Here is a 56,971-nt window from a genome sequence, read left to right on the forward strand (position 1 = left end):
CGATCCCGAATGGAATGGCGTCGTGTCGCCCATCAGTGCCCTCGATCTGCGCGATGCGCGCACGTAGATCATCAAGGACGGCTGACTCGCGCATAGCATCACAGAGACTCGGAAGGTGATTGACTCGTTCCCTCTTTGTTCTGATGAAGCGCGCCAGAGTCAAGCGTGATGGAGATCGCCTCTCGCGCCGTCGCCGCAACGACCGGCGGAAAGGGGCACATTTCCGACGCGAAAAAATTGTGGAGGTCTCTTGGATAGCGGCCGACGTTGGAATCCGGCAGATTGCTCTGATGAACGATCTTAACGGCAAGTCTATCGCGGAGATGCTCGCGCTCCATGCCGCAATCAACGAGGAACTACGATCGCGCGACGTCTTGCGGTCTGCCAACAATCCGACGGGAGACCTGGCCGAATATCTCTTTTGCACAGCTTTCGGTTGGGAGCAGGAGGCCAATTCGAAGAAGGGGTTCGACGCGGTGGACTCGGACGGCGTCCGCTATCAGATCAAGGGCCGTCGGCTGCACAGGCGCAACAAGTCGCGTCAGATGTCGGCGATCCGGTCGACGGACGGTTTCGATATATTGGCCGGCGTTCTCTTCAACGACGACTTCTGCGTCATTCGCGCGGCGCTGATCCCTGCAAGCGTGGTGTTCGAGAGAACGAGCTTCGTCGATTATACGAAGAGCCATAAATTTTTACCTTCGCGATGATGTGTGGGATGCAGCAGGAGTCAGCGACGTTACCGAGCGCCTCCGTGCCGTCGAGCAAGCCTAGAGACCAAGTGTGGCTAACCTACGTGCCGCCGCGCGAGCGGCCAAGCGGGCCAGAAGTGTCACAGCAGAAAAAACTGACGAAAGACGCACGAACGGGATTCACATTGCCGCAAGCGATGCTAAGATTCATCTTATGTTCCACCAAGCCGACCTTTTTGATGCCGTTGAAGTCGGCCAGGGAGCGCCTGCCAAGAGCCTGAATTTGCCGGCGCTGATCGAACGGATCGCGGATTTCTCGCCGCGACCGCGCTACGCGTTCATGGTCCTCAACCTCATTGCCAAAGCCGCCGGGGGGAACAGCGGTTCAGCGGGCCCCTATGTCGATACCGAGGACGAGTTCGCGTGCCGCTCCGCGATTGGCTGTGCGATTCACTCGTTCCGATGGCAAAGCGCGATGCGCGTCGCCTGATCATCGTCGAAGAGGTCAAAGCATCGCTCGCTGCGCAGGACGCCTTGCCAGAGGACCCAGGGGAGGCAGCAAAGGCGATCGACAACGAGGTTCGTGAGCGGGTCCGGCGCTCTGGTCGGTGCAATGTCAGTCGCGCCGTCTCCGATCTCGTCCGCGCCGGTCTGGTCCGGCGACACTATCAGGGCTACCGTGTAGACCACCATAATCGTGGCGCTCAACGTGAGGCGGTGTACACGATCACTGAGGCAGCCGCGCGGGCCTTTGGTCTCAAAGGGCCTGATACCCCCATCGGATGGGCCTTGTTTCACAGATTTCTCATTTTCAACGGTTTGTTGAAAAGCCCGTTTCAGTGAAATTATTTGCTATTTCAGCCGAATCGTGGTTTCAACGGTTCGGTGAAAGACCCTGTTGGCATCGAACGGCGGGCGGCAGAAGCGCTCGAGGCCTTTCTAGGCTCAATCCCTCAATTCGCCGTCGGCCCAATGACGCTGACTGGCAAGCCAGGCGAGGCTGATCGAGGCGTAGACATCGTCGCTGAAACCGAATTCGCCGGCCGACCGCTCAGGCTCGTGGTCGAGGTCAAAAGCAACGGGCAACCCCGGATTGCGCACCAAGTAGCCTACCAGCTCAAACGGTATCTGGATCAGACTGGCCAAGAGGGCGTGCCGATGTTCATCGCGCCCTATTTATCTGAACAGGCGCAGGCGGCATGTCGCGAGGAAGACATCGCCTATCTTGATTTCCAGGGCAACGCGCGCCTCGTTGTCGATACCATCTTCATCGAGCGCAAGGTCGAAGGGAAACCCGATCCCGAACGACGTTCCCTGCGGACCCTGTTCAAGCCAAAGTCGACCCGGATCCTGCGCGTACTACTGAACGAGCCGCATCGGCCCTGGCGCGTGACCGAGCTTGCTGAAGAAGCCAAGGTCAGTCTCGGGTTGGTCAGCACGATCGGAACCGCCCTGCGCGAACGGGAATGGGCCGACCAGACCGAACAGGGGCTGCGGCTCGTCGATCCTTCCGGTTTGCTGGACGAATGGGCCCGCAACTATGAGCGGCCCAGAGGGGAGGAGGTCCGCCTCTATACCCACCTTCATGGCAAAGCCCTGGTGGAGCGGCTGCGTGATTTAGCGACCGAGCAGGGAAGGGTGGCGCTGGCCTCGTTCAGCGCGGCCGATTGGTACGCGCCCTTCGTTCGCCAGAGCACCAGCTATTTCTACGCAGACGAGAAGGGCCTTGGCACCTTGCAAACAATCCTAAATCTGACTGCACCCGCGAAGGGGGCGAACATTGTCGTGCGCGTCCCCGATGAGGATGGCGTGCTCGAGACGCGCGGACCGTCGCACCGGGGGTCATCGCGACCAGCCCGGTTCAGACCTATCTCGATCTCATGGCGGGCGGCGAGCGCGGCGTCGAAGGGGCAGAACATCTGAAGGACAAGCTTTTGCGGTGGCCTTCATGAACGACGAACCGCAATCGGCCAGAGACTATGACGACCGCACCAGCGCCGCGGTGAAGTCGGTGCTCGTTGAGATCGGCCAGACGCTGGGCAGCTTTCGCGGGAAGTTCGCGGTTATCGGCGGCGCCGTGCCTTGGCTGCTGCTCGAGGACAGCGAGATGCGCCACGTCGGCACCCTCGACATCGATCTCAGTCTCGACGCGCAGGCCTTGGCCGCCGGCGAGGAGTATGTCGCTCTCGTCGATGCCCTCCACGAACAGGGGTACGCACCCCGCGACACGCTCAAATATTTCCAGATGGTCCGGACGGTCCAGCCGAAGGATGACGGACCGCCGATCGATGTGATCGTCGAGTTCCTGCGGCCCTATGACGCCGTGCTGGAAAAGAACCGGCCGCCGCTCACCACCGAATTCGCGACCCAGCGTGCGTCGGGCGCGGAGCTTGCCATTCACTTCCACGAGCTCGTCGCGATCGAAGGCGATATGCCCAAGGGCGGGACCAACAAGGTGATGATCGCTGTCGCCTCGATTCCGGCGCTTCTCGCCATGAAAGGCTTCGCGCTCGACGGCCGATACAAACAAAAAGACGCCTATGACGTCTACTACTCGATCCGGAATTATCCCGGCGGGATCGACGCGCTCGCCGACGATTGCCGCCCGTTGCTCGATCATCAAAGCGGCAAAGACGGCTTTTCGCATGTCGTAGCGAAATTCGACGATCCGGACGCTACGGCCCGACGTGCGTGCGCAATTTCGTCGAAGGCTCCGATATCCTGGACGGCCGAACGCCGGACGAGTGGCAGCAGGATGCCTTTGGTCAGGTCGATGCCTGGGCCCGTGCGATGGGATTGCGATGACACACCGATCTGCGAAGCCACGATGAAGCTCATTCACACAGCCGACTGGCAGCTCGGAAAGCCTTATGGGCGGTTTGAGCCGGAGGTCCGCGCCGCACTTACCGAGGCACGCTTCGATGCCATTGATGCGATTGGCAAGGAGGCAGTTCGCCACGGCGCGGATCACGTCCTGGTCGCCGGCGACGTCTTCGACACCGAGGGACCAGACGACCGCACGATCGTTCAAGCGATCTCCCGAATGGAGCGCCATGCATGCCGGTGGTGGCTCTTGCCCGGCAATCACGATTTTGCGCGTAACGGTGGCCTCTGGGACCGCGTGCGTCACCGCGCAGGTAGCAGCATTACCGTCTTGGCAGAAGCGCAGCCTCACGAGATTGAGCCAGGAATCTGGCTCCTGCCGGCGCCCCTTACGCATCGCCACAATCTCGATGATCCTACCGAGCTCTTCGACAGCATGAAGACACCCGGCAGTCGCATTCGCATTGGCCTCGCGCATGGATCGATCCGCGACTTCGGCACCCAAGGCGAAACCAAGAACCAGATCGCGCCCGACCGCGCCCGTCGCTCGTCCCTCGATTATCTTGCGCTTGGAGACTGGCACGGGACGCTCAATATCGATCCGCGTACCTGGTACGCGGGCACTCCCGAAACCGATCGCTTCCAGCGCGATGAGCCAGGCCAAGTGCTGCTCGTTGATATTGCCGAGGGTCGCGATCCGTCGGTCATCCCGACCCGCACGGGGCGTTTCCAGTGGATCAGGCGAAGCTGGACGGTGAACGACCAAGCCGGTTTCGATGCCGAGTGCGATCAATTGCTGGGATCGATCGATCCCGCGTCCACCCTCCTCGAACTATCGCTGGCCGGAATCACCAGCCTTACGGATCGGGTCGGGATGCTGGGCAGGCTGGAAAACGATGTCGGGCACCGTGTCCGTTATCTCGACGTCCGGTCTGGCGACCTTGTCGGCCGCCCGAGCGAAGACGACCTCGCAAGCCTTTCGGTAGAAGGCATGCTCGGTGTCGCCGCGGCGAAGCTTTCCGCCTCAATCGAAACGGGCGGGCCTGACGGTTTGATTGCCAAGCGTGCCCTGGAGCGCCTCTTCGTCGAATACGGTCGGGAGGACAGAGCATGAGCCTGTACCTGCGCCGTATCGCCATCGACGGCTTCCGCAAGTTTCGGGAGCCGATGGCGATCGAAGGGCTCACCGACGGCCTCAACATTGTCATCGAACCCAATGAGACCGGCAAGTCGACAGTGCTCGAGGCGCTTCGCGCGGCATTTTTCGTTCGCCACGGTACGAAGAACCAGCTTGCCCAATCGTTCGCGCCTTATGGCGAAGCTGTCGGACCGGAGATTCAGGTTTCGTTCGATGCCGATGGCGCACCATGGACGGTAACCAAGCGCTTCCTGCGCGGCGCATCGATCGAGGTCACCGGTCCACAGGGCAAGGCACAGGGCGAAGAAGCAGAAGCTCGCCTGCACGCGCTTCTGGGCTCGGTGCGCGACACCAGTCAAAAGGGCGACGCCGGCACATACGGCGCGCTCGGACTTCTTTGGGTCGCACAAACGGAGGCGCTCGCGGTCACCGGACCAGGGCAGATCGTGCGTGACACAGTCCGATCGACCCTGGAAGCGGAGGTTGGCTCGATCATGGGAGGCCCCGCGTACGCGCGCGTCCGATCAAGGATCGACGAGCAATACGGGCGATACTGGTCCCCCACGGGACAAAAAACGCGGGCGACAAAACGAAGCCCGAGAGCGCGTCGAACAGGCCGAAGCGGCCGCTCGCGACGCCGCCGAACGTCTCGCTGGGCTTGAGAGGACGTTCTCCGAACTCGAAAGTGCGCGCTCCAGACTGAAGATCGTTCACCGCGAGATCGCGGACGACACAGACGTGCAAGCGCGGAAGGATCTCACTGCCTCTCTCGAGACGGCGCGCGCAGCTGCGCAAATCCTCGCGACGCGGCGGGCCGAGCATGAGGCCATCAGCGCGAAGACGCGCAACCTTGAAGATCTCGTCGATCGTCATCGGAAGGCGACCGACGAACGCACCAGCGCTGAACTCGCGCTTGAGGCTGCGCGCTCACGCCGCGCCGAAGTCCGCGAGGGCTTGGCCACGGCGCAGCAACGGCTTGCTGATGCGCGCAGCGCCTTAGAAGCCGCGCGCACCTCCCGCCAGGAAGCCCGCCGTGCCCTCAGCGCGGGCGAGGAGCTCTTGCGCGCGTCGCGCCGTCGAAGCGCGGTGTCGGCGGCACGCGCGCGGCACGCCGAGTTGGTTGACCTAGAGCGGCTTCAGGTAGAGGCCGCAGCACTCACTGCGACGCTGATTCCCGCCAAGGCGATGGAAGCGATCGAGGCCAACGAACGGCTCGTAGCTGAGGCGCGCGCGGCGCTCGCCGCAGGTGCGACGCGGATTGCCTTGTCGGGGACGCTGACGGCATATCGATCGATGGCGAACCGATGACGCTCGGCGAGCGAACTCTGTCGGGTGAGACCCGCCTCCGGTTCGGCAATGCCGAGCTGATTATCACGCCGCCGGCCGGGGCGGCGAGCGCGAGGGAGCGCTCTCCTCGGCGCTGGAGCGACAAAAGTCTGCGTTGGGAGAGCTCGGGCTGGCGAGCTTGGAGGAGGCGCGCTCGCGCAACGATACCGCGCGAGATGCCGTAGCCGAGTTACGCACGATCGCGGCGCGCATCTCGGCCGTGACGCCGGCCGATGACGTTATCGGGCTCGCTGCCGGCCCCGATGCGCTCAAGCTCTTCATCGCTGAAATGAACGACGAGAGTGAGACCGTCGAAGCCGACATCCCGGATATCACGCTCCTCACTGCCCGGCTCGAAGATGCCGACACCGCTTTAGCGCGGGCCGAAGGTTCGCAGGAAGGCGCAGTTGAGGCTCTCCGCCGGGTCGAACAAGAGGATGCGCCGCTCGCTGGCGCGGAAGCGGGCGCGACCAGCACGCTCGCCAACGCAAACAACCAGATCGAGACGATCGAGAGCCGCCCGGAATTCCCGACCCTGACGGCAGACGTCGCTCGGGCCCGCGAGCAGACGGCTGAAGCAGCAGTGAAGCTTGAGGATGCCACCCGGGACGCGACCGCGCACGATCCTGCGGCGATCACGCGCAGGATCGAGACAATCGATGCGCGGCTGAAGGCGGCGGGGGAGGCTCGTGCAAAACTCGAGATGGACGTCGCGCGGCTGGAGGGGACCATCGAGAGTGAGGGCGGGAAGGGACTTGCTGACAGAGAGGCAGGGGCCCGGGAAGAGGCAGAGGCGGCACGTGCGGCTCTTCAGCGGATCACCGAGGAGGCCGACACGCTGAAGCTCTTACGCGACACCCTCGACGAAGCGCGCGATGAGACATCGGCGAAATTCGTGGGGCCGGTCGCGAAGCGAGCGAAACGCCATATCGAGCGGCTGTTGCCTGGCTGCGATCTGAGCTTTTCTGAAGACCTCACCCTGGAAGCCATCGTACGCGGCGGGATCAGCGAAGGGTGCGGCGATCTGTCGCGCGGCACACAGGAACAACTGGCGGTGCTGACGCGGATCGCATTTGCGGACATGCTATTGGAGCAAGGCCGCCCGGTATCCCTGATCTTGGACGACCCGCTCGTCTATGCCGATGATGCGCGGCTCGACCTAATGGTCGAGATTTTGATCGAGGCGGCCGAGAGGATGCAGGTCGTTATACTGACCTGCCGCGATCGCGCGTTTCGCCATGTCCCCGGCAATCGGGTGAGCATGGTAAGCTCCGGATAGGCCTGGGCATCGACGTAACGACCGCGATCCTAAGCGGTGCGCCGGTCATCGGTCAGTGTGTGGTGCTCGTCCCTCGTCGAAAAGACGCTGGATCCGGTCGGGCATCTGCAGCAGCTTCACGGCTGCGGCCAAAATCGCCTCGGGCTCGCTCGGGAAGGCCTCGGCCGAGCTTATCGAAACCCCTCCCGAGAAGGTGATTGTTGCCTGAAACCCATTACCCTTGGGCGTGGCGGTCAACCGAATATCCACGTTTGTCCTCCAAGGCGCTTTACGAGAGCTTGAGGGTTGCGAATCCTGTCACAAAAGAGCACATATCAAACATGGCGACCACAGCTTCCTCATCGACCAGCAAAAGTACCAACACCGGTGCCAAAAAGCTTGGCCGCAGCGCAGTGACTGGCCAATTCGTGCTCGCGCCTGCAAGCAAGGGTGGCAAGATCACGATCGCGAAGGCCCGGTCGGCTGCAAATACTGTCTATAGTTCGAAGAAATAGGCTTGGCACCGGCGCGGCTGTCCACGGACGATGTTTTTATAAACTGTCCCTTCGACCCAGACTTCAAGCCAATTTTCCAAGCCCTGATATTCACAATCTTTGCTTGCGGCTTTCGCCCACGCTCCGCGCGGGAACTCGACGACGGAGGGCAGACCCGTATCGAGAAGCTATACGGTCTCATCCAGGAATGCCGCTACGGGATCCATGATCTCTCACGAACCGAGCTGGATGACGACCACAAGCTTCCGCGCTTCAATATGCCGCTTGAGTTGGGACTCTTCCTCGGCGCCAAGCGCTATGGCAACACCGCTCAGCACGACAAGCGGCTGCTCATCCTCGATATCGAGCGTTTTCGCTATCAGAAGTTCATCTCCGATCTCGCCGGGATGGACATCCACGAGCATGGTGGCAAAGCGGAGGCTGCCATCCGCGAGACGCGAGATTGGCTTGCAAACGTTTCCCGGCGCCAGATCCCTAGCGGCGACAAGATCGTCCGGCTGTACGAGCAATTTACTGCCGATCTTCCTGCGCTCGCCGCAGCGTTGGAGTTTGCTCCCGCCAAGATACCCTATGTCGATTTCGAACGTATCGTTGTCGGCTGGCTGACCCGGGACGCCTGACCGATGAGCTCCATCGTTCCCGCCGAACTGACTATGATCGACGAGGTCCTGCGCGGCGAAAGCAAGGGCTACATTCTCGACTTTTCAAATAGCACTATGCGGGAGTTCTTCACTCTCGAGTTCGACGTCGATCTATATAGCGATGACTACGCGACGGAGGGGACCTCTAAGGCCAGCCGGCTGCGATCGTTTCTGAAGCAAGTTGATGACACTTCCGCCGCGCGAGTCCTGACCCGCCTCTTGGCATATCGGGGGGCGATGCCGGCGCCTATGCGAAGTGAGATCAGACCGCTGGGTGAAGGGCAGCTTCTGGCGCTCATCAAGCGGCTTGAGCGCGGTGACGGCTCGGCCGGCACGGCGCCCAGACCCATCTTCAATCGCAACCAATATGAAGAGCTGCGTGACGAGCTCAACAGGCTTTGGGGTCTTGATCCTCGTCCTCGTGGATATGCGTTCGAGACTTACCTAAAGCGTCTCTTCGACACCTTTCATCTCAACGCCCGCGCCCCTTTCACGCTCGTCGGGGAGCAAATCGACGGCAGCTTCCAGCTCGGTCATGAAACCTACCTTCTGGAGGCGAAGTGGCAGAAGGACCCAATCGGTGTGCTCGAGCTCCACGGCTTCCACGGAAAGGTCGAGCAAAAGGCATCTTGGTCACGCGGGCTCTTTGTCAGCTTCGGGGGCTTCACGAATGTTGGCCTGCAGGCATTCGGGCAGGCTGCGAAACGTGTCATCTGCATGGATGGGCAAGACATTTACGAAGCCCTCGATCGGAATATCCCAATAGACGTGGTGCTTGAACGCAAGGTGCGGCACGCTGCTGAAACTGGGCTCCCGTTCGCGATGCTTCGTCAGCTCTTTCCGCTTCCGCACGGGTAGGTGATCATGCCTAGCGTTTAGATTGGGCCGACTGTGCCGCTGTGGCTAAAACAACAGCAATGATTAGTCTGGGGGACATTGAGTCGTGGATGATTTCGAACAACAGCCGTTTGCCGACGCCGAGTTTGCCGAGAACCCGGAGCAACGCTGCCCCTGCGTCCTCCTGATTGATACTTCGTCCTCGATGCGCGGTGCGCCGATCGACCAGCTCAACCAAGCTCTGATCGAATTTAAGGAAGAGCTGATCGGCGACGCCATGGCGGCGAAGCGGGTTGAGCTTGCCATTGTCACCTTTGGGCCGGTCCAGACGCGAACCGACTTTACGACGGTCGACGGCTGGTATCCGGAGGCATTTGAAGCGAACGGCGTCACGCCGCTCGGAGAGGCCGTGGTTACAGCCCTCGACCTTCTGCGGGCGCGAAAAGATCGGTACCGTGAGAACGGCATCAAATATTACCGGCCTTGGGTGTTCCTTATCACCGATGGCGCTCCCACGGACGATTGGAAGGAAGCAAAGCGCCGCGTCCATGAGGGTGAGGAGCGCAAGGAATTCATGTTTTACTCGGCCGCTGTCGAGGGAGCCGACATGTCAGTCCTGTCCCAGCTCGCCACGCGTGCGCCACTCAAGCTTCGCGGTCTCGCGTTCCGCGAACTTTTCCAGTGGCTCTCGAGCTCGCTGAGCGCCGTGTCGCAGTCCAATCCTGGCGACGCCGTGCCGCTTGCCAACCCTACGGCACCGGACGGCTGGGCCGTTGCCGGCTGATCCAGGACGGTGGCGGTGGGCCGCGGCCTCAAGGATCGGAACGTCGCACCTTAAAGCCGGAACGCGGAAGCAGGACGCCTATACCGTCAAGGTGTCAGGCCCTGATACGTTGTGCGTTGTGGTGTCGGACGGAGCGGGCAGCTCGAGTCACGGCGGCGAGGGCGCTTCCCTCGTCTGCCGCATGCTGTCGACCGCTATCTGCGACTGGACCGCGAACCACGGCGGGCTGCCGCCCGACGATCAAATTCACGAGTGGCTCGATACCGTCAGGGACAGGCTTGCGTCGGTAGCAGAGAAGCGGGGTCTCACGAAGCGCCAGTTCGCATCTACCCTGATTGCCCTTTTGGTCTTTGGCGAAGAACTGCTGGCACTTCAGATCGGGGACAGCGCCTTGGTCGCGCGGAAGGCAGGGCAGTGGGAGGCGATCTGCTGGCCCGAAAATGGCGAGTTTGCCGCCACCACTTACTTCGTGACAGACGATCCGGAACCGCGCCTGCAGATCACTCGCCGGACTGCTGGCGACTACGACGCGTTCGCCGCATTCTCCGACGGCATCGACAGCATAGCGTTGCACCATGCAAACCAGGAGCCGCACGCGCGCTTTTTTTGATCCGATGATCAAACCGGTTGACCAAGCGGCGGAGCGTGGGAGGCTGGCCAGCCTCTCGGCAGCTTTAGGGCGCTACCTCGACGGTCCTGCCATCTGCGATCGCACCGACGACGATAAGACGCTGGTATTGGTATCGCGGCATTGACCCAGCCGGCGATCAAGATTGATGGCCGGCCATTTGCGCTGGGCAAGCGGATCGGGAAAGGGGGCGAAGGCGAAGTCTTTGCTGTCGAGAACAAGCCCGACGGCGCGGTGAAAATCTACAAGGACGAGCTGCGGGCGAAACGCGAACCGAAGGTGCGAGCGATGGTGCTTGCCGACCTTGCCGACACCACGAAATTGGTGGCGTTCCCGGCCGCGATCGCGACCGATGGCAAAGGCGGTTTCCTCGGTTTCCTGATGCGCCTCGTATCTGGCTACCGGCCAATCCATGAACTCTACGGCCCCAAATCTCGCAAGGCTCATTTCCCAAAAGCCGATTACCGCTTCCTCGTGCGCGCGGCCCTCAACGTGTCCAACGCGGTGGTGAAGGTCCATCAGAGCGGCTGCGTCATCGGTGACTTCAACCACTCGGGTGTTCTTGTATCGAACGAGGCGACCGTCTCGCTCATTGACGCCGACAGCTTTCAATACTCCAGAGACGGAAAGCTGTTTCCTTGCGTGGTCGGCGTACCTGATTTCACACCACCCGAACTGCACGGCGCCGACCTTTCGACTATCCGACGCACGGAAGCGCATGACAATTTTGGCTTGGCGGTGGCTATCTTCCACCTCCTCGCAATGGGAAAGCACCCCTACGCCGGCCGCTTCGCTGGCGGTGACATCTCGATGAGCGACGCGATTGCACAGCATCGCTTTGCCTTTTCACAGCTCCGTACGTCCGAGACGCGGACCACACCGCCGCCTGGATCGGTGAGCTTGAAGGACTTCCCGCCGCAGATCGCCGCTGCATTTGAAGCGGCCTTTGGTCGAAATCCGGCGGCGCGGCCAAGCGCGGCAACTTGGGCGACCCTGATGAAGGAACTTGAGCAGGCGTTAAGCCACTGCGGAAAGGTTCGAACCCACTATTATCCTTCAGCGGCGTCATCCTGCCTATGGTGCCGTGTCGCCGGCCGATCCGGGGTCGATATGTTCCCCGACCTGCTTGGCCCCACCCCGCAGATCGCACCCGGTGGGTCGTTCGACATAGAGCGGATCGCGGCGCAGTTTGCGGCGATCAAGCTGCCTGATCCGGCCTCCCTACTCCCAACTTGGTCCGGTCAGATCACGACCGCGAGTGAGGCCGTCGCCGCGGCCAACCGCGCGAGCATGGGCCATCGGGCCTTGGGCGCTATAGCCCTGATCGCCGCCGTCGGCGGCTTTCTGGCAGCCGTCAATTTCGCGATCGTGTGGATCGGCATCGGCATCTTCGGCCTCATCAGGTTCTTCGGCGGCCCTGTTGAACAGGCACCGTTCAAGACGGCATACAGCGACGCGGATAACCGGGTTCGCTCACTGCAGCAGGGGTTCGTCGATCGGCTCGGCCTCAGCGAACTCGTCACGGTCAAAGCCGACGTTGAGACCTGGATCCGAGCGTATCGCAACCTCGACCACGACCTCGCGCAAAATATCCAAAAACTGAAGGCCTCGCGTGAGACGCGGAAGCGGGAGGAGTATCTTGATCGTTTTCTCATCCGGCGTGCCCGCATCGCCGGCATTGGCGCGGCCAAAACGGCGACCCTGGCATCCTATGGGATTGAGACCGCCGCAGACATCAAGTCGAACGCCGTGCGCGCGGTGCCCGGCTTCGGTGAGGCGATGACGGCGAAGCTGCTAGCATGGCGCAAGACGCACGAAGACAGATTTACCTACAACTCGACTCCAGACGCCTCCGACGTACAAGCTGAGAATGCTGTTCGCGCTAATTGGGCTGCAAAGCGCAACGATCTCCAAACCAAGATACGCTCGGCATTAGCCGCGCTTCAGACAGGCCCGCAGCAGATTACGACGCGTGCGCGGAACGGCGATCCTGCTCTGCTCGACGCACTCGCAAAGCGCGCCCAGGCGGCGCACGATCTCAAGACGCTTGGACTTCCCGTACCGGCTGCTGTGCCTTTTACAGTCAAGGCCCGGCAGGCTCCATCCCCGGGTACGCCGCCTCGCCCAGCACCGACAGGGATCGCAGCTGCGCCGAGCTGCCCGCAGTGCGGATCGTCGATGCGGCGACGGACTGCTCGGAAAGGCCATCGCGCGGGCAACCAATTTTGGGGGTGCACCCGCTATCCGACATGCCGGGGCACCCGGAATTGAACGTCATGCAAGCCGTTCAAAATGGTTCGGAGCGAACCTCTTCGATGCGCATCAGCTGGCGTTCGTCCAGAACCGAGACCTTCTCAGCTATTATGATCTCGCCGCGGGACCTCTGATTCGTCGGCCAACGCGAACCTCGTGATCGGACAGATGGTCCAACGACAGATAAGATCGCGAGCCGGTCATGTCACGGCACATGATCGACACGCTGAATCAAGGCGCGTCAGTCGACAATGGCTTCGAACACGCTGGCTCTCTTCACGGTCCCGAAAAGCCCACTCAGCTCGGTCTCCTTGGACTTGACCCGCCGAAAGTCTTCAAGGGTGCGCTTATCGACGAACAGGACGTCGGTGTAGGCGGCCAACACGGCGAGGTGCTGGTCGTGAACGTCGCTGCCGGGCCGAGTGGGGCGCTCCTGCCCGTGGCGCTTCAGCGCATCGGCGATACGCCAGCTCGGGAGTCTCTGCATGCTCACGCGCTTCAGGCGCTCGAAGTGGATGCCCGCCTTCTCCGCGACGAGACGCAGATGCGACCGAAACGTCCCCAGTTCCGACAGTTCCGCGACGGTGCACTCGTCCCGGATTTCGTGCTCGTCGATCCCCTGCCTGCCGTAGGTGTCCACGAGGAGCTGGCGGACCGTCACGTCCTCCGCAGGCATCTCCTGCATGACGCGCAGGACGAAGTCGTTCGCCATCTCGAACGCCTCGGCGTCGCTCCGGCGCGGGTCGGCCGCCTTGGCGCGGAAAAAAGCGTTGCGGTGGGTCATGGCCATTACCTTCTGCCGATCGGCAGGCGCGCGGATCTCCTGCTTGCACAGCTGCCCAACCGTCTGCCCCTCGTCCATCGTCCGCATGCCTGAGAGAGCCGAGACCATTCCTATGTGCTGGCGCCTCTCCCTCATGAGCGGACGCGCGACGTCCCAGACCCAGCCGTCCTCTCCGACGGCAGCGACGCCAGTTCCGGTCGTCAGCAGGCGGGATCGCACGTGATCGCGCACCTCCGCCACGGTCTGGCAGCCGGAATCGTACGCGATTGCCTCGGCCGCTAGGATATCGACGATCCCGCCCAAGCCACGCTCGCCCGGCATCCGCATCCACGCCATCATCGGAAGCGACTGGAGATACGCCACCCGCGCGCTGGCGTTCGCCGGATCGTCTACGACGAGCAGCTCCTCCAGATGATGCCAGGAGAGGAACGGGATGCGCCCCTGCTCGAGCAGACGCTGGTGCAGATCTCGGGCCACCTGGCCCTTGGGCGATGTGGGCCTAATGGCGGCGTCGATCCAATCGGCCCAGTGCGACGTGTCCGGCGCGATGATCGCGGCCGTCAGGAGGGTCATGGGACTTTAGCTCCGTCCTGAGGCACAGGCGCGATCTTAAGGGTCGGAGTGGTTCCGGCAGTGGGACACGACTTCGTCGGCGACGGATCGACGCGTCTACGATCCGTCCGCGGCTTGACCGGCCGGCGTGGCCGCGCCTCGGAGATGACAGTACCATCGGTCGGCCCGCCGGACGGCCTCACGGGCTGAGCGATCGTGCATTTCAGTTCGAACGGAACGCTAGCCGCCGGCTTCTGGACGATGACGACCTTCGGGGCGGGTGGCTCCTGCGCGGCGTTGCGAAAGCCCATCGCGTAGAACAGCGGATCGAGCAGCAGGAGCAGGATGAATATCCCGAACGCCCGGAGCAAGTGCTCGTGCGTGACCAGGATGCGCGTGACCTTCTCGTTGACCACGTCCCGCGAGTTACGTGTCGCCAGCAGTGTGCCGCGGGTCAGCTTGCGAAGGGGATTCGGCGTCTGCCAAGCGGCCACGAGCTCGGGCTCCCCGAGCTTTTGGAAACCCCGGACCTGCAGGGTCTTGAAGGCGTTGAACCCGGCTCCCGCCACGTAGACCGTCGCCAACGCGAGCACGAACAGCCGCGCCGCGTCCGGTGCCGGTCCTGCCTTCTTCTCCCAATTGGCCGCCTGCAGCGTGATGATGACCGGAACCAGCGCCGCCAGCACCGCGAGGTAGGTCGTCGCCTTGCCCTCAGCCGTGCGGACCCTCTCCATCTCGGCCGCCGCTACCTTCTGCGCCTCATCGAGCGCCCGTTCCTCGTTCGAGTTCCAGACGGCCGCCCGGATTGCAGCGCGATCCTGCTGAAGCCGTTGCGCCTCAGCGGTCTTCTGTGCCGGAGTGAGCGGCTCGATGTACGGGAAGACCGCACTGGCAATCGAATGCCAGGTCACGTCGATGAGCCTGCGCAAAGGGCATCGACGATCGCGGCCGACACCGGGGCGCCCGTTCGCTGCTCGATCCAGGCCCACTGCCCGTTCGGGTTGGCCTCCAGGAACCAGAAGCGGCCATCCGGATCTTCGATGAGGTCGATCGCGGCAAACCGCAGGCCGAGGTCGCGTGTGACCGAGATGCAGGCGGAAGCCACATCAACCGGCAGTTCCATGGCCTCGTGGTCAAGATCCCCGCGAACGGCCTTCCGCCAGTCGACCTGTGTCTCGTCATAGGCTTGGGACAGTATGCGGGTCGCGAAGGCTCGGTCGTCCACCACGAGCAATCGGATGTCCGACCGCTTCGAAATCTCCCGCTGCAGGATCATCGGCGCACGCCGAAAACCGTCGGCGTCGGCCGCATCAAGCGCATCCACCCGGCTGGTGAAGACGACACTGCCGATCTCGCCGTCGTTGATGAGGGCGTGCCGAAGAGGCTTCGCCACCATAGGCCCCTCTGCGAGGAAGGCGCGGGCATGCCCGAACGCATTCGTGACGAGTGTGCCAGGGATCTGGAGCCCGACGCGGCGGGCGGCGGCGAGCTGCCTCGGCTTGTCTTCGGCGCGCAGGATAGAGAACGGAGAGTTCAGCCACCGCCCCTCAAGTGCGTTCCAGAGGCTCCGGACTATCGCCGACCATTCCGCAACGACGTACTCGGCGACGGCGTCGCTCCCACTAACCTCGATATTGCCCGGCCGGCGATAGTAGGCGCCCGTCACATCCGCGAGGGACAGGTCACCGCACGGTCCGGTCAGCGTGAGGTTCGAAGGGTCGCCATCCACCATCGCGATCTCATGCTGCGGCAGGTCTTCGGTATTCAGGCGGATGAAGCGCATGCCGCGTCGGCGCATCTCCATGACGACGTAGTCGGTCGTCACGTCGCGCTTGTTGGTTACGAGGAGGATCAATCCGGAAAGCGCGCTCACCAATATGGCGCTACCGCTTCGTCGTCCCGCTCCTGTTGGACCTCGGTCTTTGTTTGCAACTCGGGCAGGCACAGGGACGCGTCCTCGTCGTCCACCTCCTGTCGGACGCGCGTCCCGGTGCTCGTCTCCAGCACCCCGAAGCGCGACGGATCGTCGTCGTCCACCTCGACCTGCGTCATGGTCTTGCTCTGCGTCACGACCAGCCCACCGCCGGCGACCTCGATGATCGGCACGGCACCGTCCTCGCCGTCCACAACCCAGACCCCCAGCTCGGACGAATAGCGACCCGGCATCTCGGCGTCGGCGGACCTCGGCGTGGCGAAGCGAAGCAGGAACGGTTCGGCGGACGTAATTGGAGAATGAACGGTCATCGGCATCGATCCAGTGGCGGTGTCGTGGATCAGGAACATATAGGGAAGATTGAGGACTAGAGGAAGTGTTTCAACAATCATTCCGCAAATGAAACCACCGTTACGGAACTGCCAATATCCGTAAGGATGACAGCACTTGGACATCATCGACTGGCGTGCGGTCAAGTGGAGCGCTAAGTCGAAGCATCAAAAGGTGTCACCCACTATCTGAGCACTGCCCTTCGGCCTACAGCTTTGATAGGGACAGAGCCCATGAGCGACACCGCCCCCGATCTGGCAGATTTGGCCAACCTTCTTAGCGCGAGTGACAACTATCGCGTCCAGCGACGCCTCATGCCGCGCTCGACGGTTACGCCACCTGACGGCACGCCGACCAAGACGGCGCTCCTCATCGATGTGGAGACGACCGGCCTTGATCTCCAGAAGGACGAGATCATCGAGTTGGCGATGATTTCTTTTACTTATTCCCTCGACGGCCGGGTTTTCGAGATCGGCGAGACATTCCAGCGGTTCCAAGAGCCCAGTGCTCCGATCTCTCCTGAGATCACCCGGATCACGGGGATCACCGACGCCATGGTGGCGGGCCATACGATAGACGTGGCTGAGGTCGCCGCCTTCGCCAGGCCGGCCGCGCTCGTGATCGCCCACAATGCCGGATTCGATCGCCGCTTTGCGGAGCGTCTCAGCGACGTTTTCGCTACGAAGGCATGGGCGTGCTCGATGTCCCAAATCGACTGGGCGGCCGAAGGCTTTGAAGGCACTAAGCTCCATTATCTCGCGGCGGGCGCAGGCTTTTTCTACGATCGGCACCGGGCGGAGCATGATTGCCGCGCCGTGATCGAACTGCTCGCCTCGGACCTTCCGGTGTCCAACAGGACGGCGCTTGCGATCCTGCTTGACCGGGCGCGCCAGCCCACCTGGCGCATCTGGGCCGAAAATTCACCCTATGACCTGAAGGATGCGCTCAAAGCGCGCGGATACCGCTGGAACGGTGATGGCAATCCAAATCCGCGCGCTGGTACGTCGATGTCGACGATGCCCGGCGCGAAGCGGAGATCAGCTTCCTGAGAAAGGAGATCTATCTGCGAGACGTCGAGCTGCTCGTGCACAGAATGGATGCCTACAACCGCTTCTCGGACAGGCAGAACTAACAGGCTACAGATCAAACGGGGGACGTCGTTCGTGCACATTTCAAGGCTGCAACTTGTCAATTATCGGAATTTCGAGCGCGCGAACGTAATCTTCAACAAGGGCGTGAACACAATCATCGGCGAGAACGGATCGGGCAAGACCAACCTGTTCCGGGCGCTGCGCCTCCTGCTTGACGACACGCTGCTACGCTCGGCATATCGGCTCGACGAGAAGGATTTCCACCGTGGCCTCGGCGACTGGCGGGGTCACTGGGTGGTCATCAGCCTCGAGTTCGATGATGTATCCCAGGACGAGGCGATTCAGTCCCTCTTCCTGCATGGGACCGGTAACGTCGCCGACGGCGCGATCGGCAAGGCGACCTACAACCTCATCTTTCGCCCCAAGGCGGCAGTTCGGCGGGTGCTGGCCGACCTTGCCGTCGGCGATACCGCCGGCCTCGCCGAGGCACGTTCGAAGATCACCATAGCGGATTATGAAACGATCTTCACCGGCAAGAGCGCCGCCGACTTCATCGAACCCGACACTTACAGGCAGCTGGTCGGCGACTTTGATGCAGTAATATTCCCCCAGGAACTGACTAACCCCGCTATCGGAGGCGTAATCCCAGGCATGCTCTCGATCTCGCGCGAGGTGTGCTTCACCTTCGTGCAAGCACTGCGCGATGTGGTCGCCGACTTCCAGAACAACCGCACCAATCCGCTGCTGACCTTGCTCAAGGGCCGGAGCGGCGAGATCGACCCGCAGAGCTTTGAGCCGATCAGCGCACTCGTTAAAGGGCTCAATGGTGCGATCGAGGGCCTGCCGGATGTCGGCACCATTCGCACCGATATCCGCGATACGATCACCGATGCAGCCGGTGGGACTTATTCGCCGCGATCAATTTCGATACGCTCCGACCTTTCCGACGAGGCCGACCGCCTCTTCCAGTCGCTCAAGCTGTTCGTGGGCGAGAGCGAGGAGCTATATGAGGGCGCGATCCACGAGTTGAGCCTAGGCGGCGCGAACCTCATCTACCTGACGCTGAAGCTGCTCGAGTTCAAATATCAAAAGCAGAAGCAGTCCTTCGCCAACTTCCTCGTGATCGAGGAGCCGGAGGCACACATTCACACCCACATTCAGAAGACGCTGTTCGACCGGCTGAATTATGATGACACCCAGGTCATCTATTCGACCCACTCGACCCACATTTCCGAGGTCAGCAACGTCGAGAACATAAGCATTCTCGGCCGCCAGGGCGGGCGATGCGAAGTTTTCCAGCCGTCCGCTGGACTCGATGTCGGTCAGATCGGCAACATCCAGCGCTACCTTGATGCGGTCCGCAGCAACCTGCTCTTCGCCAAAAGTGTGGTGCTGGTGGAGGGCGACGCGGAGGAGATCCTGATCCCGATCCTCGTCAAGAAAGTCTTCGGGGTCAGCCTGGACGAGTTGGGCATCAGCCTGATCAACATCCGCAGCACAGGCTTCGAGAATGTGGCAATCCTCTTTCACGACGATCGCATCCGCAAGCGCTGCGCAATCATCACAGACCTCGACCGCGCGTTCATCGAAACGGTCGAGGACATGCTCGACGACGACGATGAGATCGCCGCGAAGAAGAAGGCGCTGGCGTCACAGGTCGCAGGGTTTCGGCGCGAGGCGGCGCTCAAGCAGCTGTGCGACGGCAATCGCTGGTTGACGACGCATTTCGCCGATCACACCTTCGAGGTCGATTTCGTCTCCTCCGGCAACGCCGGCACCGTCGTTTCGGTGCTGGGCGACGTCTACAAGGATGCAGCCACCATCGCGACGTCGAAGTCGGAACTGGAATCGGGTGACATCGCGCGCTTCGGCACGCGCGTGCTGACGATGGCGCGCAACGCCGGAAAGGGCTGGTTCGCGATCATACTCGGGCGCATGATCACACCAGAGACCGTCATCCCGGATTATATCCTCGACGCGATCTTCGAGGTGCATATCCCGGTCTCGATCGGGACGTGGGCGAGCGTGCTAGACTATCGGCTGTCGGTGCTCGCAGCATCTCAGCTTCACGCGCCCGCGGACATCGCCGCGATGCGCGCGCAGATTGGCCGCTACCGTCGCAGCGAGATCGACTTTGCCGGGATCCGGGCCGAGATGCTCCAGGCTTTTCCGGCCGACGGCATCAACGCAATCTTGGCGAGCTTCTGAAATGTTTGTCTGGGACAGGAAGGATCTGAACGACGCGCAGGTCGCGGCCATCGAACATCCCGGCAGCGTTTTCCTTGTTGCGTGCCCGGGAAGCGGGAAAACGAGAACCCTCACCTACAAGATCGCCCGCCTGCTATCGCAGCTCAAATCGGACAAGAAGCGCGTTGTGGCGATCACCTACACGCACCGGGCGGCGGACGAGATCCACGAGCGGATCGAACAGCTCGGCGTCGATACGAGCCAGTTGTGGATCGGCACGATACACTCCTTCTGCATTGAGTGGATCCTCAAGCCCTATGGGGTCTACCATCCGGCGCTTAAGCACGGGTTTCGGGTCATCAACGCCCATGACACCGAATGTATGCACGAGGAGCTGTGCAGCGCGGTGCGGGACACTAAGCTCACCAGCTTCGACTGCGCTTATTACTTCAAGCCGAGCGGCTTTGTTCTGACCTGCAACAAGACGGCTAAGCATGAGGCGATAAAGGGGGTCCTGCGAGCCTATTGGCGGAAGCTTCGTGCCGAGCGGCAGGTAGATTTCGAGTTGATCCTCTTCTACGCCTACCAGCTCATCGAGAAGCACCCCTCAATCAGCGTACTCCTCGGTTCGATCTTCGAATGCGTGCTCGTCGATGAGTTTCAGGACACGCGCGAGATACAATATGCGATCTTGGCGTCGATCTTGAAGGGGTCGAAAGGCCAAGCGTCCGCTTTCGTCGTGGGAGACCCCAATCAGGCGATTTATGGTTCGCTTGGGGGCTATGCGATCACTGCAGCGGACTTCGGTACGCGGTGTGGAATCGCGTTCAAGGAAATGGACCTATCGGACAATTACCGCTCGTCCGCCCGCATCGTGAGCTATTTCGGCCTTTACAATGTTTTCCCTGCTAAGATCGAGCCCGTGGGCACGGACAGGAAGTATGCGAGCGTGGTGTCGTTCGACCAGGAGACCCACCGCGACGGACTCGAGGACGAGCTTGTACGGCTTATTAAGTACAACGTCGAAACGCTCGGCATCGCTCCGCAAGAGGTCTGCATCGTTGCCCCCTGGTGGGTTCATCTCGCGAGCATGACGCGGCGGCTGGTCGCAGCCCTTCCGGGCTATTCGTTCGACGGCCCAGGAATGGTGCCCTTCGCGCGCGACGTCGATAATTTTTGGTACAAGCTCGCCCGGATCATCCTGACGGAGGCTTCTCCGCAACTCTACGTGCGCAGAATGCGATGGGCGGGCGAAGTGATCTCGGGCCTGAGCGACGTGGGCATCGACATTCCGGGGCTGGACCGCAAGGCGCTGCTGCGCGCCTGCAATGCCATCACCATCGCCGAGACCGATGGTCTCGTTTTCCTTCGAGCGTTTTTTCGACGAGCTATGCGCCGCTTTTGGCATCGATTACCACGCTTGCGCGTCGCTCCAGGAGCACCACGACGCCTTCTTCGAATGCTCGCAGAAGCGCATCGACCGGCTCGTCAAGGAAGGCTCGGCGGCGATCGCCGAGCTGGCGATGTTCAGGAAGGTCTTTGCGGGCCGGACTGGCATTACTGTGTCGACGATCCATGGGGTCAAGGGCGCCGAATATGACGCGGTGATCGCTTATGGGTTGCTGGAAGGCATGGTCCCACATTTCAGCGACCCAGATCAGGTCGAGACAGCGAAGAAGCTCGTGTACGTGGTGTCGTCGCGGGCCAGAAAGAATCTACATCTGATCTCTGAGCGTGGTCGAAGCCGAGGCTGGAGCGGAGACTATCAACCGACAGATGTCCTTGCCGGATGTGCATTCCAATACGATCACGTACCTACCTAAAGTGGTCTCCTCGTCCGCGCGATCAACGGCTACCTGGCGCTCTCTTACGGTGTGATCCGGTAGGTGGGCTGCTTATCGGGCGGCCCCTGCTCGCGTGCAGGGTCTTAGTTGCGTCCGATAAACGCGATTCTCGGACATAAGAATTGGCTTCGAGAGGGCTGCCGATATCGAGCAATGCGTTCTCACGTCATCGTTGCACTCGCGCCGGCATCGACCGATTGACTCCCGGCCTGCGATCTCGATGATGCTCGCCATGAACGTAACGCCCCTGATCGCACCCGAGGTTCGCGCCGCAGTCGACCGCCTGTTCGATCTCGCAAGCAGCGACACCGGTCAGGCGGGTCGTGTCGCCAATTTCCTTCTCGCATGGCACAATGGAGCGGATTGGGGCGGTTTTGATCTCGCCGATCTCTTTGGCGTCGACCGCGCAATCGCCGCCGACATGGCGACGATCTTCACGTTCCTTGGCCAGTATCCAAGCGGCATCTATCCGGACGCGTTCGGGCATGGTGACGACATTGTCCCGATCCTGCAGCGCTGGCGCGGTTACACGGACGAATAGACACCACGGTAGGCCAGGCCAGGCGGAAGCGCTGTCGTTTCCTCTCCCGGAATGCTCCACATTCTCGCTTGGCGGTCGGTCAAGCGGCAGTTCGAGGCTAGCATTGTCGAAAAACGTCCATTCCGTTCCTACATAAAATTCTTGAAACTTTCACTTTATGCAAGTATCGGGAATTTTATGAGCGCCCTCACCTCCGCCCTGTCTGACGGCAAGCTCGCCGGCCGCGTTTTTCGATGAACGCCAGCTTGGCGAGGCGATCGACGGCGGCGCTGCGCGTCGCTATGCGCTCGTCAACCGCGCGCTGAAGGACGGTTCGCTCGTCCGTCTCAAGCGCGGCACCTATCTTTTGGGCAAATCCTATCGATCGGACGCGATTCATCCCTTCGCCGTGGCCCAGGCCCTCATTCCGGGCAGCTATGTTTCGTTCGAGACCGCCCTCGCTCACCATGGCTGGATTCCCGAGGCAGTCTACGCGACCGCAAGCGTGACGCCCGGACGCAAGACGCTTGAATTCGACACCCCGGTCATGGGCCGGTTCACCTTCCATCCGCTCGCCATCCACGAATATCAGTTCCTGGTGGGCGTGGAGCGGCAGAAATTGGGTGCCCTCACCGCGTTCGTTGCGAGCCCCTTGCGCGCGCTCCTCGACCTCGTCGCATTGCGGAAGCAACGCTGGACGGGTTTCGACTGGCTAACCAGCGGCCTGCGCATCGACGAGGATCATCTCCACACGCTCAAACGCAAGCAATTCGCGTCGCTGAAATCGGTCTACAAGCACAAGGCGGTCAACGACTTCCTCCGTTCCCTCGAGCTTGCTGTCCGCGGCAACCGATCCCCCTCGCTGGATGCATCGCGCGATGATTGAGATGCTCCAGAAGAAACTCCGCGACTATGGCGCGACCAATGCCGTCGAGGAGGAGAACGCGACCAAGGAGATCATCCAGGAGATCGTGCTCTACGCGCTCTGGCGCGCCGATTTCTTCGACGTCGCGCTTTTCCAGGGCGGCACGAGCCTGCGCATCCTGCACGCCCTTCCCCGCTTTTCGGAGGATCTCGACTTCCTGCTGCGCGTGCCGGACCCCGATTTCCAATGGTCCCCGTACCTCTCCGCGCTCGTCGAAATCTTCGCTCAGTTCGGCCTGAAGCTCGAAGCCCAGCCGAAGGACAAGATGGACAGAGCAGTGCGCGAAGCGATCCTCAAGGACGATTCGATCGCAAGCCAGCTCAATCTCAGCTACGCGGGATCGGGCCGCGCCAAGACGATCAGAATCAAGCTCGAGATCGACACCAATCCGCCGGCGGGCTCTGGCGAAGCGACAACCTTCCTCGACTTCCCCGCCGACTACGAGGTGCGGCACCAGGATCTGGAGTCCAATTTCGCGCTCAAGATCCATGCGCTGCTGTGCCGCCCCTATTTGAAGGGCCGCGACTGGTTCGACTTTTCCTGGTACGTCGCGAACGGCGTCTACCCCAACCTCTCGCTTCTTGGCGCAGCGATCCTGCAGGCGGGGCCTTGGCAGGACCAGCGAGACCTGCATGTCGACGGCGAGTGGCTTGTCGCGGCCTTGAAGGCGAGGATCACGTCCATCGATTGGCGCGCGGCAACGGCCGACGTGAACCGGTTCCTGCGGCCGGCCGAGGCGAAGTCGCTCAGCCTATGGAGCGAGCGCTTTTTCCAATCCAAACTCGACCAGCTTGCCAAGGAAGCGTCTAAGTGACGGACATGCTTCCTGCTCTTTCCGATCCGCACGCGGCGCTGTGCGCGAGTAGCGCAACCGGCAAGGGCGCGCGCGACCGGACCCAAGATAGCGCAGGCGTGCGCTGCTGATGGGCCGCGACCTCTTGCCACTATCGGCCGATCTCCCTGCCGACCTGCTCGCCGAGATCGAAAGCGCGCGCGATACGCTCGCGGCCGCCAAGGCTGGCTCAACGCAAAAAGCCTATGCATCCGACTGGCAGCGCTTCTGCGACTTCTGCGATGCCCGCAACGTCGAAGCCCTGCCCGCCCATCCGGACATCGTCGCGCTCTTTGCGCATGTCGAGGCGGAGGCCCGCATCGCACCGGTCACGATCGGCCGCCGCGTCGCGGCGATCAACCATCACCACAAAGAGGCGGGCCTTGCCTCTCCCATGGCGCGCGATGCCGCTGGCGTTATCGCGCAGATGATGGCGGGCGTACGCCGCAAATATGCTCGGAAGAAGGATCAGAAGGCGCCTGCAGCGGCGGACGTGCTCACCGCCATGCTTGCGACGATCACGAACGCAGGCCTGCGCGCCAAGCGCGATCGCGCGATCCTGGCGGTCGGCATGGCGGGCGCGTTTCGCCGTTCCGAAATAGCGGGCATGCAATTGCCCGATCTCGAATTCGAAATCGCGGGCGTGCGGATATCGATCCCCCGTTCGAAAGGCGATCAGGAAGCCGAGGGCCAGGAGATTGCGATCCCCGAAGGCCGTCATATCCGGCCGGTGAGCCTCCTCAACGACTGGCTCGAGGCCGCCGATCTGATCGGCTTGGATCCCGCTATCGGAAAGCCCCGGACAGGCCCGGTGTTTCGTCGGTTGACGCGGGGGGACGTGCTGACGGCCGACCCGATCACCGACAAGACCGTGGCTCGTCTGGTCAAAGCCTGCGCGTCGGCGGCAGGGCTCGACCCAGCCCTGTTCTCCGGGCATTCCCTGCGCGCGGGCTTCCTTACCGAGGCGGCCGCGAAGCGAGCGAACCTGTTCAAGATGAAGGACCACTCGCGCCACAAGTCGCTCGACACAGTCGCCGGCTATGTCCGCGATGCCGCACTGTTCGACGACCATGCAGGTGAGGAGTTTCTGTGATGCCGGGCTGTCCGGCAATTCTGGCTTCGAAGCGAAACTCGAGATCCCGGACGAGCCGGCAATGACGACAGCGCCAGAATGGCAGGCATATGCCATGCCCAATTACGATGCGGCGATGACGCAGGCCTGCACGGCTCTCCAACAGCGTATCCTTGTCGACCCCGCCTATCGTTCTTCCATACTGGCCGATCCCAGAGACCTTCACCGCACCTTGTTCGTCGGATTCACGCCGCCCGGTTACCCCGAATATGCCGGCACCTACCGGGGTGCGGCGGGGACATCGCTCGAGGGACGGCGTTTGGGCGCCCCGCAAGTCTTCAGCCCGAAAAAGAGCTTTTCGTTCGAGGAGCCCGAGAACGTCGTCGCCCGGCTCGATTTCATGCTCTCCGAAGTTCGTCGCGAACTGGTTCCCGCAAGGTCTGCTAAGCCTTTTGTGCAGCTCCTGACCTTGACGCACCTTTTCTGCTGGTTCGGCAAAATCCATCCGTTTCTCGATGGAAACGGTCATATCCAGCGCGCCCTGTTCGCCGCCGCGGCTACCGAACTGGCAATCCCACTTGCCGCCCGTTTCGCCATCCACCCGCGCCCGTTTGATCGCCTGCTTGCCTGGCCGCTGGAGATGTTCACGCGGGCCGTTCCCGACCAGCGCGAGCATTACCTCGCGATGGTGGCCGAATATCTCAGTTCGTGGTTGGCTGGTCCCTTCGATCTGCCCGCGAGCGGCATAGCGCCGTAAGCGGCCGGGCCTGGTTCAAAGCTCGATCAGCGTATAGCCACGATCGGCGAGCAATTTCTGGGTCCAGTCCTTGCCGATGGGCACGCCCTCGGCACCCAACGAGATCGCCGCATCAGCCCGATCGAAAAGTGCGATGCAGAGCTCATCGCTATCGAACCGCGATCGGTACTGAATGCCGTCCAGGCTCGTGCTCTTATAAATCTCTGCGGAAATCTGCTGTGGGACCACATAGGCACCCGGATTGTCGACCGGATCGAAGTCGGCAGAGACACCGGCGGCGGTGGTCTTAAACCAGCCAAGGCCCGGTCCATGGACCTTGGCTAGACGGATTGGCCGCATAATTGTGAAGTTAGCGGCGCGTCTCCTGGCCACCTGATCCCAAAGGACGTCTCTATCCCCCGGTGTTCGCAGCAGTGTTTCCGCAAATGGCCCTACGAGCGTCTTTCCCAGATAGAGAACCCCGAACTTGCCTTCGGGATCATCCCACCGCCAGGTCGCGTCCTTGCGTCCATACCATCTGGCAGCCACCGTCGCGCCGTGAACCCGATGTAGCACTTTTCCCGTAGCGATCGTCGCCACGGGTATCCCCCCTTTCGCTGCCATATGCGTCAGTCTTCGAGCGTATGGGCGAATCGCACGACGCGTTCGACCTCTGCGTCGCTGCCCTTGAGGAGCGTGATGGGACTCAATCCATCAAGACCTTCATCGCCACCAACGAGGAACTGCAGAATGGCCCAGCCGGTCGTGTGCGGAGCGGCACTGAGAACCTTCGAGATTCCTGGGATGATCGCGTTGCCGTCGAACTGGAACACCGGGAACAGCTTGGTCCCATTGTCCTCGACCATAAGCAGTCGGCGATCCTTCACCGCTTTATAGACGGCCTGAATCGTCTTGTGTCCAAGCAGTGCGCGCACCTTCTCCGCAGTCAGCGCCCCGCCCGCGGCGTCGATCATCCGTCGCTTGAAAGCGATGGCGTTCGTGATCCTCTCTGCGGCCTCCGGATTGTCCGTTTCGACCGCCGGAATGCCAAGAGCCAGATGAAAGACCAAGCTGGGCACGTCGATGCTGCTGATAGCGGCCGCCTTTGCCGCCGCCGGCATCATTTTGATGATGCGATCGGTGCTTGCCACTATGCGGTCGTGAAGGACACGGTCCGCATCAACGAATCCCATATTTGCCGGACGAACCATTCGATCATTCCTGTTGAGTCAGTTCCATATAGGCTGAAATCGACACAATTTCAACCGAGCGCTTCGTAAGCTGGTCTCGGCGGCGCGGATCGCCGCTTGAAAAGCACTGGCCGCATCTCTTCGAGGCATTCTCGAGCTGCAAGGAGGGAAGGCAAAAATGCCCAGCCCGAGGGGCTTCATTCGAGCATTCGTAGGGACATAAGCACGATCTGTCGCGCTTCGATAAACCCGATAGCTGGCAAGAGGCCATTGCGAACAAACTTCGAACACTGTACAAAATCGGTGTCCGGAGCTTTCGACATGTACGACCTGAGAACCTACCTCGCAACGAAGGACCTCCCTGGCGGTCCGGTCTACATCGAAGAGCAGTTCACAGCAGAATATCAGCTGATGAACCCTCAGATCACTGATTCAAGCGACGATAGACCGCTCACACCCGGCAGAGCAATCGGAGGCCTCATCTCGCTGGTGTTGCTTGTGGGAACTGGCGTCTATCTGTTCGTGGCCTGGTGATTTGCACATTCATTTCCTAAGATCAGGATCGGTGAAAAATCCGCGATTTTGATCGCGGTTTACTTCCGATTGCAAATCAACGGTTGCGCCAGCTCGATTGGATCGGGCGGCCTCTGCAGCAGCTCTGTCGTCGCTCAGCCTGGCCCGACCCTCGTCGATGATTCTTGCGGCGGCATTTGGATCGCCGCCCCGGCTGCCGCTGCCAAGCCGATCAACCCCGTGCGGGCGATAAGACGCTCGGACATCGCCAGGCCCCCCTACATCCGTGCGGCGCACATCGACCAAATTTGGCTCGGAGATGCTGCCCTGGATTTCATTCCAAAGCGCGTCGCGTTTTTTCCTGAGACCATTGCTGGATCATCTGCGACCTGACAGCACGTTGCTGGTCGGTCAGGTTCGTCGCCCATAGTTCTGGCGCGTCCAGGTTCGGGTGCAGCAGCTGTTGCTGCCGGTACCACTGCGCGAGGTCCTGGCTCAGATTTTCGCTGAGTTGCATCCCGTGCGTTTCGGCGAAGCTGGCGTCGCGCGAAAGCGACTCGGACAGCTCCTCCATCTTGCGTGCCGCTTCCGTGTAGGAGCGCGCCCGTGCAAGGGCATCTTCAGTGCTTTGCGAGGAGGAAGACGTTGCGGAAGACCGGCTGAACACACCAGACCGTTCGTAAGTGCCGTCGGAGGTGGATGCTCCGATGCCGCTCGAGTGTTCATCGCGCACGCCGCTCGACGAGGAGCTAGAAGAGTCAGTAGATTTGCTCGAATCCGTCCCGTACCGCAGGTTATCCGTTTGAGTTCCGGTCTTGTTGACACTGACAGTGCCGCTGACGTTTGGCAGCAGGCTGCCCAATCGGCCCTTCCCGCCAGTAGCTCCCCGCCCAGCCCCACCAAGCGCCCCTCCAAGCGAACCGGCGACTTGATCTGTCGTCCCAGCTTGCCGATCGTGACCTTCGGAGATCCGCTGGCTCTGGCCGGTCGATGAGCGCTCTTCCAGGCCCTGTGAGCTTGAGCCGGTCGTCCGATCAAACTTCTCGACGTTGGTATTTGCGGAACTACCGGCACCAGATTCGAAGCCCGAAGAGCGTTCCGTCGAGGTTCCAAAGGCGCTGCGGTTGGTATGCGTGCTGGTCAGGATCTCTTGGGCGGCATTTTCGAACGCCTGCGCCTGACGATGCGCGTCGCTCGCCATCTCCCGCCACTCCGCCACCGTTCCGGAGTTCATCGTTGGCGTGAACCCTAGCCGCGAGATTGCGCCGCTGGTGTCGAACACCTCCTGACCATTGCCGAAGCCAGACACGACCGCGCCGTTATCCTGCCGCCAGCCGACGCTGGTCGCGCCGCCCATGTAGCTCGGTGCCGTCGTCCACTGATCGCTCTGGCGCATGTTCGACGTGGAATTTGCCCAACTCACATTCCCGTAGGAATAATTGCCTGTCGTCTGCTCGAGTGCGGCCGCCTCCGCCGCATTCTGCGCGGGCGCGAGCATCGACGTCGCCTGCCCCGCAATCGACATGGCTCCACGCGCCAGGCCGGCAGCGAGGAACGGGATGCTCATCAGCATGAAGCCGGCGATCGTCGCCGTCTCACCATTCACTGCACCTATGCCGGCATAGGTGCCAAGCGTCACGCCGCCACTGGCAACACCGGCCGCAGCCGCCTCCGCCCTCGTCATGCAGATCATATGGAGAATGACGTACAGCGGTCCCCATGCGGCGAGGTAGAAGAACCCCATCGCGTAACCCTTCAACGTCGTCAGCCCCGTTTGGGGCATGAGGAACAACGGGAAGATCACCGGGAACATCGCGAAGAAGACAACCGTGAGGACGATATTCAAAATCGGCACCCAGGCCATCGCCTGCTGAGCGATCGAATTGTAGGTGTTGCGCGCCTGTATGTCCGCGCGCGTCTGCGCGAAGGTATCGATCGTCGCCGCGCCGGACCCGCCCGCCATGCTGTTTCGTGCTTGCATGAATGCGTTGATGGCCGTGTTCTGTCGCATCGAGTCAGAATAGTTGCTGCCCGATCCAGTGAAGGCAGCGTTCGCGATCGGCAGATCGTGTTTGAGCTTGTCGGCCGCGAGCGTGTTGCTCAGCTTCGGATAGAGTTCCTTGCCCCAAAGCGGCGTGTTTGCCTCTATCATCGGCGCCCATTGGGCGTTGAGCATATCGTAGGCCTGCCGGCAGGTGACGATCGCGCTGTTCACCGTGCCGTCGCCCTGGCGCTCTAACCACTCCTGCGATCGAGCTTCCGATCCTGGCCCGATGTCCGTCCAGAGGTCCTTCGACTGCGCAAGGACCGTGAGTGATTTGCGGTAAAGCATCACATCGCCAAACAGGCATTTCTTGAAGTGCTCTTCCAGGTTCGTCGAAAACTCAGCGTCGCGGATGACGAAGTTGCGGGTCGCATCGTACAGACGCGCGCCGTAGACCATGCCATTGCTCGAGTAATTGAGTTCGCCCGGCATAACGAAGACAGTCTCGGCGGTACGTGTCAGCCAATCGCCAATCTGAGTCGTGAAACTCGCAAGCACCCCAAGCCCGAGCGGTACGTTCGCAACCGTTGCCGGTGCCAGCGACGGATTGATCCGATCGGTCACCTTCACATCGATCGTCGGTACCATCAGGCAAAGATAAATCAGTGTCGATTGCAGGAACCAGTTCAGCCAGACTCGAAAGTTGAGCGTGAACGCGACGACGAGCAACGAGTAGATCAGGCCCATCACCATCACGACGCGGAGCAAGGATCGATATCCCCCACCCCCGGACCAGGCAGCGACGGCGTTGAAGGTGTTGACGAGATACTCGCCACCCCCAACCGTGAAGACCTCCACCATCCCCGCAGCTCCCCTGCCCTAGTTCAGCCCTTGTGCATTGAGCCCGCGCGAGAAATTGAGCGCGGACGACATCCCCGGCGTCATCGAGTTCTGGAGGGTGGACTCGAGCATGATGCTGCGGTCGATAATCTGCATGGTGACCTGCAGCTTGTTCGAGAGCTTTACATCTCGCTGGGCAAACTTCTGGCGCGTCGCAGAGATCTGCTGCTTCCACTGATTGGCGGTCACCTGGTCAAACGTCTGATAATGCGTCTGAGCCTGCTCGACGCGATCAAGCATGTTGTCGAGCATAGCAGCCAACAGATCGACGGCCACGATCTCCGACAGCGTTTCGATCTCGCCATCGGTCAGCGCGTAGTGTGCGTAGGCCTGAACGGCGAGGATCTTGTAGATCGGGACGGTCGCAATGTTCAGAAGCTGCTTCTCGGCCGCATCAAGCGCGGTATCCGTGCGGATCTTGCTGCTCATGGATTTGATCATGCCGGCAATCCGCGGCCGGAGCGCGGACGACGCCGGAACGGTCAGGGTCTGCTCGCCGACATCGTAGCAGTCGGTATCATTGCATTTGAGCATCTTGACCGCCGGCGCGTCGGCCGTGCCGTCGAGCAGCGCCGTGACAACGGCCTCCTCCGCCGGACCGAACATCACGACCTTGCCGCCCACCGACGGATCCGTGGAAGGCTGGGTCACGACAGTGCCGACCAGCGTCATGATGTATTCGGAAAAGGATTGGTCGAAGGCGCCGAACTTGGCCGATTTCTTCAACGCCTCCCACGTGTAGTTATGGGGTTCACCGACAAGCTGATCCTTCATGTTGGCGTCGGTGTTGCCAGCAATCGTAGCATCCCGCTTGTTGCCGTTGTTGCAGCCTTGGCGGGACGCGGCCCAATCCGAGAAAACGCCCTGGCTGTTGCCGACCGCTTCGCAGATCGTCGAACGGGTGGAGTCCATTTGCGGCCAGATTCCGCCGACCAGCGCTTGCGCGGTTTCGCAGCTCGAGATGTTCATCTGGTTGAGGAGCTGTGCCTTCTGGCTGAACTCATCCATCACCTTCCCGATTTCCGGCGACACGGAATCGATGGCGAGCTTGAAGGCGAAACCGAGCGCATTGTTCGCCGTCGCCTTCAACATGGCGACGATCTCGGAGGCGTTGATGAAGGAAAAGCTGCCGCTGAAGAGGTCAATACCGCCGCAGCCGGCGCGTGCGCTCGGCAGCTGCAGATTGAACGGCGAAACGCTCTTCTGGGGGAAGCGGGTCCAGACATTTCCGAGCGAATAATAGCCTGCCGACTGGCCCTGGAAGGCCGTTGGCCCAGTCACATTCGCGGCACCGCCAGCGTCGTTGAAGAAGCCGTTCATCTCCGAGGCGACGTCGGCCCGGGCCACACCGATCAAGGCGAAATGGGACGCAGCAACCATCGCCAGACACGCCGCTATCTTCCTGTGGAGAGGGGACCGCCGCCCAAGCTCTGGTGTCTGTTCCATCAATAATCGCTCCCCACCTTCGTGTTAGTCAGCATAAAGATGCGGTCCATGATCTCGTCGGCACTGAGCACGCCGTAGCCGACCGGAATCGTCCGCTTCGTCTGCGTGTCAAACAGGACAAGCGCTGGCGTCTCATTGCCGGGCACGCCCATGCGGGCTCGTTGGCCAGAATCGACCACATAGTTGGGAAATTCCCGGTTCGGGCCGCCGTCCATCGAGACGGCCATCACCGTCATCCTGTGGCTGTCGGTGACCGAGCGGAGGATCGGCGCAAACACCTCGCAGGCGCCGCAGCTCTGCGCGTAGAAATAGAACAAGCCATATCGCTGCCCAAGGTTAGTCAAGACCTCATCCCGGTCCGCCTTGCGGTTGTCGAGCCAGAGGCGCTTGCCGACCGTCGAGACAGGTCGTTGAAGCGTGTAGTCGAGATCGGGGTTCTGCCAGAGCGCCCGCTGCCAGGTATCGGAGAAGGTGGACGCGCGATCGAGCTGCTCACGTTGAAAGCGAACATAGGCAATGACGTTGGCCTCGCTCGGCTCGAGGATCGCACGCGCCTTCAATTCGTCGAGCTGCCTGCCGATCGCCGCGATCCGATCGGCCGCGCTCACCTGCGGCTCGGCCGCGGCGCTGAGCGGGGTCTCGGTCGGCTTCGGCTTCGCGCAATAGAACCACTGGCCGAGCCGACGCTCTCCACAATAGAAATCATCGGGCATGTCCTGCTCAATCGCATCGCGAGCGGCGGTAGTTTCTTGGGCTCGGAGCGGAACCGCCGTGCCGACCGGCGGCAGGCCCAGCAGGAGCATCGAAAGCCTAGCGAATCTTGGCATCGCTGGACGTCCTTTCGTTGGATACAGCGGATTGCGTGGAAGGATGCTGTGGGTGCGCAGCTTGGCCGTCCCAGAGCGCAAGGTGGATGCAGCAATCGACATCACTGGGGACGGCAGCGGCTCCACAGCCGCGTGATGTGGCCGGCTTCGCGGGCGGCAAAGCTGACAGAAGTGCGATCAGCGCCGGCAGCTGAACGAACGTCAAAACCATGATCCGATTCCCTTTTTGCGAGCCTCTGCACGATCCACATTGGCGAAGCGCCTTTCAGCAGCATCCGCCTGGTCGACCATCCCGATCACTCCATTGAGCAACACACCGGCGGCGCGGCGGCCTTTCTCCGTCGGCATCAACCGCTCTCCGACCACCGCCAGCCATCCGCTATCGATCATGTTCGAAAGTGCCCGATCGATGTCTTCGACCGCGATCTTGCAGTCGATCCAGCCGGCTAGGAACTCCGACAAGAAGTCAGCGCGCGCGGGCGTCTTGGCGCGATCGGTGCCAACGAAAATCGCCAGCTCGAAGATTGACATGTCCCACTCGTGCCGGGCGCCTGACGCGGCCGGCCGACGGTCATTTGCCGTGAAGATCATAATAGTCCTGAATCTTGTCCTGAATTTCGGACATGGTCTGGACCTCATCGGGCAGCTTCGCTGCATCCATGAAGTCGGAATAAACATCGGTGAAATCCATTACCGACAGGTCGAGCCTCGCGAACTCGTCGACGGTGAAGCCCTGACACTGCTCCTTTTTCGCGCTACCCCAAGGCTTGCCGAGCTGTGGGCGGCCCTGCTCTTGCAGGACGCGCGAAAGCTTGCTCTCGAAACAGCAATAGGCGGTTCGCTTGGTCGAACAGATCCCGAGGAAGCTCGACGAGCAATAGCTGCCGAGATTATGGCAAAGGCCCATCCGATCTTTGATGTCGAGCTTCATCTCGTCCTGGCTACATGCGAACAGGACAAGGAACGGCGTGGCGAAAGCGGCGATCGCGGCCGGCCCGCCGGCGAGCGCGGCTGCACCAGCACCGAGCGGCACGAGACCGGACACCTTTCCCGCGCAACAATTGATTAAGCCGAATACGGGTTTGTGGCAGGTCTCGCGTGTGCCGGTGAAAACCTTGAAATCGGCTTCGTTGAACTCCTTGCCGGCTTGATCGAGTGCATGAAGGCCGACGAGCGCGTCCCTGAACTCGGTCGACGCCTCGCGGACGATCGGCTCGCAATCGCCGTTGATGCAGTAGACGTCGTCCCCGCATATATACTGCTTGTCGCCCCCGACCGTGCTCGATGGGGTCGGGCAGCGATACACTTTCTCCGCGACCTTGCAGGCCCCACTCTGCGGATCATCAAGGCAATCTTCACGAAGGAACGTGCAGGACCGATTGCTCTCCAGATCGCCGCAATCGTTGCCCGCCGACATGACATTGCAAGTGAAGTTGCGCTTCCACGCCCAGCACGATTGCGTGACAGGTACGCCGTCGATCATCCGGGTCTCCGGGCCTTCGGTGCAGACTTCCCCGGCGGCATCGGCCGTGCACATCGTATCGCCGGCCATGGCTCCGCAACCATCGACCCTTTTGGTGGTCACCTGGGTTTCGGTCGTCTTGGCGTGCCAGCCTTGGCCCGTGATCGGGCTTGGAAGAAGGGAGAGATCGGTCAGGTTCTCAGAGCAGACATACTCGGTGGCGTTATAATCGTCGCAGAATTTGTTCGTCGAAACGCCGTAAATCCTGTGAGCCTGACAAGCCTGCATCACGATGCCCGTCGGCCGGCAGACACCAGAAGCCAGGTGCGGCGCCATCGCATCATATCGCGCAAAGGGGGTGCCGTACGCTCCATTAGGCACGACAAAGAACTTGTACGCGTCGACTGTCGTGGTCTCGGGCACCATCGTGATCGAGCACGATCGGGACTCCTGCTCGATCTTAGTTCCTTGGTTGCATGTGGCCTCGTAGTATCCGCTCGTTCCTGAGCCCGGCGGAAGCGGCGTGCAGCTTCCGCTGGTGCTGCTATACGCCTCGCCTGCGAGATAGGCCGACGGGTCGCTTTCGACGGTCGTTGCGCGGTTCGTCGTCGCCAGGATCTCGGCGTTGCTGAATGTCGCGCGGGTGTGATCGGCGTCCGTTGTGACCCGGTAGCTTTGGTCTGATGACTTCAGCGCCTGGGCGTCTGCGACGAGCTTGTCAGGGTCGTCATAATAGGTCGTCTGTGGCTGGCTGGTGCCTGTGTAGCCAGGAACGGCCGCAGCCTGCGCGTCGCTCGAAGGAACCAGCGAGGAGTCGTTCCTCTTCTCCTGGGCCATCGCCCTGCCCTCAGCACGGGCTTGGTCGACCGTCATCTCCTGCGCGGCGACGGGCTCAGTCGTGAGCAGCAGCGCGCACAATCCTCCCAAGAGGCGCCGCGCGATCATTGCCGATCGCGCTTCATGTTCGAGAGCGCCACCGCGGCCACACGCGCGCCGGGGCCACTTCCCTCGGCGAAGGTCGAAAGAGCATATTCAACCGTCACGTTGCCGATCATGCGGTCATAAGGCGGCACCTTGGTCTGACAGGAGAAGCCGGCGCATAGGTCGAAGTCGGACGAGACCGTGATGTAGGTTGGGACGGCTTGAACATCGAACGCGCGGAAGAGTCGGGGATCGATGCCAATACTGGCGAACTGCCCCTTGTCGACAACCTTGCCGAGCCGCGTCACGAACTCCTTCGCCGAATTGTTCGGAAAGCCCCTGAACACGACCACGCCGCCTGCGCTTGAGGTGTCGCGCACGAGCTGTTTCAGCGTCGCGTCGGGCATCGACAGGCTTGCGAAGACGATGAACTGTGGCGCTTCCCCACCCTTTGCGCTCGCATTCTGGGACGCGCCCTTCACGATCTCGTCGAAATCGACCGGTCCTGCCGGACCCTTTGGAAGATCGATCGTCGCAACCTTGCGCATATTTTCGGTGCCGCCCTCGCGAACCTGAGCGGCTTCTTCCCGGAACTGGTCGCCCCTGTCCTTGACCTGGTCGACGAAGGCTTGCGCTTCTGCGGCGAGATCGGTCGAACGCTTCTTGATCGCCTGGACGTCCACGCCGTCGACGGTCTGCGCGAGCAGCGCCGACACGCCAGCGGCACCAAGGACTGCGAGGATGCCGATGGTGAGATAGCGCATCGTCAGACCCCCTAGAGCACGCAGCAATTGCGCTTGCGCCAGACGAGGTAGCCCATGTCCTCGCCGCCGGCGGGATAGGCACGTCCAGCGTCGGGCGGCATGGTGGAAGCACCGATAGCGGAGCAGGCGAAGCGCCCGCTCACGGTCGGGATCGGGTTGACCATCTGGAAGCGATATTGCTGCTTGCGCATGATCGGCATCAGATACTTCTTGCAGAGCCCGGCCGATCCCATCGTCCCCCAGGCAAGCGCCTCACGGTGCATCTTGAAAGCGAACCGCGAGAGCGCGAGCCGCGAGGACTGGACGTGCCCGATCGAGGACGGGATGTTCCCGTTGAGCGGATACATCGAGCCCTGACAGCCGGCGCACCAGAACAGCGGATCGAGTGGCAGATGGACGGTGCCGGCGATGCAATCGCCGGCGCAGGCAGCCTGCGCGATGGGATTGGCGAAGACGATCGCCTCGGGATTGATGAGCGCTGCCAGCGAGTCATCCTGCCAGAGCGGGTCGACTTCGGTCATGTAGGCGATATCGAACGACGCCTGCTCGAAACAGGCGAAGTCGGTCAGGATCTCCATCCAGTAGAGAAGCGGATAGACATACCAGTGGACGTGCCATTTTGCCGTACTTTGAGAGCGGCCGCCGACCATGGACGGCCCGGTCAGATAGCCCTGACCGATATCGAATCCGGGCGCGATCCGGATGCCGCCAAGGTTGGGGAAACACCACGGCTTCATCGTCACATCCGCGAGGCGCGCCGGCTCCCAGAACCCGACCGATATGCCGATGCGAGGGAGCGGGTCGGCGCAGGCGCAGATCGGCGACGCGGGATTGCTGGGATCGGGACGGCTGCTCGGCCAAATCCTCAAGGCGCCGACGGACAGCGGGAAGAGGCAGGACCAGCAGACATCGGTGATCGGATTGACGAACTTGCCACTGCAGGTCGGCCCGGCCGCGGTTGCCGGGGGCGCCAGAGCGATCATCGCAAGCAAGAACGCGAAGAGGCCGAACAGGCGGCGAGGCAGCCCGGTCATTCGCCGCCTCCCACGCTTTCAAGGAAAGCTCGGTCGGCGCGCTGCTTTCGGAGCAGGTAAAGACAGGTGTGTGCGGCGGTCGCGAACAGGATCAGGGCGGCGCCGATTGGCGCCACGCGGCCAATCGCGTGGCGGAGCGGCGAGAAGAGACCAACGACGAGCGCGCTAGTGAGGCATAGCGCCTGCCAGGTGAACCGCATGCGACGAAGCACCGGGGTCTCCGGTGCAGCCATCGGCGTTCGAAGAAGATCGAGCCAAAGCGGCATCAGCCGGCCCTCCCCTTCTTTAGCACCTGCTCGGACACTCGCATCACGCGACCGTTCTGCTGCACGACCGCGGGCGTGTGTTCGATGCCGAAACGTGAGGTGAGCTTGCCCTCCTGGTCGAAGTAGAAGCGGCGTTTCCGGTTCGTCATCTCCTCGATTGGCGAGCCGCTGACGAAAATGATCTTGGCATTGAGATCGGTGTACCGGCTCGTGGCCCAGGCGATCTGATTTGCATCGTCGCCATCGACGAACACGAGCGCCTGTTTGATCGCGACGAAGTCGAGCGGATTGATGCGCTGTCCGGCGCGGCCGATGAGGTTGCCCTTCTGGTCACGAATATCGTGCTCGAGCTGGACAGTCGGGTCATAGGTCCAGTCTCTGGTCTCGGTCGCAGGTGAAAGACCCGCAACGGGAGTGGGTCGCCGAACCTTCGCTTCGACGCGCTTGGCGAACATCTCGTTGGTGCGCGCGAGTTCGCCGGTCGCCTCAGCGCGTTTCAACCGCGCTTCGATCGTCGAAAGCAGATCCGGCTCGATGACCGGGAAGGCCTGGCCAGTCTGCCCATAGTCACGCGCCTCGATGCGCGCAGGGCTCATGGCAAAGGCGGCTATACCGAGGAGCACGGCCGCTCCACCAACGCCGAGCAGCCGCTTCACAGCACGGGCTCCCCGACACCGACAATCTGGCGGCCGCAGACGAAACCGATTTCGGCGTAACGGCTGTCGAACCCATCGCGGTGGGGAGACCCGGCATAATAGCAACCCGAGGGGATCGCGCCCTCCGCGCCCGGCGTCAGTGGCTCGCCAAAGCGCGTGAGCGGTTTCATCTGCCCGATGGGCTTGCCGTTGATCGTCACGACCATTCCGCGGTGCGCGACCACATCGCCCGGCATGCCATAGACGATCTTGCCGAACATCTGAGGTTTCGTCCCAAAATGGCGGCGCAGAAGCGCGCTCTGCGGCGGATCGAAGAACACGTAGTCGCCGCGCGCCGGCGGTTGGTGCCGGCGGATGAGGAAAGCCCAATTGGGGAGGGAATCGCTCGCGTTGATGAGGAAGACGTGGCCGTCGCGCCATGAGCTCATCGCACTAACTAGCCCCGTTCCGACGAGCGCAACGACCAGCATCGCCCACAGGCGCTTGCGCGGCCGCCAGCGTGGGGCGGAGAGCTCACTGACCGCCGTTGCCATCGGGGCCTCCAAAGGTTGAGACCGACGGTCCGGACACCTGCCCAGGCGCCGGCTGCGGCAACGGTTGCGCGAACGAACCGCTGGCGGACGGATCCTGCGGAGAGATCGCCTGCGCACCAGCCATAGGGTCGATCTGTCCCGACGGTGCCAAGGGCGGTTGCCGCGCGGCGATGAGAGCAGCCTGAGCGGCCGACAGCTCCTGCATGCGCTGCAGCTGCTCGACGGAAACGCGTTTCGGCTCCGGAACCCCGGACGCGAACACCGCCTTCTTCAGGCTCTCCGTGATGTCCGGCACATTCTTGGTGAGGACCGCCTCGCCGACCAGCACGACTTGCCCGCCCTCGCTCCGGCGTTGCAGCTCCTTGTCGAGCGAAGACATGAAAGCCCTCATCTCGGCCTGGACCCGATCGGGCGGTGAGCCCGAAAATCGCTGGGCCTCGACATAATCGCCCACCAGCGCCGACAGCCTGGCCGAGACGATGTGATCCTGCTTCGGCGCCGTGAGAGCGCGCGTGACCCACATCCCCCAGATCAACAGCGCCAACATGACCAGGCCGATGATGATCTGCTGTCGCGTGAAGCCTCCAAAGCCAACCCGGCGCTTTGGAAGCGCGGCTTGGGACGCGGGAGGTGCGGGCGGGAGGTCGAGTTCGGGTTGATCAGCCATGATCGCGGGTCCCTTCCTGCGTGCGGTCGGGCAGGATGCGATCCCGGCGGAAGGTGATGATGGCCGCCGAGAGGATCATGTGCGCGATCGCGAAAAATGTTGAGAAATGCGCCGGTCCGGGCCTGATCGGCGGCGACATAGCGCGTGGTGAAATTGTTGAGCTGGTGGATGAAGCCGTCGAAGGAGAAGCCCCCGATCGCGAGGAAGAACAGGAAGAACAGCCCCCAGGTGATCAGCAACGTGCTACCTAAGAATCCAAACCCATGGAGCGTGAAGTAGAGGACGGACCGCCACTCGGCCGCCGTCAACCTGCCCTTGCGCGTAATGGAGGTCGTCACATCGTCAGCGTCCGTCGCCATGATCCTACTCCGCGGCGATCGCGATCTCGTCCGCCTCGACGAGATTGCTCACCCATTTTTCGGGATTGTCGGGAAAGGCGATCCGCTCGATCGCTTCGTCCATGCTCATGCCCTCTGCGATCAGCGCGTCGATCGCAGCGAATGTCCTCGGGCTCGAGGAGAAGAGCGTGGCCGAATAGGGATCGAGCACGAGGCGGCCGACAGCGAGCGTATCGGGCCCTTTGATCATGATGTCCGAATATTCGAAGCCATTGCGCTTCAGCGACCGCAGCAAGGCGTCGGTGTAATCGTCCATCTCGAAGCGATCGTGCTTCTTGAAATCCGCGATCGTCTCCGGCTTTTGCTGGAGGATGACGAACCAGTCCGAGTTCTCGAGCGCGGCGATCGAGCCGGCCGACTTGTAGTAATCATTGAGTGACTGGGTCGCGGTGACCAGCGACGCGCCGTATTTCCGGCAAGTGCGAGCATAGGTCTCGATGAAGTCGGCCATCGCGCCGCCACGGAGCATCTGCCACGCCTCGTCGAGCAGAAGCGCCTTGGGGATCGAGCGATCAAGTTTGCGCATCATCTGCTGCGACATGAACATGATCGCGGTCAGCACGACGCTGCGCAGTTCCTCGCGCGCCGACAGGTCAGACAGTTCGAAGACGGTGAGCTGCGCTTGCAGCTCGAACGAGACTTCACCCTGAAAAAAGCGCCCGTACGTGCCTCCCGACGAGAAGGGCCGCATCGCGATCCCGAGATTGGATGCCAGCACGTTGCCGGTCGCCTCCAGGGCTGCGATCACCAGATCGATCGAGCCCTTGCTGCCATGCTCCTCCCAGACTTGGTTGACCGCACCGTCGATCAGGCCTCGCTCGGTGTCATCGAGCACGTTGATGTGGCGCGACATCTGATTGATGATCGCTTTGAGCATCGCCATGCAGTCGAGGAGATAGTCTTCGTCCTCAGCAGCCTGAGCCTGGTCGATCATCGAGAAGGGATTGAGGCAGAAGCCCGAGCTCATTGTGAATTCGACGAAGGCGCCGCCCTGCAGCTTTGCCGAGTGCTCGAACGAGCGGCCGTCGTCGATCACGACCACCTTCGCACCGGCGCCGCAGAGCGAGCCGCACAGCTCCTGGAGCGCGACCGACTTGCCTGAACCCGACTTGCCGAAGACCGCGACATTGTGGTTGCCGGCGGCATTCTCGAACGGGCTCCAGAAGAAGGGCTGGCCACGCCGGCCGATCAACAGCAAATGGGGTATCTGGCCGCCCAGATATTCGCCCTGAATCGGTGCCAGATTGGCCGCCGTCGTGGTGAGCAGCGTTCGCATCCGCTTCATGCGCTCGAGGTCCTTCGACAGGCCGTTGGCCATCGTCATCGGCATCGCGCAGAGCAGCCCCATGACCTGCAGGTAGCGGTCGTCGAGCAGGTCCCAGCCTGCAGCCCGATATACCGACTTGAGCACGCGCTCGTTGCTGTCACCCCTGCCCTTGGGCGAAAAGGCGGTGACGCTAAAAAATACCCGGACGAGCTTGCGACCCTGCCGGATCTCCTCGTTGACGTAGCGCCACTCCTGAGATTGGTCGCGCAACTGTGGCAGGAATCTCGACGACTTTGAATCGGCGAGGCTCGTCGTCCGCATGAACTTGTAGCTCGCCTTGTTGGTCGAGGCCTGGGCGTCGGGGAAATCGATGCAAAGGTTCGTCGCGACCGGACACGGCATGCGGAGCTTGTCGGTGAACATGTCACCGATCAGACGCGCCACGTCCCACGGCGCCCAGCGCGTCGGCAGATTGCGGACAGAAAACGACCGGACATCGAACACGTCGGGATAGATTTCGCCGATCTCCGGCGCGCCCTTGACCGTCTTTCCGGTCGGCCGGAAGCGCTCGGTCCGTAGCAACATCCGGTCCGGCTCGACCTGCAACTCGATGTCGCGGCGGATCGCCTGGTCCGCGATCGGATCGAGCGGATTGTAGCTGACGGCGTCATCGCCGGCGGCGGTGGTCGGCGACGTGATGTCGTCGATCCATCCGATCAGTGCCACCGGGTCCATCGTGCGCGCCGCGACGTTGATCGACGCAAGCGAAGAGATGATCCCTTCCATCACCGAGACGATCTGCTCGACAGACACGCTCGACGATTCTGGGGTCGAGTAAGAAATTGCGACACGGTGGTTGCGGAGGCAGAATGGCGCGTCGGCCGATAACGAGTCCCAGACACCGTCCGTCAGAAAATCGACGCGGTGCTTGGCCATCCGTTCGTAGACGCCGCGGGCCGAATAGCGCGGCAGATACCATTTCGAGAGCCGCTCGCCGATGCGCGGTGACATCCACTGGTGGAACTGCAAACATCCCGGTGCTGGAATGCCCTCGGATAGGAACTGTGCCAGGATTTCGCCGGTGCGCTCGTCGGCTCCAACCAGTGGCGCCGCCTCGATCACAAATCCGCGCGACGCGCTGTTGTAGAAGATACCCGTCTTCGGATCGTAGCTGCGATAGGGCAGCCAATGCGCGAGCATCGGGACCGCGAGATCCGGCTGCTGCGCGTCGGGACGCTTGCTGTCACCGAACACGCCGGCGAGGAGATCGTCGAAAAAGCGCCGCGCCATCTCAATTCTCCTGCGGCACGGACGCGGGGAATCCTGCGGCTCGGACGACTGGCTTGGCGTCTGGCTTGGCTGCCGGCAGCGTTCCTGCGCCGACCGCGCTTCGTGCCCCGTCTTGAGCCTCGGTTGCCTGCGCTTGATATTGTGGACTCGCTTTCACCCGCGCGATCGCTTCGGCACCGATGGTCGTTTTGGGCGCCATCGCCACACCGGACGGAGTGGCAATTGTCGTTTTCGACAAGGCTGGCGCTGCGCCTGGGTTACCCGTTGGGCCAGCGGCCTCCCGCGCTGGTGTGGGTGCCTTCGCCGGCTGCAACCGGCCCCTTCCCGCGGTCGGTACGGGGCCCGGGGCGTTGCGGCCCGCCTTGGGGGCTAGACGAGCCGCAACGTCGGACTTGATCGCTGCGACCGGATCGGCACTGCGCGCCCGCGCGCGGCCACCGCCGCAGGATCAGGAAGGTCTGGATCGATCGCCGCGACATCGACGATCGCAGGGTCGGCGCGATCGACGGCGTCTGCGAGCGATTCCGGCATCGCGCTCATCGAGGACGCATTGCGATCAGGAATAAGCGTTGCAGATGCCAGCGACTGTTGCTGCCATTCACCGCTCTGCACGACCGCGTGGACCGCGCTCGTCTCGTGCAAGCGCCCGCGTTCATCGATATAGGGCTGGAAGACAATCCGAAGCACCCGCTCCTGGGTACGCCGAGCATCGCGGGGCACGACGGGCACGATCTTCCGGGTCGCAGCCGTCCGCGACGCCCGCGCCTTCGGGCGGGTTTCCATATAAGGTCCGGCGGGCGTTGCGTCCCCGCCTGCACTCTCACCTGCGATCATCGCCAGCGCGCGGTCGTCGATCGATGAAGAGGGCGCGCAGATGCCATCGGGCGCAGCGCAAGAGAAGCTGCCCCGCACATTGCTGCCGAACGTCGCGCAGCCACTGAGCAGAGCCAGCGCTGCCAGAGCGGCCGATCCGAGTAGGAGCGGTGATCGGTGGGATCGACCCAGCCGCCGGCTCACGACTTCGCTCCCCTGAGCCAGGCCTCGAGGAACTCCTTCGGCCGATAGCCTTCGAGGATTGCACCGTCGCTGCGGACGATGATAGGCGTTGCGTTCAGGCCGTGCTTCTGGGCAAACTTCTCATTGGCATCGAGGCCCTTGGTGTCGCAGGCCGCGGGCGCTTTGAACGGCTCTCCCGCGTAAGCGGCATAAAGCGCCTGTTCCTGGTTCTTGGAGCAGTAGACGCGATCGGCAATGTCTCGGCTGCCGAGGACCGAGATCGGTCGCTCCACGACCTTCACGTCCATACCGCGCAAGACGTTGGTGAGCGCGCGGCAATAGCCGCAGCGGAAATCCGTGAAGATGGTGACGCTTTGTTTGGCCGTCTTATTACCCCAGACGATCGCGCCCTCGTTCGGCAAGCCGGTCAGGTTAAGCATGGCAGGGCGCGTGGGGACCGTAGTCCGCCCGGCACTGGCTGAAGCGCTCGTAACTTCCCCCCCGCCCTCCTCGCCGCCGGCAGCTGCCGCGGCATTTGCTTTCGCAGCCCCGCCGACCAACATGTCGGGGTTGATCTCGAGTAGCCGGGCCGCCGTCAGATCCTGGCGCGTCTCCATGTCGTAGACGCGGCCGATGATAAGATAACGAGCACCGTGATTGACGTAGAAGAGGTTCGCGCCCGCGGTGACCTCGCAGAGCCCTTCGATTTTCTCGCAATTGACCTTGGAGACTTCCGTCTTCGGCAGACGCGCCTTCAGGAGACCCGTAACCTTTGCTTCGTCTGGACCCGCCACATCGGCGGCCAGTGCGATGCTAGCCACGCCGATCGCGCCGATCGCCGCCAGGACGGGAGCCCGCCGTGTGAAAAGGCGCAGCTTACGCAGTCGATCAATTGCGGACATACACACCCTCCAGGAAGACGATTTCGACATCGATGCCGGTCGGCATCTCGATCACAGGCTGATATTGCTCGGCGCGCTCGATCAGATATTTCGAGACGTCCTTGCCGGACTCCGCGGCACCGCCGCCGAGCGCGCGCAGGCCGACGCTGCCGAAATTGGGCGTGCGGTTGATGCTGCCCTCGCCATCGCGGGCGATGGTCGCCAAGGGCTGGTTGAAGGCGGTGTTGAGCGCGTTGCCGCCGCCACTGACCAGACCGGCCAGGAAGGCCTGCATCGCGAGAGATCCTTCGCGGCTGACGACGCGGCCGCGGACTCCGGTCTTGCCGCCGAAGGCAATGAAACCTTTGACCTCAGACACCGCGTAGCGACCGCCAGGTTGCGGGCAGGTCATCTTCTGAAGCTTTACGTAGACCTTCTCACTCGACAGATCGCCGCGCGCCGCGCCGTTGATGAGGCAGCCTTCGATCTTGGTCGTGAGCAGCTTGCCATTCTGGTAGACCGAGCGCGCAGGCCCTGTGACGCGGAGAACTACGGGCAACGGATCAGTCTGGCTGTTGACCCCGGCGCTCGCGTCGACGCCGACGATGACCTTGGCGCTCGCGAAGCTGTTCGGCGGCAGATAGTTGATACTATCGCTGTAAGTCGTGGTTCCCTTCGCGACGCGCGTGGCCGTGCCGGTGTCGGCCGTCTGAAAGCTGACCATCTTGACCTCAGCGCCGCTGCCGATGGGCATCGGCCGTCCGGCGGGGCTGGCATCGGGGCGTTGGTAATTCTGGACGCCGTTCGGACCATACATCCCAGAGGGCCCGGGTGCCGGCGGGAGAGCCGTAGTCTTGGAGGCGACCTGCCGCCTCAGTTGGTCATTCTCCGCCTGGTAAGCTGAAAGCACCCGCGCGCCATCGGCGCGCATCGCCTGATTCTCGCCTTTCAGCTGTTCGAGTTGCTGGGCGAGCTGGTCGACCCGTTGCTGCTGCCCGTTGACCGATTTCAGCTGGTTTTCGACCGACTGCATCTGATTTTCCGAGAGCGCCATCCACTCCTGCTGGTTGAGGTTCTTGTTGACCATGTCTTTGGTCGAGACTTCGACCTTGGCGGGATCGCTATCGGTGGAAGCAGATTTTCCGCCGTCGTCGCCGAAGATCCAAAACGAGGAGGCGATGAGCCCGGCGCCAGCGACGCCCGCAAGCAACAGCCGCTGCTTTTTGCGGACGCTCTCGTTCGCGGTCAGATCGCTAGAGACCGGAGAGACGCCCTCCTCCTCTGGTCCTCCATCGAGAGGCGCGCGCTTGCGCCGGAAGATATCGGCCAAAGCCATGTCACTGCCTCCCGTTTTGCGAGACGAGGTAGGCCGTCGTGACCTTCCCTGGATCGAGCTTCGGCTCTGCGATCGACACTGCCAGCGCGCTCGATGGCGCGACCGTCGCTTCGGTCAGCGTCACCGGCGCCGGGCCCTTGTTCTCGATGCGAAGCACGCGGCCGGTGAGATCGGTGCCGCGATATTCGGCGATCATCTGGACTTTAAGCGTGCCGACATAGACCGGCCGAAGCGCCCGTTGGCGCATCTCATAGCCATCGACGACGCTGTTCGAGTACATGGCCTGAACGAGCTCGACGGCCGTTTCCTGCGGATTTGCCGCTGCTAACTGCGGTGTCGCATCGCCCGCCTTGTCCTTCGCGATGGTCGGGTTCGAGATGAATACCTGGACCGCCTGTTCGCCCGCGATGCGGCAGACGAACTTGTAGACATAACCCCGCTTGCTGGTCGCGAAAAAGGAAAGGGCCTGACGGCCGAACCCTTCCGGCACCGACAGATAGATGTCGCCGCGGACCGGCTCGTTCACGACCGAAAAGTCGTCGGCGGGATTGCCCGTCGAGATTTTCGAGACCGAGGCGAATTCATCCTCGACGAGGCTGATCCTGGTGAGGTCTTTTGCCGAGGCGGCGCAGTCGACCTGGCTGCCGTCGGACGCCATTACCGTTTGGTCTGCCCATGCCGGCCCCGCGATGAGGAAGAATGATAACGCGACCAGTGACGCGCCAATGATACGGCTCAGATAGCAGTAATAGCGGGAGAGGAAGACGGCACCGGTCGCGGCGCTGCCAATGGCGTAGACCGACATCACTGATCCTTTTCCTTGCCGGTCGTCACCATTCCAAAGCCGACAAGCTTCAGGGACAGTCCGGAATATTGCCAATCGAAGCGGAAGGTCCGGCGCTCGCTCGAAACGACCTTGTTCCCGACGATCGTGTGCAGATCCCCAGTGACCGTGGACCACAGGTTCTTCGGATCGATTTCCATCGTCTGGATCGTGAAGAACTGCGCGATCGAGGAGCCGCGCTGCTCGTTGACGATCTTCATGAGGTCGCCGCGGATCTTCCCCTGCGCGCTCGGCGCCGTGATCTCGAGGACCGACTTCATCCAATATTCAAGGTTGGCAGGGCTTCGGTCCAGGGTCAGCACCGCTGTGTCGCGGGTTATCAGTTCGAGATACTCGCGAGAGACCCCTGAGCTGCTGACGGCCAAGGGCCGCGCCAGGACAGGCTGCAGCACGATCTCGCGGTCGCGGGTCGCGGTGACCAGCAACAGGATCCCGGCGAGGACTCCCAGGACCACCGACACAATCACGAGGAGATTGCGCTGCCGCAGGACCCGTTGGCTTTGAGCGTGAGTGTGGGAGATCTCCATCTTACCCGGCCATCAATCGGAGATAGGAGGGTGGTGTGGCCCTCATGCCGGTGAAGCCGGCAGGAAGATGCCAATAGGCCAGATGGAGGAGCCAAGACGTCGCCCGCCCTGCCTTAGCCTTCTTCAGTCCCCACCAACCCGCACCCGAAAGAACGACGCCAATGAGAATGTGCTGAGACAGGATTCCCCAGACGAACGGAATAACCATCGCCAGGAATTCATCTAGCGTCCACAGCCCGATTAGCTCAGGGTCGTCTAGATGAGACGGTATGACGTACTTGTCCGCGGCCATTGCACCACCCTCTCCAAAAGCCGGCCGGATCTGCTATTCCGACCGACTGTCGGACCCTTCAGATCGTTGCCGTGACGGTGGAGGTGACGATCGGAATGCCGGTACCCGCGCCGACGCCGACGCCGACCGGGATGGCGATCTGGCCCATCGAGAAACGCCCCGAAGCGAGCGCTACGATGCCGCCGGCGAGCGAGAGGACGGTGATGATCTTGCCGCCCGAGCCCTCGAGGAAGTCGGTGAACTTCGTCAGGGCGGTGTCGAACGTCGTATCGGCGCGGCGAATGCCGGACCGGCGAACAGGAACAGAGCGAGCGCGAGTGCGATGAGGGCGAAGACCGCCAGCTCCGCACGACCGCTGTACTTGAGGACAGACTGCATGAGAGTTTCCCTTCAATTCGAACGCGACGGAACCGCGCCCGATTGAAAGGTGAGGCCAATCAAATCCGGGCGGCAACGATGCCCTCGGACCGAGGCGGGGATTCCGGGAGGAATGATGGTTGAGCCTGCGACTCCGAGACGCGCCGACCCCGCAACGGGACGCGCGTCCCAGATCCCGGGACGTCCTGTCCAGCTTTCCAGGAAGCCATGTCCCGATGCAGGGACGGCCGAACGGACGATCATTTGGTGTCCACTTCACCGAGTCGCTGTTTGGACTCGATGCTGCGCGCGTTTCTGCGTATCATTCACGGTGGGGGCGCTGGACGGGTTCGCGTTAGCGCGGGGATCGAACGTCATGGGTGAGAACATGAGTGCGGACAACCGCAACTACGTTCTGGATATTTCCATCGATCTCTTCCGTTTGACGACTGAGAGCCTGCGCCTTCATTCGAACGAGACACGCCAGTACCAGACGCTGGCGAACCTCGTGAACTGTCGCGCTGAAACGAAAAATTGCGGGGAGGAACACAGGCCCGACACGCTGCGAAAGCACTTTCATGCCATACCGACCGATGGGGATATTCACATCAGCCTCGACATCCTGAAGACCAGCGCCGAGAGTCTGGATCAAACGCGCGAGCATCTCTGCCGGAAGCTCGGATCAGACATGACGGTCGGCGACGCATTGTCAGTCTTGCTCTTCGACTATGTCGCCGAGAGAAAGGCCGCTGAAGTGCTCGATCGCATGGGTCTTGGCGAATTCAACCAGAATGGAGACGATAAGCATTCCGGCCAATCCCGAGAAGGAAATGTTTTACCTTTCAAATAGTTAATTTATAGAAACCACAATTTCTCACGTCCACCACGCCTTGCTAATGCTGGGGTGCTATGATTTGCTCACTTGATCCCAAGCACTTGGATCGGGGGGGCAGTGTGAAGTCGTCACTTGCCACGGACGCGGTTTCCGACAGTTCTGATCGTCTCGAGGATAAGGAGCCGCGCGACTATGTCATGATGATCCGGAAGGCGATGGCTGAGCGAGGCCTGCATATCCGTGAGCTCTCGTTAAGGGCGGGCATCAGCAAAAGCAGGCTTGGATTGCTGTTGCATAGCGATCCCAGAAAGCGGCCGAACATTTCCCTGGTGGAATTTCAAAAGATCCTTGCGGCGATGGGCATCAGTATCATCCAAGCGATTATCAGCGTCGAATCGCAAATCGATCCAGATATGCTCTACGACGAACGCTTTACGACGCTCCTCCTGATGCTGTCTGAACTCTTCAGTGGCTTGCCTTCCAGGCTTATCCAGGCTCTTGACGAGATCGAGGGCATCGATGGCACCGAAATCCGACGCGAATGGGCGACTCCCCTCAAGGAGGCCGTGGTCGAAAAGCTGGTAAAGGAAGTCACGAGGATTCTGGCCCGCAGGGCGGAGCTGACCGAGACCAGCCGTATCGGACTATAGCGCGCATGGTCTTCAAAAGGTCGAAACTCTGACGGCACGACCAACTGCGGGCATCGGGCGCCTGGATTGTTGCGAGGCGTCCATCCCAAGATTTGCCGCTTCTGGAACGCCGGCCAAACGGCGCCAGTTCAGCAGCACGCTTTCGACATAGGCTTGGGTCTCGGCGATGCGCGGCACGAAGCCGTTGCGCACGCGCCCGGGACCAGCATTGTAGGCGGCCAACGCCAAGTGCACCTGACCGAAGCGGTCGAGTTGCTGCTTCAGATATTTGGCTCCGCCGCGCAGATTCTGCTCGAGATCGTAGCGATCGACACCCAGGCCCTGCGCCGTATCCGGCATCAGCTGCGTCAATCCAAATGCGTTCTTCGAGGAGTAGATGGATGCTTGGTAGCCGCTTTCCCTAATAATCATCGCGTCGAACAGGCCCGTCGGAATCCCATACTCGCATGCGATACTGCTCATCAGCGCATAGTAGCCGAACCGCCGGTTTTCGGCCGCGGTGCTCAGGAAGCCAGCCGGGCGATACGCGCTCACACCACATCCTGGTGCGTATTGCGTCGCAGCGGCAGCAAAGGCCATTCCGCTCCGCATCCACGGAGGAATTGGAATTGCTGGCGGTGCTGGTGCGGCCGTCTGCAGCGATGCAACTCCGACCCGGGCGACGCCCACATGCGCAAAGGGGTCAATTTCGGTATCAGCGGGCACCGCTGACAGGCCAGCGGACGCAAAGCTGTTCCTCATCTCGAATTCGACCCATCCGCGGCTCAGATCATGGACCTAAAGGGAGCATTGGACTCCGAAATGCCTGTTGACCTCGCCCCGCCGCCTTTCTCTTCACTCGCGAGCGCTGCTGGCCTTCTGCGACCTCTGTCGGTGGCGGCCGGCCGGCCGACATCACGATGAGCTGCGCCGTTCTTGTCGGCTTCACCGGCTCTGCGGAAGCATAAGAGGCAACCATGCTACCGACCAAAGCACCACGCATCTCAGTAGAAGTGATCGCATCTCAACCTCCAAAACCGCGATTTTGAAAAGTTGAGATCCGGCGAATGGGGTTGTCAATGCATCCCGGCTCGGCAAGCATCACCGAAACCCGTACCGACAGGCGCGTCCATGTGGTTGATCGATCGCCATAGCGACGGGCTTAGCAAGGCCCGTATCCCCCTCCCCGGCCCGCTTCGGAAAGCGCTAGTCCGGTGGTATGCCGGCGAGGCTCCCGGCCTGACGAAGAGGCCGGCATCATGCTTGTCCAGCAGGCGCGCATCGGCGAGAAATGGCTCGCATGCGACTGCCTTGGCAGCGATCGCGAGCCCCCGATGCTCACGCCTGCATTCCTTTCAGAGGCCGAAACCTACTATCTGCGCCGGCTTACCGGCTCGAAGCGCGCCGAACACCTTCCAACCTGCCCCTTCTTTCGTGACCAGGCGACCAACCGCATCAGCGAAGTCCGCAATCCCGAAACACCGGTCGACCCGCCCGTCGGCTACTTCGAGGTCCTGCGGCCCGCTCCCGAGAAGCTTGCTCAACGGCCGGACGAGGAGAGCAGTGACGATCGTACCCGGAACGCCTCCATGCCCAGGTTGGCGCGCCTGCTCTGGCGCCTTTTTGAACGTCTCCGGCCTCAACTTCTCCGCCCCGATCTCAGAGGAGTCGACGGAACGCTCGATCACGCATGAATTCGAAGCACTGACCGCGGCGGCGGGAAAGGTCGAGATCGCGCCAGGCATCGAACTCGGCCGGGCACTGTGGACACACGCCAAGGCTCTTCACAGCAAGCGCGCATACGCTGGCATCCGCGAGCTCGCCCGAACATGGCCTCGCGGGCATGCACCCCAAGGCTTTCTGACGGTCTTCGCAAAAGGGTTTCGGGGATCGACCATCTTTCCAGCTGGGTCGGATCCGATTTCCGTTGCAAACCGAATTCAGTCACCGTCGGTACGTGGCAATCACATCAAGGGCCCTTTTCTCATCATCGTGGTGATCGGCGAATATCCCGAGGCCCATGGCTATGCGCCTTTGAGAGCCTATGCTCAGCCCGTTTTCTCCGGCAACCGCTTCATCCCCGTCGATTCAGAATTTGAGCGAAGCATGTTGCGGGCGCTTCTTGGTGCGCGCTACGCCTTGGACCGTGAAGGCATCGACATTGCGATCGAGAAGCCGGTATTCGACAGACTAACACCGCTCGGCTCTTGCCGGCCTGATTTCATGCTTGAGGCGCGCTCGCGACGCACAGGCGAAATCCGGACGCTCATCGTTGAGGCGATGGGATTTTCCAACGAGGAATATCTGGCCTCCAAGGCCGCCACCCACCCGAGAATGGCGCAGATCGCCCCCGTCGTCTGTATCACGCCGGAGGATCTGGAAGCCGGACACGTCGGAAGTATTCTGGCCTACGCGCTGTTAGGTTGAAGCGAGGACGGCCGCGGCCTTCAGTTCCAAGTCAGCGTCGCGGCGAATGATCCGACGATGAGCAGCGTCACGGGCGTCGATAACAAGTAGCTCTTCTGCCAACGCCACCAGGTTCTTGGCAGAAAGCGCAGCACATCGCCGGTCGACTTCAGCCCGAGCCAGGCCCGCTCGCGATACAGATCATAGATTGACGTTGCGACAGACAGCATCACGGCCAGGCCGCAACACACACCTGCCGCCGCGTAAAGCGCGAGCCAGTTGGCGATCTCTGCTTGAGACAGAGTTGTCATAAGCAAAACTCCAATCTCCACACGCGTAATGCCTCGACGTTCTCATTCGAGGATCGATTCCGCCGAAGGCGATCGTCGAGACGGCAACATCTCGGCTAGCCTGACCGATGTAACAACCTCATTTTAGCAACGCGCTGGCCACGTCACCATAGCGAAGGGGGTGAACCCGATCTCGCGTTGGGAAGCGACCCAGATCCAACGTCTCGTCGCCGAATATGAGTGCTACCGAAGTCACCGCATAATACCAAATCTCGTGATCGGTGACTCATAGGGGATTCCCAAACGGTCTGAAGTTCGATTCAATGGTCGCGAACCTGAGGGAGGTTTGCGATGGCAGCGGCAGTGGCGCTTCGGGCTGATTTTACGGCGACAAGGATGCGCGCGCTGGCGCGATCGAGCGGTGACGCGAACCAGGTGCGTCGGCTGCTGGCGCTGGCGACGATTTACGAGGGCGGGACGCGCAGCGATGCGGCGCAGCTTGGCGGCGTTGGTCTTCAGACGGTTCGCGATTGGGTGCTGCGGTTCAACGCCGCCGGGCCTGATGGCCTGATCGATGCGGTGCCACCTGGTGGTGTGCCGCTGCTCGATAACGCGCAGCGTCGGGCCCTGGCGCAGATCGTCGAGAGTGGTCCGATCCCGGCATCGCACGGTGTCGTGCGTTGGCGCTTGATCGATCTGGCGCAGTGGGTGTGGGACGAGTTCGCCATCAGCGTCAGCAAGCAGACATTGAGCCGGGAGTTGCGCGCCATGGGGTATCGCAAGCTGTCGGCGCGCCCGCGGCATCATGCGCAGGACGATGATGCCATCCCGACGTTTAAAAAAACTTCTCCGCCGAGGTGGCGACGATCCGGGCAACGCTCCCGCGCGGCACGGCAATAGAGCTTTGGTGGCAGGACGAGGCGCGGGTCGGCCAAGAACGGGATCACGCGGCGCTGGGCACGTCGCGGAACCCGGCCCTCGGCACCGAAGGACCAGCGCACGGCATCAGCCTATATCTACGGAGCGATCTGCCCGGCCGAGGGCAAGGGCGCGGCGCTCGTGCTGCCGCGATGCAACACCCAGGGGAGTGGCCTTGCATCTGGCGGAAATCTCCGCCGCCGTCGCGCCGGGCGCACACGCCATACTGCTCCTCGACCAGGCGGGATGGCATGGCTCTGGCGCGCTCATCGTCCCCTCCAACATCACCTTGCTGCCGCTGCCGTCGAAATGCCCCGAACTCAACCCGGTTGAAAATGTCTGGCAGTTCATGCGCGACAACTGGCTCTCGAACAGGATCTTCAAATCTTACGCCGACATCCTCGATCACTGCTGCTTTGCATGGAACCGTCTCGTCGATCAGCCGTGGCTCATCATGTCCATCGGCCTGCGATCATGGGCACATGGGTGACCGTCCGTGGGACTTGGTATAACCTCTCTTATTCGTGAGGGTGCGCTGACTGGTTCGGTCTGGCTTTCGGCAGGGACATAGGCCCAAGCAGGCTGTACTCCGTCGTTGCGTCTATTTCATCGCGGCGGATCGACAGGTTTGCAGGTTTTACGGACAGGGTTCGAGTGTTCGGCGGCACCGCCGCGTCGACTATGTGGCGCAGGTTTAAGCGCGTTGGCGATGGTGCGGAACAAGTCGGCATCTGGGCAGGCGGAAGCGAACGCGACTCGGATGCGGGTGGATGTTTCGATGACGCGGGCGGCGATTTTGAGGAGACGCACGCGCATTGTGGCGAACTCGGCCGTGGCGAGCGCGGCTTTTTTGCGGATGGCTTGCTGTACGCGCCACATCAGCCAGTAGGCAGCGGTGTGCAGGATTAGGCGCATCTGGTTGGCGTTGGCCGACCGGCACGAGGTCCGGTCGCTGGAAAGCTGGCTCTTGTGCAGCTTGATCAGGTTTTCTGCATTGCCACGTGCGCAGTAATAGACCTCGTACAGGTTCTCCGGGCCGGGCGCGGTCAACGAGGTGACGACGGTGCGGATGTCCATGCCCATGGTGCGGGCTTCGATCCGGGCGACAACGCGGCGCTCGTGCTTCCAGCTTTTCGCGGCGTAGCGGGTCTCGGCAGAGAGGCGCAGGACCGGGCGATCTTCTTCGGCGCGCTGGGTTGCGCAGGCATCGGCCACTGTCACGATTATGGGATCGGCACGCAGCACCGCGTTTGTGGGCATCCCCGATGGCCTGAGCTTGAACTTCGGCCGCGGCGGCAACCCCTTCAGCCGCGCTATCTCGTCCTTCAACGCCTCGTTCTCGGCCTTCAGCGCCGCATTCTCCGCCGTCAGCGTCGCGACCGCTTCCTGAAGAGCCCCAAGTTGATCCGACATAGCCGAAATGACCCGCCGAACATCCGACAACGTGACATCATCGAAAGGGCCAGAACGTCCACGAGTCATCGACAGTGAATCACACCGCCGTCCGTTTGAAAAGACCCCCGCCCGGAAATATGCCCCGGTTACCTGCCGTAGTGCCCGTCACCCCGGATCGTGATGTGGGTGCTGGGCAAGTGACGGCGGATATGGCGAAACAGCCGTCGAATGTGCCCAGCCGCCTCAGCACCCGATGGCGTCTTGCCTGTACGCAACAGCATGGCGACTGGTCGTCCGGTCGCGGTATCGTAGACATGGATCGGCATGAAACAGCGCTCACCATGATGGCCATTCCAGAACGACAATTGCTGGTATCCGTGGACGACATCACAGGTATCATCGATATCCAACGTCACCGCCGCAGGCGGGGTCGGATGGCTGGCGCAATATATGCCGACCATCTCCCCCATCATGCGCGCCAGTTCGCGCGTGGTCGGCGCATTCTCCCACCTGCTCATGGTCGGTTGGCTGGCAAGTCCTGCGCCCGATCCGGGCAGTTTGCCGAGCGCCAGGCGAAAGCCCGGATCGTCACGCAGCGTGTCGAGGTCGTCCGCGTCTTCATAGCCACAGCAGATCGCCAGAATGCGTGCCCGCAGGATGTCGTCCAGCTTGTGGGTGACCCGGGCGGGATCTCGCCGGTCGGCAATGCAGGCAGCCAGTTGCGCACAGATCCCCATCGCACGTTCAGCCCGCGCCAGCAGCAATACACCACCATCAGAGGTCAGCCGACCACCGTCAAACGCGGCTGTGACTTTCTTGCGTCCGACCGCTGGAAACGAAATCGGAGCGGCGCTATCACCGATCTTGGCGGGTGTGGCCTGTGGCATTTTATGCCTCGTTGCAGGTTGGTCTAGACACCCAATTCCCTACAGCAAGTCAGTGCTTTATGCCATTCCCGCCAACCGATCAGATGGCCCCCCATGAATAAGACGGGCTAATCTTGCTCGATGCTCCAACCGGCAAGCAGCGCGCGCAAGGCGGCGACGAACGCCAGCGGCTGATCGAGCATCAGATGATGCCGTGCTTCGGGTACAGCGATAATCGGAATGTTGATGCCGCCGAGTTCGCGGACGTAATCACTGGAATCACTAGTAAAAAGCAGGCTTTGCTCGCCGTGTACTATTGCCTTGCGGCCTGGCGCCTCGACCAGCGTTTGGCCCATTTCAAGCCATTCGCTCGGCACATTATCTCGCTTGAACACCGACGGCGAAAACTTCCAGGTCCACGCTTCGCCTTCGCGTCGAAGTGAGTGGTAGGCCATGTAATCCATCAGGAACGCCTGACCAACGGGCTGTGGCGGAGATAGAACATACCGCTCGCGGGCACTTGCGTAATCGGGGTAACGCTTATGCGGGCGATCGGGGTCGCCCGATCCCGGGCCGGTGCGGCCGCCCCCCCAAACGGCGTCAAAGCTGGACGGACGCAGCACCATCAGATCGCAGATCACCGTGCCGGCAAAGGCATCCGGCGCCAGGGTGATCGCCTTGAGCGCGACTGCCGCGCCAAAGCTGTGTGCGACGATGATCGGCTTGTGCTCATGGCGAAAAAGTCCAAGGGCCTCCGCGACCCCGATCATCTCCCGTCCTCGCGCGACCATGTCACAATTCTCGCGAACGTCGCTGTCCCCCATTCCTGAATGGTCGTAGGCGATCACATGGTAATTTTCAGCGAGGTAAGGCGCGACGAACGCCAGGCACCGTGCATGAGAGAGAAAGCCATGGGTCATCAATAAAGGAGGCGCGGAACGATCTCCCCAGCGGAAGTAATGCATTCTCACACCAGAAACCTCGACGAAGCCCTCCTCCCGCGGCACGGATAGCGCGCCGACAAACCAATCGGGCAGGCATGCAGGATCTGGCGCCCACGTCTGTACGATATCGGACGGGATTTCACGCATGGTGCTCGGTGCCCTTCTCAGACTGGATCAATTATGTGGCCTTGGTCCGGCGTGACGCGATTGGGACCGAAGTGTCCAGGCTGCGACGTATTCATCCGATTATTCTCGAACCAGATCTTTTCCAGTTTCGGTATACGTTCGCATCGCTTGTTTCAGAAGCTTCGCCCGCGGGCGCGGGGAGAGTCCGCCGCCTTTTGCCGGTACGATCGGGAACGGCTGCCCCTCTCGCGCCGCGAGCACTGGGTCGCGATTGTTGTCGCCGCTCAGGCTCAGTTTTGCCGATCCATCAAATAACGATCGTTCGATCGACGCTGTCACACCGCGATGAAGAATCGTGTCACTGGTCAGCGCGAACCGGACGGTGATGAAATCTTGATTCCTGGGCTGAACCTGGATCTCAGTTACGCGGCCGATGGAAACACCGAGAAGGTTCACGGCTGACCCTGGTTGCAGGCCATCGACAGATTGTTCAAATCGAATCTCGTACGTCGGCCCCTTGGCATCGCTCTCCTGGAGAAGCCATAAAGCGAATCCGATCGCAGTGATCATGAGCATGCCCACGATCAGGCTTACCTTCAACCAGTTTGAATGCGTTTCCATCGGGAGCTAGGAATCCCGAGGCCCGTCGCGCCAGGAGCGATGCTTCGCGGTCGGCTCTGCGTGCGCCGCGCTCATCGCCGCCTCACACCTTCGAAAACGGCCAGTGCAACAGCACCGAGAGCCAACAGTCCCGCCAGGAGAGGCTGCGAGGAAAACACTATCGCCGCGCAGATCGCGAGGGTGGCAGGATAGAGCTGCGGAGTAACCCTGCCGGCACGCTCTCTTCCGCGTAAACGCTCAAGGTCCTTGGGCGCGATACTGACGGTGATCGAGCCGGTTCGCGCAATCTTCTCGATCTGTCCGACGAGGTTCGGCGTTGACAGAACCACTCGTCCGAGCGCTGCGAGCAGCTTGCCTGCCTCGCCGCGCAGCCGGGCAGGGCTAGCCCGCTCCCGCATCATTTCCTTTGCTATCGGAGCAAGCTCTCGAGCAATGTCGAATGCCGGATCGATGCGCCGGACGAACCCCTCGGCGGTCAGCAAGGTCCGGAGCACCAGGGCAAGGTCCGGTGGAAGCGCGAGATGAAAGTCGCGCAGAATCGCGAATACCATCTGAAAAATGTCGGCGAGGTCAATCTGATCGAGCAGGACGTTGCTGAAGCGGTCGATCAGTTCGGCCATTGCCTCTTCGAGCCGGACCCGGTCCACGTCCGGATCACCGGCCCAGAGCATAAGGATATCGACGATACCGCCGGTGTCCTCCGAAGCGATCGCGAGGCCAAGCCGAACGAGTTCCTCCCGGCGTCTCGGCAGGAGGGTGCCCACAGCGCCGAAATCGATCAGGCCAAGCGTCCCGTCTTCAAGGAAGAAGACGTTGCCGGGATGCGGATCGGCGTGGAAGTGACCGTTTATGATGATCATGCGCAGGATCGCCTGCGCATAGGTGCGGG

Annotated in this window: 56 protein-coding genes and 6 pseudogenes (2 of these 62 running past the window's edge); 28 read left to right on the plus strand and 34 right to left on the minus strand. The window is 61.8% G+C overall.

What is annotated here, in order from left to right; translation table 11 throughout:
* Positions 1-94, minus strand: partial view of an ImuA family protein gene (locus NW75_RS26050; protein WP_010405760.1) — the 5' end (the start) only. The gene continues 638 nt to the left of window position 1, outside the view; 94 of the gene's 732 nt are visible here — the first part of the coding sequence; it begins with the start codon at positions 92-94; its stop codon lies off the left edge, out of view.
* Between the two features lie 25 nt (positions 95-119).
* Between NW75_RS26050 and NW75_RS06375 the strand changes: the two genes are divergently transcribed.
* The 3 genes from NW75_RS06375 (at position 120) to NW75_RS28140 (ending at position 1,535) form a co-directional block, all read left to right on the plus strand.
* Positions 120-710 (plus strand): hypothetical protein, encoded by a 591-nt coding sequence (locus tag NW75_RS06375; protein ID WP_231565000.1) that lies wholly within the window; start codon positions 120-122, stop codon positions 708-710.
* A 73-nt stretch (positions 711-783) separates the two neighbouring features.
* On the plus strand, positions 784-1,182 hold the full coding sequence (locus tag NW75_RS28135) for a hypothetical protein (protein ID WP_443024443.1): 399 nt from the start codon (positions 784-786) through the stop codon (positions 1,180-1,182).
* Entirely contained in the window at positions 1,155-1,535 is a 381-nt protein-coding gene (locus NW75_RS28140) for a hypothetical protein (protein ID WP_443024444.1), read from the plus strand. Before NW75_RS28135 ends, NW75_RS28140 begins: the two co-directional genes overlap by 28 nt.
* A gap of 102 nt (positions 1,536-1,637) precedes the next feature.
* Here NW75_RS28140 and NW75_RS26055 read toward each other — a convergent pair whose 3' ends face one another.
* Positions 1,638-1,838 (minus strand): hypothetical protein, encoded by a 201-nt coding sequence (locus NW75_RS26055; RefSeq protein WP_231565001.1) that lies wholly within the window; start codon positions 1,836-1,838, stop codon positions 1,638-1,640.
* Positions 1,839-1,850: 12 nt separating this feature from the next.
* Between NW75_RS26055 and NW75_RS06385 the strand changes: the two genes are divergently transcribed.
* From NW75_RS06385 to NW75_RS26075, 5 genes are all read left to right on the plus strand, one after another.
* Entirely contained in the window at positions 1,851-2,615 is a 765-nt protein-coding gene (locus NW75_RS06385; protein WP_231565002.1) for a type IV toxin-antitoxin system AbiEi family antitoxin, read from the plus strand.
* Positions 2,616-2,640: 25 nt separating this feature from the next.
* The gene (locus tag NW75_RS26060) at positions 2,641-4,629 is read left to right on the plus strand and encodes a DNA repair exonuclease (RefSeq protein WP_231565003.1); all 1,989 of its coding nucleotides are present in this window, start codon (positions 2,641-2,643) and stop codon (positions 4,627-4,629) included.
* Complete coding sequence (locus tag NW75_RS26065; RefSeq protein WP_231565004.1) at positions 4,626-5,315, plus strand: AAA family ATPase; 690 nt, start codon at positions 4,626-4,628, stop codon at positions 5,313-5,315. Before NW75_RS26060 ends, NW75_RS26065 begins: the two co-directional genes overlap by 4 nt.
* Before the next feature lie 76 nt (positions 5,316-5,391).
* Positions 5,392-5,961, plus strand: coding sequence for a hypothetical protein (locus NW75_RS26070; RefSeq protein ID WP_231565005.1), 570 nt, complete (start codon positions 5,392-5,394; stop codon positions 5,959-5,961).
* A gap of 238 nt (positions 5,962-6,199) precedes the next feature.
* Positions 6,200-7,258: an ATP-binding protein gene (locus NW75_RS26075; RefSeq protein WP_231565006.1), complete on the plus strand. Its 1,059-nt coding sequence runs from the start codon at positions 6,200-6,202 to the stop codon at positions 7,256-7,258.
* A 45-nt stretch (positions 7,259-7,303) separates the two neighbouring features.
* Here the strand turns inward: NW75_RS26075 and NW75_RS06405 are convergent, their stop codons facing one another.
* Positions 7,304-7,501 carry a hypothetical protein gene (locus NW75_RS06405; protein ID WP_405131448.1) on the minus strand — a complete coding sequence of 66 codons (198 nt, stop codon included), beginning with the start codon at positions 7,499-7,501 and terminating at the stop codon, positions 7,304-7,306.
* Between the two features lie 253 nt (positions 7,502-7,754).
* Between NW75_RS06405 and NW75_RS06410 the strand changes: the two genes are divergently transcribed.
* The 5 genes from NW75_RS06410 (at position 7,755) to NW75_RS06430 (ending at position 12,913) form a co-directional block, all read left to right on the plus strand.
* Complete coding sequence (locus NW75_RS06410) at positions 7,755-8,372, plus strand: hypothetical protein (RefSeq protein ID WP_010405746.1); 618 nt, start codon at positions 7,755-7,757, stop codon at positions 8,370-8,372.
* Positions 8,373-8,405: 33 nt separating this feature from the next.
* Positions 8,406-9,251 (plus strand): restriction endonuclease, encoded by an 846-nt coding sequence (locus NW75_RS06415; RefSeq protein ID WP_231565008.1) that lies wholly within the window; start codon positions 8,406-8,408, stop codon positions 9,249-9,251.
* An 85-nt stretch (positions 9,252-9,336) separates the two neighbouring features.
* The gene (locus NW75_RS06420; RefSeq protein WP_010405744.1) at positions 9,337-10,014 is read left to right on the plus strand and encodes a vWA domain-containing protein; all 678 of its coding nucleotides are present in this window, start codon (positions 9,337-9,339) and stop codon (positions 10,012-10,014) included.
* Between the two features lie 91 nt (positions 10,015-10,105).
* A complete protein-coding gene (locus tag NW75_RS06425; protein ID WP_231565009.1) occupies positions 10,106-10,624 on the plus strand; it encodes a PP2C family serine/threonine-protein phosphatase in 519 nt (172 codons plus the stop codon).
* 141 nt (positions 10,625-10,765) lie between these two features.
* The gene (locus NW75_RS06430) at positions 10,766-12,913 is read left to right on the plus strand and encodes a helix-hairpin-helix domain-containing protein (protein WP_010405741.1); all 2,148 of its coding nucleotides are present in this window, start codon (positions 10,766-10,768) and stop codon (positions 12,911-12,913) included.
* Positions 12,914-13,136: 223 nt separating this feature from the next.
* Here NW75_RS06430 and NW75_RS06435 read toward each other — a convergent pair whose 3' ends face one another.
* From NW75_RS06435 to NW75_RS06450, 4 genes are read right to left on the minus strand one after another with little or no spacing between them, the layout of a single operon-like run.
* Complete coding sequence (locus NW75_RS06435; protein ID WP_010405740.1) at positions 13,137-14,252, minus strand: hypothetical protein; 1,116 nt, start codon at positions 14,250-14,252, stop codon at positions 13,137-13,139.
* Positions 14,249-15,142 carry a hypothetical protein gene (locus tag NW75_RS06440; protein ID WP_137902817.1) on the minus strand — a complete coding sequence of 298 codons (894 nt, stop codon included), beginning with the start codon at positions 15,140-15,142 and terminating at the stop codon, positions 14,249-14,251. Before NW75_RS06440 ends, NW75_RS06435 begins: the two co-directional genes overlap by 4 nt.
* The gene (locus NW75_RS06445) at positions 15,139-16,104 is read right to left on the minus strand and encodes an MvdC/MvdD family ATP grasp protein (RefSeq protein WP_010405735.1); all 966 of its coding nucleotides are present in this window, start codon (positions 16,102-16,104) and stop codon (positions 15,139-15,141) included. The genes NW75_RS06440 and NW75_RS06445 overlap by 4 nt, the downstream gene beginning before the upstream one ends.
* Entirely contained in the window at positions 16,101-16,640 is a 540-nt protein-coding gene (locus NW75_RS06450; RefSeq protein ID WP_231565010.1) for a hypothetical protein, read from the minus strand. Before NW75_RS06450 ends, NW75_RS06445 begins: the two co-directional genes overlap by 4 nt.
* 87 nt (positions 16,641-16,727) lie before the next feature.
* Here NW75_RS06450 and NW75_RS06455 point away from each other — a divergent pair, with 87 nt between their 5' ends.
* The 9 genes and pseudogenes from NW75_RS06455 (at position 16,728) to NW75_RS06490 (ending at position 25,722) form a co-directional block, all read left to right on the plus strand.
* Entirely contained in the window at positions 16,728-17,543 is an 816-nt protein-coding gene (locus tag NW75_RS06455) for a 3'-5' exonuclease (RefSeq protein WP_231565011.1), read from the plus strand.
* A gap of 114 nt (positions 17,544-17,657) precedes the next feature.
* The gene (locus tag NW75_RS06460) at positions 17,658-19,793 is read left to right on the plus strand and encodes an ATP-dependent nuclease (protein WP_010405730.1); all 2,136 of its coding nucleotides are present in this window, start codon (positions 17,658-17,660) and stop codon (positions 19,791-19,793) included.
* Between the two features lies 1 nt (position 19,794).
* Positions 19,795-21,372 (plus strand): ATP-dependent helicase, encoded by a 1,578-nt coding sequence (locus tag NW75_RS06465; RefSeq protein WP_231565012.1) that lies wholly within the window; start codon positions 19,795-19,797, stop codon positions 21,370-21,372.
* On the plus strand, positions 21,296-21,595 hold the full coding sequence (locus NW75_RS26080) for a 3'-5' exonuclease (protein WP_231565013.1): 300 nt from the start codon (positions 21,296-21,298) through the stop codon (positions 21,593-21,595). Before NW75_RS06465 ends, NW75_RS26080 begins: the two co-directional genes overlap by 77 nt.
* A gap of 253 nt (positions 21,596-21,848) precedes the next feature.
* Positions 21,849-22,157: a DUF7673 family protein gene (locus NW75_RS06470; protein WP_010405727.1), complete on the plus strand. Its 309-nt coding sequence runs from the start codon at positions 21,849-21,851 to the stop codon at positions 22,155-22,157.
* Between the two features lie 177 nt (positions 22,158-22,334).
* Positions 22,335-23,022, plus strand: a pseudogene (locus tag NW75_RS06475) (type IV toxin-antitoxin system AbiEi family antitoxin domain-containing protein).
* Positions 23,015-23,875 carry a nucleotidyl transferase AbiEii/AbiGii toxin family protein gene (locus tag NW75_RS06480; protein WP_029622689.1) on the plus strand — a complete coding sequence of 287 codons (861 nt, stop codon included), beginning with the start codon at positions 23,015-23,017 and terminating at the stop codon, positions 23,873-23,875. The pseudogene NW75_RS06475 and the gene NW75_RS06480 overlap by 8 nt, the downstream one beginning before the upstream one ends.
* A gap of 109 nt (positions 23,876-23,984) precedes the next feature.
* Positions 23,985-24,986 carry a site-specific integrase gene (locus NW75_RS06485; protein ID WP_010405721.1) on the plus strand — a complete coding sequence of 334 codons (1,002 nt, stop codon included), beginning with the start codon at positions 23,985-23,987 and terminating at the stop codon, positions 24,984-24,986.
* Entirely contained in the window at positions 24,934-25,722 is a 789-nt protein-coding gene (locus tag NW75_RS06490; protein WP_231565014.1) for a Fic family protein, read from the plus strand. Before NW75_RS06485 ends, NW75_RS06490 begins: the two co-directional genes overlap by 53 nt.
* A 15-nt stretch (positions 25,723-25,737) precedes the next feature.
* Here NW75_RS06490 and NW75_RS06495 read toward each other — a convergent pair whose 3' ends face one another.
* Both NW75_RS06495 and NW75_RS06500 read right to left on the minus strand, forming a co-directional pair.
* Positions 25,738-26,301 (minus strand): RES family NAD+ phosphorylase, encoded by a 564-nt coding sequence (locus NW75_RS06495; RefSeq protein WP_231565015.1) that lies wholly within the window; start codon positions 26,299-26,301, stop codon positions 25,738-25,740.
* A 29-nt stretch (positions 26,302-26,330) separates the two neighbouring features.
* Positions 26,331-26,912: a hypothetical protein gene (locus NW75_RS06500; protein WP_231565016.1), complete on the minus strand. Its 582-nt coding sequence runs from the start codon at positions 26,910-26,912 to the stop codon at positions 26,331-26,333.
* 300 nt (positions 26,913-27,212) lie between these two features.
* On the opposite strand from NW75_RS06500, the gene NW75_RS06505 reads away from it, so the two are divergent.
* Positions 27,213-27,425, plus strand: coding sequence for a hypothetical protein (locus NW75_RS06505; RefSeq protein ID WP_010405712.1), 213 nt, complete (start codon positions 27,213-27,215; stop codon positions 27,423-27,425).
* Between the two features lie 9 nt (positions 27,426-27,434).
* On the opposite strand, the pseudogene NW75_RS06510 reads toward NW75_RS06505, so the two are convergent.
* From NW75_RS06510 to NW75_RS06560, 11 genes and pseudogenes are all read right to left on the minus strand, one after another.
* Positions 27,435-30,249 (minus strand): annotated as a pseudogene (locus tag NW75_RS06510) (conjugal transfer protein TraG N-terminal domain-containing protein).
* Positions 30,250-30,267: 18 nt separating this feature from the next.
* Positions 30,268-31,668, minus strand: coding sequence for a conjugal transfer protein TraH (locus tag NW75_RS06515; protein WP_010405711.1), 1,401 nt, complete (start codon positions 31,666-31,668; stop codon positions 30,268-30,270).
* 65 nt (positions 31,669-31,733) lie between these two features.
* A complete protein-coding gene (locus tag NW75_RS06520; RefSeq protein ID WP_010405710.1) occupies positions 31,734-32,537 on the minus strand; it encodes a conjugal transfer protein TraF in 804 nt (267 codons plus the stop codon).
* Positions 32,538-32,762: 225 nt separating this feature from the next.
* Positions 32,763-33,092, minus strand: coding sequence for a hypothetical protein (locus tag NW75_RS06525; RefSeq protein WP_010405708.1), 330 nt, complete (start codon positions 33,090-33,092; stop codon positions 32,763-32,765).
* 40 nt (positions 33,093-33,132) lie between these two features.
* A complete protein-coding gene (locus NW75_RS06530; RefSeq protein WP_010405706.1) occupies positions 33,133-34,968 on the minus strand; it encodes a conjugal transfer protein TraN in 1,836 nt (611 codons plus the stop codon).
* Entirely contained in the window at positions 34,965-35,708 is a 744-nt protein-coding gene (trbC, locus tag NW75_RS06535; RefSeq protein WP_010405704.1) for a type-F conjugative transfer system pilin assembly protein TrbC, read from the minus strand. The genes NW75_RS06530 and trbC overlap by 4 nt, the downstream gene beginning before the upstream one ends.
* Positions 35,709-35,719: 11 nt before the next feature.
* Positions 35,720-36,742 (minus strand): conjugal transfer pilus assembly protein TraU, encoded by a 1,023-nt coding sequence (traU, locus tag NW75_RS06540; RefSeq protein ID WP_010405703.1) that lies wholly within the window; start codon positions 36,740-36,742, stop codon positions 35,720-35,722.
* Complete coding sequence (locus NW75_RS06545) at positions 36,739-37,008, minus strand: hypothetical protein (protein ID WP_010405700.1); 270 nt, start codon at positions 37,006-37,008, stop codon at positions 36,739-36,741. The genes traU and NW75_RS06545 overlap by 4 nt, the downstream gene beginning before the upstream one ends.
* Complete coding sequence (gene traW, locus NW75_RS06550) at positions 37,008-37,664, minus strand: type-F conjugative transfer system protein TraW (RefSeq protein WP_010405697.1); 657 nt, start codon at positions 37,662-37,664, stop codon at positions 37,008-37,010. Before traW ends, NW75_RS06545 begins: the two co-directional genes overlap by 1 nt.
* On the minus strand, positions 37,661-38,197 hold the full coding sequence (locus NW75_RS06555; protein ID WP_010405695.1) for a S26 family signal peptidase: 537 nt from the start codon (positions 38,195-38,197) through the stop codon (positions 37,661-37,663). The genes traW and NW75_RS06555 overlap by 4 nt, the downstream gene beginning before the upstream one ends.
* On the minus strand, positions 38,178-38,864 hold the full coding sequence (locus NW75_RS06560) for a type-F conjugative transfer system protein TrbI (RefSeq protein ID WP_010405693.1): 687 nt from the start codon (positions 38,862-38,864) through the stop codon (positions 38,178-38,180). The genes NW75_RS06555 and NW75_RS06560 overlap by 20 nt, the downstream gene beginning before the upstream one ends.
* Positions 38,865-38,920: 56 nt before the next feature.
* Here NW75_RS06560 and NW75_RS24990 point away from each other — a divergent pair, with 56 nt between their 5' ends.
* Positions 38,921-39,115, plus strand: coding sequence for a hypothetical protein (locus tag NW75_RS24990; RefSeq protein WP_197057731.1), 195 nt, complete (start codon positions 38,921-38,923; stop codon positions 39,113-39,115).
* A 112-nt stretch (positions 39,116-39,227) separates the two neighbouring features.
* Here the strand turns inward: NW75_RS24990 and traC are convergent, their stop codons facing one another.
* The 8 genes and pseudogenes from traC to NW75_RS06610 form a co-directional block, all read right to left on the minus strand.
* On the minus strand, positions 39,228-41,819 hold the full coding sequence (gene traC, locus NW75_RS06570) for a type IV secretion system protein TraC (RefSeq protein WP_010405690.1): 2,592 nt from the start codon (positions 41,817-41,819) through the stop codon (positions 39,228-39,230).
* 369 nt (positions 41,820-42,188) lie between these two features.
* Complete coding sequence (gene traV / locus NW75_RS26085; protein ID WP_231565017.1) at positions 42,189-42,836, minus strand: type IV conjugative transfer system lipoprotein TraV; 648 nt, start codon at positions 42,834-42,836, stop codon at positions 42,189-42,191.
* Positions 42,833-43,717 carry a DsbC family protein gene (locus tag NW75_RS06585; protein ID WP_010405687.1) on the minus strand — a complete coding sequence of 295 codons (885 nt, stop codon included), beginning with the start codon at positions 43,715-43,717 and terminating at the stop codon, positions 42,833-42,835. Before NW75_RS06585 ends, traV begins: the two co-directional genes overlap by 4 nt.
* Positions 43,704-45,032 carry a TraB/VirB10 family protein gene (locus NW75_RS06590; RefSeq protein ID WP_010405685.1) on the minus strand — a complete coding sequence of 443 codons (1,329 nt, stop codon included), beginning with the start codon at positions 45,030-45,032 and terminating at the stop codon, positions 43,704-43,706. Before NW75_RS06590 ends, NW75_RS06585 begins: the two co-directional genes overlap by 14 nt.
* Position 45,033: 1 nt before the next feature.
* Positions 45,034-45,837, minus strand: a complete 804-nt coding sequence (locus tag NW75_RS06595; RefSeq protein WP_010405683.1) for a type-F conjugative transfer system secretin TraK — start codon at positions 45,835-45,837, stop codon at positions 45,034-45,036.
* A complete protein-coding gene (locus NW75_RS06600) occupies positions 45,837-46,403 on the minus strand; it encodes a type IV conjugative transfer system protein TraE (protein ID WP_029622679.1) in 567 nt (188 codons plus the stop codon). The genes NW75_RS06595 and NW75_RS06600 overlap by 1 nt, the downstream gene beginning before the upstream one ends.
* Position 46,404: 1 nt before the next feature.
* Positions 46,405-46,695, minus strand: coding sequence for a type IV conjugative transfer system protein TraL (gene traL / locus NW75_RS06605; protein WP_010405680.1), 291 nt, complete (start codon positions 46,693-46,695; stop codon positions 46,405-46,407).
* Between the two features lie 58 nt (positions 46,696-46,753).
* Positions 46,754-47,073 (minus strand): annotated as a pseudogene (locus tag NW75_RS06610) (TrbC/VirB2 family protein).
* A 310-nt stretch (positions 47,074-47,383) separates the two neighbouring features.
* Here NW75_RS06610 and NW75_RS06615 point away from each other — a divergent pair.
* Positions 47,384-47,902: a hypothetical protein gene (locus NW75_RS06615; RefSeq protein ID WP_197057732.1), complete on the plus strand. Its 519-nt coding sequence runs from the start codon at positions 47,384-47,386 to the stop codon at positions 47,900-47,902.
* A gap of 104 nt (positions 47,903-48,006) precedes the next feature.
* Positions 48,007-48,537, plus strand: coding sequence for a helix-turn-helix domain-containing protein (locus tag NW75_RS06620; protein ID WP_010405676.1), 531 nt, complete (start codon positions 48,007-48,009; stop codon positions 48,535-48,537).
* A 12-nt stretch (positions 48,538-48,549) separates the two neighbouring features.
* Here NW75_RS06620 and NW75_RS06625 read toward each other — a convergent pair whose 3' ends face one another.
* Positions 48,550-49,242 carry a lytic transglycosylase domain-containing protein gene (locus NW75_RS06625; protein WP_231565018.1) on the minus strand — a complete coding sequence of 231 codons (693 nt, stop codon included), beginning with the start codon at positions 49,240-49,242 and terminating at the stop codon, positions 48,550-48,552.
* A gap of 405 nt (positions 49,243-49,647) precedes the next feature.
* Here NW75_RS06625 and NW75_RS06630 point away from each other — a divergent pair.
* Positions 49,648-50,943 (plus strand): annotated as a pseudogene (locus NW75_RS06630) (hypothetical protein).
* 20 nt (positions 50,944-50,963) lie between these two features.
* Here NW75_RS06630 and NW75_RS06635 read toward each other — a convergent pair.
* The gene (locus NW75_RS06635) at positions 50,964-51,233 is read right to left on the minus strand and encodes a hypothetical protein (protein ID WP_010405673.1); all 270 of its coding nucleotides are present in this window, start codon (positions 51,231-51,233) and stop codon (positions 50,964-50,966) included.
* Between the two features lie 330 nt (positions 51,234-51,563).
* On the opposite strand from NW75_RS06635, the pseudogene NW75_RS23560 reads away from it, so the two are divergent.
* A pseudogene (locus tag NW75_RS23560) lies at positions 51,564-52,620 on the plus strand (IS630 family transposase).
* 200 nt (positions 52,621-52,820) lie between these two features.
* Here the strand turns inward: NW75_RS23560 and NW75_RS28145 are convergent.
* The 4 genes and pseudogenes from NW75_RS28145 to NW75_RS06670 form a co-directional block, all read right to left on the minus strand.
* A pseudogene (locus NW75_RS28145) lies at positions 52,821-54,412 on the minus strand (IS1380 family transposase); the annotation flags it as partial.
* Positions 54,413-54,519: 107 nt separating this feature from the next.
* Entirely contained in the window at positions 54,520-55,482 is a 963-nt protein-coding gene (locus NW75_RS06660; RefSeq protein WP_033964357.1) for an alpha/beta fold hydrolase, read from the minus strand.
* Between the two features lie 99 nt (positions 55,483-55,581).
* Entirely contained in the window at positions 55,582-56,082 is a 501-nt protein-coding gene (locus tag NW75_RS06665) for an MlaD family protein (RefSeq protein ID WP_033964358.1), read from the minus strand.
* Between the two features lie 71 nt (positions 56,083-56,153).
* Positions 56,154-56,971: the 3' portion of an ABC1 kinase family protein gene (locus NW75_RS06670; RefSeq protein ID WP_052192262.1), read on the minus strand. It continues 613 nt past the right edge of the window; the window shows 818 of its 1,431 coding nt (coding positions 614-1,431); its start codon lies off the right edge, out of view — the gene reads right to left on this strand; it ends in the stop codon at positions 56,154-56,156.

Source organism: Sphingomonas sp. Ant H11 (assembly GCF_000797515.1).
GTDB lineage: Bacteria > Pseudomonadota > Alphaproteobacteria > Sphingomonadales > Sphingomonadaceae > Sphingomonas.

Bases quoted from the DNA above. Each gene is read 5' to 3' on its own strand.
- trbC (WP_010405704.1), bottom strand. From the start codon at position 35,708: ATGCGCTATCTCACCATCGGCATCCTCGCAGTCCTTGGTGCCGCTGGC.
- NW75_RS24990 (WP_197057731.1), top strand. From the start codon at position 38,921: ATGATGGCCGCCGAGAGGATCATGTGCGCGATCGCGAAAAATGTTGAG.
- NW75_RS06520 (WP_010405710.1), bottom strand. From the start codon at position 32,537: ATGCTCCTGCTGGGCCTGCCGCCGGTCGGCACGGCGGTTCCGCTCCGA.
- NW75_RS06585 (WP_010405687.1), bottom strand. From the start codon at position 43,717: ATGTCCGCAATTGATCGACTGCGTAAGCTGCGCCTTTTCACACGGCGG.
- NW75_RS06660 (WP_033964357.1), bottom strand. From the start codon at position 55,482: ATGCGTGAAATCCCGTCCGATATCGTACAGACGTGGGCGCCAGATCCT.
- NW75_RS06560 (WP_010405693.1), bottom strand. From the start codon at position 38,864: ATGGCTGATCAACCCGAACTCGACCTCCCGCCCGCACCTCCCGCGTCC.
- NW75_RS06555 (WP_010405695.1), bottom strand. From the start codon at position 38,197: ATGGCAACGGCGGTCAGTGAGCTCTCCGCCCCACGCTGGCGGCCGCGC.
- NW75_RS28140 (WP_443024444.1), top strand. From the start codon at position 1,155: ATGGCAAAGCGCGATGCGCGTCGCCTGATCATCGTCGAAGAGGTCAAA.
- NW75_RS06470 (WP_010405727.1), top strand. From the start codon at position 21,849: ATGAACGTAACGCCCCTGATCGCACCCGAGGTTCGCGCCGCAGTCGAC.
- NW75_RS06465 (WP_231565012.1), top strand. From the start codon at position 19,795: ATGTTTGTCTGGGACAGGAAGGATCTGAACGACGCGCAGGTCGCGGCC.
- NW75_RS06515 (WP_010405711.1), bottom strand. From the start codon at position 31,668: ATGGTTGCTGCGTCCCATTTCGCCTTGATCGGTGTGGCCCGGGCCGAC.
- NW75_RS26065 (WP_231565004.1), top strand. From the start codon at position 4,626: ATGAGCCTGTACCTGCGCCGTATCGCCATCGACGGCTTCCGCAAGTTT.
- traU (WP_010405703.1), bottom strand. From the start codon at position 36,742: ATGACCGGGCTGCCTCGCCGCCTGTTCGGCCTCTTCGCGTTCTTGCTT.
- NW75_RS06480 (WP_029622689.1), top strand. From the start codon at position 23,015: ATGATTGAGATGCTCCAGAAGAAACTCCGCGACTATGGCGCGACCAAT.
- NW75_RS06600 (WP_029622679.1), bottom strand. From the start codon at position 46,403: ATGGAGATCTCCCACACTCACGCTCAAAGCCAACGGGTCCTGCGGCAG.
- NW75_RS06635 (WP_010405673.1), bottom strand. From the start codon at position 51,233: ATGACAACTCTGTCTCAAGCAGAGATCGCCAACTGGCTCGCGCTTTAC.
- NW75_RS26060 (WP_231565003.1), top strand. From the start codon at position 2,641: ATGAACGACGAACCGCAATCGGCCAGAGACTATGACGACCGCACCAGC.
- NW75_RS06485 (WP_010405721.1), top strand. From the start codon at position 23,985: ATGGGCCGCGACCTCTTGCCACTATCGGCCGATCTCCCTGCCGACCTG.
- NW75_RS06530 (WP_010405706.1), bottom strand. From the start codon at position 34,968: ATGATCGCGCGGCGCCTCTTGGGAGGATTGTGCGCGCTGCTGCTCACG.
- NW75_RS06490 (WP_231565014.1), top strand. From the start codon at position 24,934: ATGTCCGCGATGCCGCACTGTTCGACGACCATGCAGGTGAGGAGTTTC.
- NW75_RS06545 (WP_010405700.1), bottom strand. From the start codon at position 37,008: ATGCCGCTTTGGCTCGATCTTCTTCGAACGCCGATGGCTGCACCGGAG.
- NW75_RS06500 (WP_231565016.1), bottom strand. From the start codon at position 26,912: ATGGTTCGTCCGGCAAATATGGGATTCGTTGATGCGGACCGTGTCCTT.
- NW75_RS06435 (WP_010405740.1), bottom strand. From the start codon at position 14,252: ATGACCCTCCTGACGGCCGCGATCATCGCGCCGGACACGTCGCACTGG.
- traC (WP_010405690.1), bottom strand. From the start codon at position 41,819: ATGGCGCGGCGCTTTTTCGACGATCTCCTCGCCGGCGTGTTCGGTGAC.
- NW75_RS26080 (WP_231565013.1), top strand. From the start codon at position 21,296: ATGTTCAGGAAGGTCTTTGCGGGCCGGACTGGCATTACTGTGTCGACG.
- NW75_RS06590 (WP_010405685.1), bottom strand. From the start codon at position 45,032: ATGGCTTTGGCCGATATCTTCCGGCGCAAGCGCGCGCCTCTCGATGGA.
- NW75_RS06525 (WP_010405708.1), bottom strand. From the start codon at position 33,092: ATGTCAATCTTCGAGCTGGCGATTTTCGTTGGCACCGATCGCGCCAAG.
- NW75_RS06385 (WP_231565002.1), top strand. From the start codon at position 1,851: ATGTTCATCGCGCCCTATTTATCTGAACAGGCGCAGGCGGCATGTCGC.
- traL (WP_010405680.1), bottom strand. From the start codon at position 46,695: ATGGCCGCGGACAAGTACGTCATACCGTCTCATCTAGACGACCCTGAG.
- NW75_RS06455 (WP_231565011.1), top strand. From the start codon at position 16,728: ATGAGCGACACCGCCCCCGATCTGGCAGATTTGGCCAACCTTCTTAGC.
- NW75_RS06505 (WP_010405712.1), top strand. From the start codon at position 27,213: ATGTACGACCTGAGAACCTACCTCGCAACGAAGGACCTCCCTGGCGGT.
- NW75_RS06415 (WP_231565008.1), top strand. From the start codon at position 8,406: ATGATCGACGAGGTCCTGCGCGGCGAAAGCAAGGGCTACATTCTCGAC.
- NW75_RS06665 (WP_033964358.1), bottom strand. From the start codon at position 56,082: ATGGAAACGCATTCAAACTGGTTGAAGGTAAGCCTGATCGTGGGCATG.
- NW75_RS06595 (WP_010405683.1), bottom strand. From the start codon at position 45,837: ATGTCGGTCTACGCCATTGGCAGCGCCGCGACCGGTGCCGTCTTCCTC.